The organism is Isoptericola halotolerans, assembly GCF_045689585.1.
GTDB lineage: Bacteria > Actinomycetota > Actinomycetes > Actinomycetales > Cellulomonadaceae > Isoptericola > Isoptericola halotolerans_B.
This window is the reverse complement of record NZ_CP140108.1, coordinates 168,286-224,382: the sequence shown is the minus strand read 5'-3', so window position 1 is coordinate 224,382 and position 56,097 is coordinate 168,286. Positions and strand designations below refer to the sequence as shown.

Here is a 56,097-nt window from a genome sequence, read left to right as displayed (position 1 = left end):
ACCACTTCCACGGGCTGCCGCCGGAGCTGCGCGACCTGGTCGGCCGGGAGCAGCGCAACCTCTACAAGGGCATCAGCGCCGACCTGGTCGACGACATCTACGACACGCTCTACCGCCGCACGGCGCTCGGCCGTCAGGTCCCCACCACCCTGCTCACCGACACGGAGGTGGTCGACGCCCGCGCCGAGGCGAGCGACGCCGGGTGCGAGTACGTGCTCACCCTGCGGCACGCGCAGCTCGGCACGACGGCCGAGCACCGCACGCGCGCCGTCGTCGCCGCCACGGGGTACGCAGCCGGCGTCCCCGGTCTGCTCGACCCGGTGCGCGACCGGCTGCGCCTCGACGAGCGGGGCCGCTTCGACCCGACGCGCGACTACTCGGTGTCCACCGACGGGCGGATCCACACGCTCAACGGCGAGGAGCACTCGCACGGCGTCACCGCCCCCGACCTCGGGTTCGGGCCGTGGCGCAACGCCGTGGTGCTGGCGAAGATCACCGGCCGGGAGCCGTACGCCGTCGAGCGGCGGATCGCGTTCCAGCAGTTCGGGCTGCCGGGAGGAGCGCCCGCCGGGATGTCCGACGGCGGCGCCGCGGCGAGCCGGTCCGCTGCAGGCGAGGAGGTGGCCCGGTGAGCGCCGTGACCCCGGAGACCCGGACGACCCCGGTGACCAGCACCTTCACCGCGTCCACCCGGCTCGGCGAGATCGTGCTCACCCCCGTGGTGCCCGCCCGCGACGCGGCGACGGTGCGCGCCTGGCTGACGCACCCGGCGTCGGCGGCGTGGCACATGGGTGGCCTCGGTGTCGACGAGGTCCGTGATCACCTGGCGGCCCTCGCCGCGGACGACGCCCAGCACGGCTGGCTGGGCCGGCTGGACGGTGCGCCGGTCGTCTACGTCGAGACCTACGACCCGGCTCGCGTGCTGCTCGCCGACGTCCACGACGCCGCACCCGGCGACGTCGGGATGCACCTGCTCGTGGCCCCGCCCCCCGACGACCTCGCCGCGCGGCGCCGCGGGCTGACCGACGCGGTGATGTCCGCCGTCGTGGGCTTCTGCCTCGCCGACCCGGCCGTGGGCGGCCGCGGGGGCGCACGGGTCGTCGTCGAGCCCGACGTGGCGAACGCCCCCATCGCCGCGAAGAACGCCGCCGCGGGGTTCCGGGTGCTGCGCGAGGTCGAGGTGACCGACGACGGCCACACCAAGACGGCGGCGCTGAGCGTGTGCACGCGGGCGGACTTCGCGGCCTCGCCGCTGGGCGGCGGCGTATCGGCGGCCCCGCACCTGCGCGGCGACCTGGCCGAGGCCGCCCACCGGCACCTCGCGGCCAAGGCGCTCGCGGAGCTGGCGCACGAGCGGCTGTTCGCCCCGGTGCCGGACGGCCCCGAGAGCGTCGGACGGTACCGCCTCGACCTCGACGGCGGCACCTACACCTTCGCCGCGCGGACGTTCGCGCTGGAGCACTGGGTCGTGGACCCGGCGTCGATCGCCCGCACCGGGCCGGACGGTCACGACCGCCCGGTGGACGTGCTGGACCTCGTCGTGGACCTGCAGCCGCGGCTCGGGATCCCGGACGACCTGCTCGCCGTCTACCTCGAGGAGCTGTCCAGCACGCTCGCCGCCGCGATGGCCAAGCGCGACCGCGAGCTCTCCGGGACGACACCCGACGTGGCCAGCCTCGTCGCGGGACTGACCGCACCGGGCGCCGGGCCGGGCGACGACCCGGGCGTGGAGCGCCGCCGGACCGCCGAGTCGTACCAGGCCGTCGAGGGAGCCATGTCCGAGGGGCACCCGGGGTTCCTCGCGAACAACGGCCGGATCGGCTTCTCGCTGCCTGACTACGAGCGGTACGCGCCCGAGCGCGGCGGCCGGCTACGACTGCAGTGGGTCGCCGCCCGGCGGGAGCACACGCACCTGGCGCTCGCGGCCGACCTGTCCGAGGCCGGCCTGTACGAGGCGGAGCTGAGCGGCGCCGAGCGGGCGGCGTTCGCCGGCCGGCTCGGGGCGCGGGGCCTCGACCCCGCCGACTACCGCTACCTGCCCGTCCATCCCTGGCAGGCCGAGCACCGGTTGCCGGTCACCTTCGCCGCCGACGTCGCGCGCGGCGACCTCGTCCCGCTCGGGCCCGGCGCCGACGAGTACACCCCCCAGCAGTCGATCCGCACGATGTTCAACCGGACGCGCCCCGGCCGGCACTACGTCAAGGTCGCCCTGGCGATCCAGAACATGGGGTTCCTGCGCGGGTTGTCCCCCGCCTACATGCGCGCCACGCCCGCGATCAACGACTGGGTGGCCGCGCTCGTGGACGGCGACGAGACGCTGCGCACCGCAGGGTTCGGCGTCCTGCGCGAGCTCGCCGCCGTCGGCTACACGGGTGACGTCTACCACCGCACCCCGCGCCCCAACCCGCACCGCAAGATGCTCGCCGCGCTGTGGCGCGAGTCCCCGCTGCCGCGCACGGCGCCGGGGGAGCGGCTGGCGACCATGGCGTCGCTGCTGCACCGCGACGCCTCGGGCACCGCGCTGGCCACGGAGCTGGTCCGGGCCTCCGGCCTCGGCGCCGAGGCGTGGGTACAGGCGTACCTGGACGCCTACCTCTACCCGCTGGTGCACTGCCTGCGCGCCCACGACCTGGCCTTCATGCCGCACGGGGAGAATCTCGTGCTCGTGCTGCGGGACGGTGTGGTGCGCCGGGCGTTCATGAAGGACATCGGCGAGGAGGTCGCGGTGCTCTCGGACCGTGCCCTGCCGGAGCGGGTGGTCCGCGTCGCCGCCCCTGTGGACGACGCGGAGGCCGCGCTGGCGATCTTCACCGACGTCTTCGACGGGGTGCTGCGCCACCTGGCGGGGATCCTCGCCGTCGACGGCGTCCTGCGCGAGGACCGGTTCTGGGCGCTCGTCGCCGAGACGATCGACCGCCACCACGCCGAGCACCCGGACCTGGCCTCCGGCGTGGACCTGCGTGCCGCACGGTTCGCGCACTCGTGCCTCAACCGGCTGCAGCTGCGCAACACCCTGCAGATGGTGGACCTGGCCGACCAGTCGAGCTCGCTGCTGTACGCCGGGACGCTCGCGAACCCGGTGGCCCGCCCGTGATGTTCGAGGTCTTCCGCGACACGTGGGGCGTGCCGCACGTCCGGGCCGCCGGCGAGCGCGACCTCGCGTTCGGCCAGGGCTACGTGACCGCGCGCGACCGCGGCTGGCAGCTCGAGTCCGACCGCTGGCGCGCCGAGGGCCGGCTCGCGGCGCGGCTCGGGCCGGGCGGGCTGGCGTGGGACCGGTTCGCGGTCCGCGTCCGGCTGGCCGACACCGCGCGGCGGGTGCTCGCGGCGCTCGCCGAGCCCGAGCGCGCCTGGCTGGCCGCCTACACCGCCGGGGTGAACGCCGGGCTGGCCGCCGGCGGCCGCGACGTGCCGGAGATGGACGCGCTCGCCACCGACGGCGCGATGCCCGGCGAGCTCCCGCCGCACACCCCCTGGCCGGACTGGATGCCGCTCGGGGTGTTCCTCACGAACCACGTCCTGTTCGGCACCTGGCCGCACCTGCTGTGGCGCGAGCACGTCGAGCGCACCCTCGGCCCCGGGCACGCCCTCGGCGCGATCCTGTCCGGCGCCGACGACGGCGCCGGGTCCGGGTCCAACGCCTGGGCGCTCGCGGGCACGCGGACCGCGTCCGGGAAGCCGCTGCTGGCCGGCGACCCGCACCGGCTGCTCGAGCTGCCGGGGCCCTACCAGCAGGTCCGCCTCGCCTGCGACGCCTACGACGTCGTCGGGCTCGCCTTCCCGGGGGTGCCGGGCGTCCTGCACTTCGGGCACGCCCGACGGCCCGACGGCGGGACGACGGCGGAGGCCACGGCCGACGGCGAGGCCTCGGTCGCCTGGGGCATCACGAACGCGGTGGCCCACCAGGCCGAGCTGTTCGTCGAGACGCCGGAGACCCTCGCGACGGCGATCACGGGAACCGAGACGGTTCCGGTCCGGGGTGCGCCGTCGGTCGAGGTCTCCTGGGCCGAGACACCGCGCGGTCCGCTGGTCACCGACCGGCACGCGCTGCGGTGGCCCGTGCGGGTGGACGCCGACCTCGGGGTCGCGTCCTGGCGGGCTCTGCAGCGCGCCTGCTGCGCCGCCGACGTCGCCGAGGCGTTCGCCGGCTGGGTCGAGCCGGTCAACCGGGTGCTGACGGCGGACTCCTCGGGCGCGGTGCTGAGCCTGACGGCCGGGCGGGTGCCCGACCGGCCGCGCGAGGAGCGGGTGCTGCCTCACACCGTCGGCACGCGACCGGACGCACCGACCTGGACGCCGCCGTCGTGGCGCCCGCCGGCGGAGGCCGTGCCGGTCGACGACGTGGCCGTCGACGCGAACGAGCGCCCGGACGCGTCGGGCCGGGTGCCCGACCTGGGGCTGACGTACGCCCCGCACCGCGCGGACCGGATCCGTGAGCTGCTCGCCGACCTGTCGCACGAGAGCCCCGACGGGCAGTCGAGGATCCACGGTGACGTCCGGGACCCCGGCGCGGCGGACCTGCTGCGCTGGCTTGACCGCGTCGCGGACGACGACGCCGACCGGGGCGCGGGACGACTGGCCGCGCGGTTGCGGTCCTGGGTGGCGGACGGTGCGCGGATGTCCGCGGACTCGGCCGACGCCGCGCTGTTCGCCGCGTGGCGCGACGTGCTGACGCGCCGGGTCGCGGACCACCCGGCGCTGGCGGCGGCGCGGGACCTGCCCGCGCTGCCTGAGGTGCTGGCCCCGTGGTTCGACGTGCGGGCCCGCGCGGGGCAGGTGCTCGGCGCCCTCCTCGCGGCGGGGGAGCCCGGCACGCCGGGCGCCGGGCCGCGCCTGGACGCCCGCGCCGAGGCCGTGGCCGCCCTGCGCGACCTCGCGGCGTCCCGGACGGGCGCCGTACGCCCTCCCTGGGGCGCGGTGCACCCCGTGCTGCCGCTGCACGCCCTGGCCGACGCCCCCGTCGACCCGGCCCGGGTGCCGCAGGTGCCCCGTGACCGTCGGGCACCTGTCGGAGGAGCCGTCGACACGGTGTCCTGCACCGGGTCGGTCCCCGGGGTCTCCACGGCGTCCCGGCGTGGCGCGGTGGCGCGCTGGGTGTGGGACCTGTCCGACCGGCGCCACAGCCGGTGGGGGGTCCCCTTCGGGGCGTCCGGGGACCCACGGTCGGAGCACTTCGCGGACCAGCATCCCGAGTGGGCGCGGGCGGGGACGCACGAGATCGAGACGGACTGGGCGCGCCTGCGCCGGGAGACCTGGGAGGGCGCATGGACGACCGGCTGCTGACGGGAGCACCCGGCGAGGAGGTCTGGCAGGACGGCGCGGGGACGGCCGTGCACCTGCTCGACCCGGCGGCCGACGTCGACGTCCTGCACTCCTGGGTGACGCGTCCGGACGCCGGGTTCTTCGGACTGGGAGACCTCGGCCGCGACGAGCTGCGCGAGACGTACGAGTTCGTCGGCTCGCTGCCGACGCACCACGCCTACCTGGTCCGTGCTGCCGGGGAGCCGGTGGCGCTCGTGCAGCTCTACCACCCGGAGGACGACCCGGTCGCCACCGCCTACGACGTCCGTCCGGGCGACGTGGGGGCGCACTTCTTCAAGGGCGCGGACCTCGACTGGAGGGTGGTCGGCACGTCGCTGCTGGCGTTCGCCTTCGCGTGCCCGGCGGTGCGACGGATCGTCGTCGAGCCGGACGTGCGGAACCGGGCCGCGATCGCCCGGACGGCGGCGATGGGGTTCGAGCTCGCCGGTCAGGTGCGCTTCGAGTCGCCGCACGGGCCCAAGGACGCCCGGCTCGGGTTCCTCACGCGTGACCGGGCCGAGAGCCTCCTGGCCGCGGCGCGCTGAACCTGTCCCGGGTGGCCGGCTACGGCTGCCCGGGCACGGGCACGGTCTCGGGCACCGGCGCCGGGCCCGTCGTCGTGCCGGGGACCAGACCGACGGGCAGCGCGACCGACGTCGGTTCGTCGCCCGCGATGAGGTCGATCGCGGCGCGGCCGAGCCGCGTGCCCTTCTCCCGCAGCGGCTGGTGCACGCTGGTCAGCACGTCGGGGGAGAGCCACGGGAGATCGAGGCCGTCGAACCCGGCGATCGACACCTCCTCGGGGATGCGCAGCCCGAGCTCGCGGGCGCCGATGACAGCCCCGGCCGCGAGGAGGTCGGAGTGCGCGACGATCGCCGTCGGGCGTTCGGAGGCCGGCACCCACGTGCCCAGGATCTCCGTGGCGGCGTCGCGGCCGTGCTCCACCAGCGAGGCCGGGGTCTCCCAGGTGATGACGGGTTCGACGACGTCACGGATGCCGGCCATGCGGTGCGCCGTCGGCGTGCGGTCCACGCTGGCGAGCCGCTCGGTGTCCACCGGGCCGGACCGTTCGCCGCGGCCCAGCGGCAACGCGATCTCCGCGATCCGGGTGTGCCCGAGGTCGAGCAGGTGACGCACGGCCTCCGCGGCGCCGGACCGGTCCTCGAGGGACACGAGCGGGGCGCCCTCGACGGCCCGCCCCTCACCGACGACGACGGGCACGTTGCGGCGCTGCAGGGCCGCGAGCGTCGGGTCGTCGCGCAGCACGCCCCACACGAGCACGGCCACGTCCATCGCGGCGGTCTCCAGCAGCGGGTCGACGGCCTCGTCCCCGAGGTCGACCCCGGGGATGAGCAGCACGCCGAGCCCTTCCGTGCCGAGGACGTCGACCAGGCCGTCGAGCACCTGCACCGCGACGGGGTCACGGAAGGCCCGGCCGGGATGGTCGCCGATGACGACCCCGACGATGCCGGACCGACCTCGCCGCAGCTGGCGCCCCAACGGGTTGGGCCCGGTGTAGCCGAGGTCGGCGGCGGCGGCGAGGACCTTGTCGCGGGTCTCCGGCGTGATGGGCCCGGAGCCGGAGAAGGCGAGCGAGGCCGTCGAGACGGACACCCCGGCGCGCTCGGCGACCCGGGCGAGGGTGGGGCGGTTGCCCGGCGTGCGGCCCATGCAGCTCCTTCCCGGCCGGCGAGTGGCGACAGCCTACCGGCGAGGCACTGTCGAAACGATTTGACCACGCGGTGAGCGGTCGTGGATCGTCAGTCCGTGAACATCCCCGCACCCCGCGGCGCGACCCCGCGCCCGCTGCGCACCGCCGTCGTGGCCGTCTACGGAGTCTTCGTCGCCGCCGGCTTCGGCATGGCCACCTGGGCCTCGCGCATCCCCGCCGTCCGCGACGGCCTCGACTTCAGCGAGGCGCAGATGGGGGTGCTGCTGCTGACCGCGTCGATCGGCTCCATCACGGCGCTGCCGCTGTCCGGCATGATCGCCTCGCGACTCGGCGCCGCGCGCACCGTGCTCGGCTTCGCCGTGCTGGCGGCGGTCGGGTTCACCCTCGCCACCGTCGCGATCGACGTCGACCTGCCCTGGCTCGTGCGCGGCGGGCTGTTCCTCGCCGGGATGGGCATGGGCGTGTGGGACGCGGCGATGAACCTCGAGGGTGCCGTCGTCGAGCAACGTCTCGGCAAGGCGATCATGCCGCGGTTCCACGCCGCCTTCTCGTTCGGCACGGTCGCCGGAGCGGGCGTCGGGGCGCTGGCCGCCTGGGCGCAGGTGCCCCTCACCGCCCACCTGGTCTCCGTCGTCGTCGTCGACGCCGTGGCCGTCGCCCTGTGCGTGCGAGCCTTCCTGCCCGCGCACGACGCCGGTCCGGACGTCTCCACGGCGGGAGCGCAGGACGCCACGGCCGACCCGGCCACCGCCGTCGAACCCTCGCACGGCCACACCGTCAGGGACACGCTGGCCACCTGGCGGGAGCCGCGCACGCTGCTCGTCGGGCTCATCGTGCTCGCGGCCGCGCTGACGGAGGGGGCCGCGAACGACTGGGTCGGTCTGGCCACCGTCGACGGGTTCGAGACCGGCGACGGGATGGGCGCGGTGGCGCTCGCGGTGTTCCTCGTCGCGATGACCGTCACGCGGCTGGTCGGCACCGAGATCATCGACCGGTACGGGCGCGTGCCGGTGCTGCGGGTCAGCGGCGTGGCCGCCCTGGTCGGGGTGTCCCTGTTCGCCCTGGTGCCGAACCTGCCGGTGGCGCTGGTCGGCGTCTTCCTGTGGGGCGCCGGCTCCGGGCTCGGGTTCCCGATGGGCATGTCCGCCGCCTCGGACGACCCGAGGCGTGCCGCCCTGCGCGTCGCCGTCGTCTCCACCATCGGGTACTCGGCGTTCTTCGTCGGTCCCGCGCTCATCGGCTTCCTCGCCCACTACACGGGCTACCGGCCGGCGCTGCTGGTGCTCGCCCTGCCCGTCGTCGTCGGGCTGTTCGTCGCGAGCGCGGCACGGCCGCCGCGCGCGTCTACGCTGGAGTCGTGAGCCAGACCGCTGCGAAGCCCGCCGAGGACGACCCGACGACCACCGCCGGGGAGCACGCCGCCGCCCCGAGCCTGTCGGAGCTGACGACCCTGCGCGTCGGCGGACCGGTCGACCGGTACGTCGAGGCGACCACCGAGACCGAGCTGATCGAGGCCGTGCGATCGGCCGACGACGCCGGGGCGCCGCTGCTCGTGGTGGGCGGCGGGTCGAACCTGCTCGTCGCGGACGAGGGGTTCGACGGGGTGGTGGTCCGCGACGTCCGCCAGGGCCTGGACGCCGACCTGTCGGCCGCCTGCGACGTCGAGGAGGGTGCCTGCGGCGGTGCGACGGTCACCCTGCCGGCCGGTCAGGACTGGGACGCGTTCGTCGCCCAGGCGGTGGCGAACGAGTGGGTGGGCGTCGAGGCGCTGTCCGGGATCCCCGGGACCATGGGCGCGGCGCCGGTGCAGAACATCGGTGCCTACGGCCAGGAGGTCGCCGGCGTGGTGGCGGCGGTCCGCACCTGGGACCGGGCCACGGGGCAGCGCCGCACGCTGACGCTGTCCGAGCTCGGGTTCGGGTACCGCACCAGCATCCTCAAGCGCACGATGCGCGGCACGGCGTCCGAGATCTGGTACCCGACCCCGCGGTACGTGGTCCTGGACGTCCGGCTGCAGATGCGCATGGGGTCGCTCTCGGCCCCGATCGGGTACGCCGAGCTGGCCCGGCGCCTCGGCGTCGAGGTCGGGCAGCGGGCGCCCTCGGCGGACGTCCGCGCCGCCGTGCTCGAGCTGCGCGGCGGCAAGGGGATGCTGCTCGACGGCGTCGGGGGAGCCGACGCGCCGGACCACGACCGCTGGTCGGCCGGCTCGTTCTTCACCAACCCCGTCCTGTCGGCGGAGGAGGCCGAGGCGCTGCCCGACGACGCGCCGCGCTTCCCGGTGCGCTCGGCGACCCCGACCACCACGACGGGACCCGCGCTGGGCGAGATCGACCCGTCGGTGGTCAAGACGTCCGCGGCGTGGCTCATCGAGCACGCGGGGTTCACCAAGGGCTTCGGCATCGCGGGGGAGAACTCGCCGGCCCGGCTCTCGACCCGGCACACCCTCGCGCTGACGAACCGTGGTGGTGCGACGGCTCAGGACCTGGTGGCGCTGGCACGGGCGGTGCGCGACGGCGTGCGTGACGAGTTCGGCATCGAGCTGGAGCCCGAACCTGTGCTGGTCGGCCTGGCCCTCTGACCCTCCCCCCACGCTGTGGGTGCACGACACGCGGTGTCGTCGCTCGGTCCACCCGCGCGTCGTGCACCCACAGCGGTAGAGGGGGGGGTCAGTAGACGAGGACGGTCGTTCCCTGGGGCATGCCCCAGTCGTCCCAGAGCCAGTTCATCGCCGAGTTCGACACCCGGATGCACCCGTGCGAGGCGGGCCACGGCGGGATCGACGGTGACCCGTGCACGGCGATGCCGCCGGTGAAGTACTTCGGCCGGTACATCGCCCCGAGCTCCAGGGTCGACTCGTGCAGGTAGTCGCGCTCCATGTAGACCGCGAAGGTCCCGCGCGGCGTCGTCGCCCGGTAGCTGCGGCCCTTGGCCTCGAACGTCTCCCCGTTGCCCGACGACGCGTTGATGGTGCGCACCACGCGTCCGTCCTCCACGGCGAGCAGGAGCTGGCGGTCGAGGTCGATCTCGACGACCTTGCCCTGCGACGAGCGGGCGCTCGGGCGGGCGCCGTCCTTCAGCGCCTGCCGGGTCTTGGGTCCGACGACGGCGTCGCGGCCCAGGCCCGCCGCCTTCTGCAGCGCCCACACGGCCTGCTGCGTCTGCGGGCCGAACGCCCCGTCGGCCTCGGGCAGGAAGTAGCCGAGCTCGATGAGCTGCTCCTGCAGCGCGCGCACCTTCTTCCCGGACGCGCCGCGCTCCGGGTAGGAGGGTTCCTTCTTCTGCTCGTCGGCGTCCTGCTCCGCCTGCTCGTCGGCCGGGGCGTCGTCGGCGTCCTCCTCCGGGGTGGGCGAGGGCTCCGGCGACGGCTCCTCGCTCGGCTCTGCGGACGGTGACGGCTCGGGTGACGGCGTCGGGCTGGTCGACGGTGCGACCGACGGGCTCGCCGAGGGCGGCGAAGGGGTCGGCGTGGCACTCGGCGTGGCGGTCGGCGCGTCGGAGGTCGCGGCCGCCGACGGCGTCGCCGGCGGGTCCGCCGCAGCACCGGTCCCGCTGAGGTCGGCGAGGGCCGCGCAGCCCGGCACCACCAGCAGCGTGAGCGCCACGGCGGCCGCGGTGGTCGCGCGGCGCAGCGAGGTCGTGGTCGTCATGATGGTGTCACCTCTCCCGGGACGGCCGCCGGCGGACCGTGCCCGCGATCGCGGATCACTACCTTGCCGCGACCCGGGTCGCCCGGCGAGCCGACGGCGCCGATCGACACCGTCTCGTGACCTGATCTCCTCGCTCCGGGCATCCCGACCGGCAGGACGCCCGACGACCACGGACCGTTGGGGTCGATGAGAGAGCTCTCATCCGGTTCTCACCCACCGCACGCGGAGTTCCCGTGAGATGGGCGCATGACGGCTTCGACCACCGCCCGTGCGACCGACGACCGGCGTGCGCGCCAGGAGCTGCTGACCGGCCCCGACGCCGGGGACGTCCTGGCGGCGGCGCTCGCGGCCGACGGTGCGGCGCTCGACGACTGGGGCTTCCGGGAGGTCTGGTCGCGCCCCGGCGCGGAGACGACGGTCGCCTACGACGTCGTCGCCCACCGTCGCCACGACGGTGCCGACCGGGTCGCACGGGAGCACCTGTACGCCACGGATGCCACGGACCGGGACCTCGGCCGTCGCCCGCAGGACGGGGCTCCGCAGCGGCTCGACGGCGTCGTCCGGCTCGACGGCGGAGCCCGGACCCTGCACGTGTGGCGCCACCCGCACGACCCGGCCCTGCCCGGCCTGGCGGTCGCCGCCGTCCCCGCCGGCGTCGGGGAGCGTCTGGCCGCCGCGGGGATCCACGACGGCGTCCGGTCGCTCGAGACGGTGGCCTACCGGCCGCTGCGGCGAGCGGTGCTGCGGGCGCGGACGGGCGGCTCCACGGTGTACGTCAAGGTCGTGCGTCCCCGCCGGACGGACGACCTGGTGCGCCGGCACGAGCTGTTCGAGGACGCCGCGGAACTGGCTGCTCCGGCCGTGCTCGCGGCCGGTGCGGACGGGGTGGTGGTCCTCGCCGAGCTGCCGGGGCCGTCCCTCGCCGCGCACCTGGCGAGCACCCCGGCCGGCCGGCAGCCGGACGCGTTCGACCCCGCGGAGCTCCTGCGTGTCACCGACGCCCTGCCGCCCGCGGGAGCGGCGATGCGTCGTCGGGCTCCGTGGGCCGACCGGCTGGACCGGTACGTGACGGAGCTGACGGACCGGCACGACGTCGGCCGCCGTCGCCTGGGAGAGCTCGCCACCGCCATCACGTCGGCCCAGCGGGGTCGCGACCCGGGTCCCGTCGTGACGACGCACGGTGACCTGCACGCGGCGAACCTCGTGCTGGCCGACCCGGCGGTGGTCGCCACCTGCCGGGTGGCCGGCGTGCTGGACGTCGACACGCTCGGGCCGGGCCACCGCGTCGACGACCTGGCGTGCACGGTCGCGCACCTGGCGGTGCTGCCCGACCTGGCACCGGGCACCTACGGCGGCGTGGCAGGGCTGGTCGACCGGTGCCTGGCCGTCCTCGGCGAGGCGGTGGACCCGGTGGTGCTGCGGGCCCGGGCCGCCGCCGTCGTCGTCTCCCTGGCGGCCGGAGCGCCCGACGCGGCGCTCGCGGAGGCGTGGCTCGGCGCCGCCGGACGGCTGCTGACGGCCGACGAGCGATTCTGAGAGTCCTCTCACCCACGTTTCCTCGACGTCTCACCCGGGCCGACGAGTCTGGGGGTCATCAGGCAGCCGGAGGGCTGCACACCACGGACCGTTCGGTCCCTGCACGAAGGAGCTGGAACTCATGAAGGCACGCAACGTCTGGATCGTCAGCGGAGCTCTCGGAGCGGTCGCGCTCGGCACCACGGTCGCTGCGGCCCAGGGCACGTTCGACGCCCCCGCCGACGGCGAGCTGTCCTCGGCCGTGACGGTCACCACGAACCGCTCGGCGGCCGACGACGAGGCGACGCCCTCGCGGGCCGTGTCGCCGTCGCCGGCCGCCGTCCAGAACGGCACGTCGATCACCACGGTGACGGCCGGGTCCGTCGCGAGCGCCACCACCGCGCCGTCGACGCACACCCCGGGCTCGCCGGCCAGCCCGGGCTCGCCGGCCAGCCCGGGCTCGCCGGCCAGCCCGGTCTCGGCCACCAGCCCGGTGAGCCCGGTGACCCCCCAGTCCGCCCAGAGCGCCCAGTCGGCCCCCTCCGCCCCCTCGGCGGACTGACACCGACCGGCGGGCAGCTGCCGAGGAGGGTGGGACGAGGTTTCCGCGCGGTCGTCAGACGGAAAGCGCAGGTCGCGCAGCGACCGTGAGCGCGACCGCGCGAAAACCTCGTCCCACCTCCGTCGTACCCACCCAGAACGACGGGCGCGTCATGCCAGCCGGTACCCCATCCCTCGCACCGTGACGAACCGCTCCGCACCGAGCTTGTTGCGCAGGTAGCGCACGTACACGTCGACGACGTTCGAGCCGGGGTCGAAGTCGTACCCCCACACCCGCGAGAGCAGCTGTTCGCGGCTGAGCACCTGGCCGGGGTTGCGCAGGAAGGCCTCGGCGAGCGCGAACTCGCGGGCCGACAGGTCGACCTCGGCGTCTCCGGCGCGGGCGCGCCGGCTGCGCAGGTCGAGGCTGAGGTCGCCGTGGCTGAGGACGGTGACCTCGCCGCCGGGCTCGGCCCGCAGGCGCAGCCGGATGCGCGCCAGGAGCTCCTCGAAGCGGAACGGCTTGGGCATGTAGTCGTCGGCCCCGCCCTCGAGCCCGGCAACGGTGTCCGAGACGGAGGTCCGGGCGGTCAGGATGATGACCGGCAGCGCGACCTTGGCCTCGCGGAGCCGCCGCAGCACGGTGAACCCGTCCTGGTCGGGCAGGCCGAGGTCGAGCACCAGCAGGTCGAAGTCGCCGGAGGCCGCGAGGTCGAACGCCTCGCGGGCCGTGGCGACGGTGGTGCTCGCGTAGCCGGCGGACCGCAGGCCCTTGGCGACGAACGAGGCGATGCGGGACTCGTCCTCCGCGACGAGGATCTGGCTCACGGGTGGTTCCTTCCGTCGGACGGGAGCTCGAGCGCGGGGGCGGACGCCTCGGCGTCCACCGGCAGGTCGATGACGAACGTCGCACCGCGGCCGGGGGCGGAGTCGACGGTGATCGTCCCGCCGTGACCGTCGATGATCGCGGCGACGATCGCGAGCCCGAGCCCGGACCCCTCGCGGCGGACCTCGCCGTGGTCGCCGCGGGCGAACCGTTCGAAGATCCGGGCCGCGTCGTCGGGGGCGATGCCGACCCCTTCGTCGCGGACCCACAGGTGCACGCGCGTGCCGTCGTCGGAGGCGCGCGAGCCGATCGCGACGGTGCTGCCGGGCTGCGAGAACTTCACGGCGTTGGCGGCGAGCTGCAGCCATGCCTGGGTGAGCCGTTGGGCGTCGGCGAGCGCGGTGGCGCCGGTGCGGGCGTCCACGAGCCAGCGGCGGTCGCCGAGGGTGCGCGCCTTGTCGTGCACGTCGTCGGTCAGCCGTCCGAGGTCGACCGGCGTGGGGCTGACGAAGTCGGGCTGGCCGACGGTGGCCAGCGTCACGAGGTCGTCGACGATGCGTCGCATCCGGTCGAGCTCGTCGAGCGTGAGGTCGCGGGTCTCGCCGGCGTCGACCGGGTCGTGGGGGTCCATGACCTCGAGATGCCCGCGCACGATCGTCAGCGGGGTGCGCAGCTCGTGGCCGACGTCGTCGAGCAGCCGGCGCTGCGCCTCGAAGGACTCCTCGAGCCTGCCGAGCATCCCGTTGAAGGCGCGGGTGAGGTGGGTGAGGTCGTCGTTGCCCGACTCGGGGATGCGCGCGGACAGGTCCGTCTCGCCGATCTGCTGCGCCGTGCGGGCCAGGAGCCGGATCGGGCGCAGCAGGCGGCCGGCGACCAGCCAGCCGACGACGCCGGTGACCACGAGGGCGGCGAGCGCCACGAGGGCGTAGGTGCGGAAGACGGCCTGGGTCTCGGCGTGCTGCGCGCTGCGGTCGTAGGCGAGGACGAGCGCGGCGGGTGCGGCGTCGGGCCCGGTGGTGCCGTCCGGCGCCGAGACGACGGGGACGACGACGGCGCGGTACTCGGTGGTCGCGGTCGCCACCAGGCGCAGCACCGGTCGGTCGGCGGAGACGAGGGGCGAGACGGCCTCGACGAACGCGGCGTCGTCCTCGAGGTGCACGGTGACCGCCTGCTGGCTGACGAGGGGGCTGCGGCCCGCGCGCAGGCCGATGACGCCCTCGTGCCGGGACGGGACGGTCAGCTGGATCGCGGCCACGACGACGTCCTCCGGCGAGGCGAAGGGCTCACCGGTCGCGGGGTTCACCCCGGAGGCCGCCAGGGCTTTGAGCTCGTCGACGTCCTGGACGAGGTCCGCGTCGATCCGGGCGTCGACCTGCTGGTAGGCGAGCAGGTACGCCGCGCTCCCGGCGAGCGTGAGGGCGAGCAGGGTGAGGGCGAGCAGGGCGGCCAGGATGCGCGTGCGGACGGTGAGCCCCCGGGCAGGTGCCGGGTCGACAGGGTGCGCCATCAGTCGTCGCCGTCGTCATCGTCGCCGTCGTCATCGTCGCCGTCGTCGTCGCCGTCATCATCGTCGCCGTCATCATCGTCGCCGTCGTCGTCGCCACTGCTGTGGTCGCCGTCGCTCGCCGGAGGGACGGGCGCGACCACGCCATCGTCGTCGCTCTCGCTGTCGGGCCCGGAGGTCGGCATGCCCGACGGCGCCGGTTCGGTGGGCGTCGGAGTGGTGGACGGTGTCGGAGCGGGGGAGACGACGACGACCTCCCCGACGTCGAGGTCCTCCGGCTCCCCGACCGTGGCGACGGCCGCACCGAGCCCGCCGACGGCGACCGCCAGGCCCACGACCACCCACAGCAGCAGGCGGCGCGAGGAGGTCATGCGCAGATCATCCCGCGATCCGATGAGACGAAGATGAGAGCCCGTGGGTCGGTGCGCCATCGGTCGGCACGTCGACCGGCCGGTCGACCGGCTCGTCGGCCAGCCACGCGTCGACGTCGGTGAGCAGGCGCTGCCGGGTGCCCTCGGAGGCGCGCGAGCCGCGGATCGAGGCGCGCGCCAGGTCGGCGAGCTCGCCGTCCGTGAACCCGTGGACGGTCCGTGCCGTCTCGTACTGCGCCACGAGACGTGAACCGAAGAGCAGCGGGTCGTCCGCCCCGAGCGCCACCTGGGCCCCGGCGTCGACCAGCTCGCGCAGCGGGACGTCGTCGGCGCTCTCGTAGACGCCGAGGCTCACGTTGGACGCCGGGCAGACCTCGAGCGCCACCCCGGACTCGACCAGCGACGCGAGCAGGGTGGGGTCCTCGACGGACCGGACCCCGTGGCCGAGGCGGTCGGGGGCCAGGGCGCCGACGACCTCACGCACGTGGGAGGGACCGAGCAGCTCGCCGCCGTGGGGGACGGACGCCAGCCCGGCACGCCGTGCGATGCGGAAGGCGCGCGCGAACTCCGCGGTGTCACCCCGTCGCTCGTCGTTGCTCAGCCCGAAGCCGACCACCTCGCCCGGGCCGTCGCCGGCGTACCGGGCGGCGAGGCGGGCGAGGGTGCGGGCGTCCAAGGGATGGCGCATCCGGGAGGCGGCGACGACGACGGCGACCTCCACGCCGTGCCGGGCGCTCGCGGCGCGGGCCTCGTCCAGGACGATCTCGACGGCGGGGGTGATGCCGCCGACGAACGGCGCGTACGACGTGGGGTCGACCTGGATCTCGAGACGTCCCGACCCTTCGGCCGCGTCGTCCGCGGCCGCCTCGTCGACCAGGCGGCGCATGTCGGCCTCCGAGCGCACGCAGTGCCGGGCGGCGTCGTAGAGGCGCTGGAACCGGAACCAACCGCGCTCGTCGGCCGGCACCCGCAGGGCGACGCCGTCGGTGAGGGCGGAGGGCAGGCGCATCCCGTGCTCCTCGGACATCTCGCGCAGCGACGAGACCCGCAACGACCCCGTGAAGTGCAGGTGGAGATGGGCCTTGGGGAGCTTCGCCAGGTCACGCATCCCGACAGTCTGGCACCACTCAGGTGAGCCAACCGCGCCGTCGGGCCACGGACACCGCCGCCGTGCGATCGTCCACCCCGAGCTTGGCGAAGGCACGCAGGAGGTGAGTCTTCACCGTCGCCTCGGCGATGAAGAGCTCCCGACCGACGGCCGCGTTCGACAGCCCCCGTTCGACGAGCCGCAGCACCTCGGCCTCACGCGGCGTCGGCCTCTCCTCCGCGGTGCGGACGGACGTCACCAGCCGCGTCGCCACGGACGGCGCGAGCACCGTCTCGCCGCGCGCCGCGGCCTGCACCCCGGCGACGAGGGTCGCCCGCGGGGTGTCCTTGAGCAGGTAGCCGGTGGCGCCGGCCTCGACGGCACGCAGGATGTCGGCGTCCGTGTCGTACGTGGTGAGCACGACGACGCGCGGCCCGGAGGGGGAGGCCCGGGCGATCGTCTCCGTCGCGCCGACACCGTCGAGCACGGGCATCCGGAGGTCCATGAGGACGACGTCGGGGGCGAGCTCGCGGGCCAGCGCCACGGCTCGTTCGCCGTCCGGCGCCTCGCCGACGATCTCGATGTCGGGCTCGCCCGCCAGCATGCCGACGATGCCCGAGCGGACGACGGGGTGGTCGTCGGCGACGAGGACGCGGATCGTGGTCACGGGGCGCCTCCTGGCAGGCAGACCCGGACCGTGGTGCCGCGCGCGGCGCCGGGGCCGATCTCGAGCACCCCGCCTGCCGCGGTGGCGCGTTCCCGCATCCCTGCCAGCCCGAACCCCTCGGAGAACTGCGGCGGCAGCCCGCGGCCGTCGTCGGACACCTCGAGCTCGAGCGCTCCGTCGCGGCGGGCGAGCCGGACGGTGACGTCGGTGGCGCCGGCGTGCCGCCGGACGTTCGTGAGCGCCTCCTGCGCCGCGCGAAGGAGGACGACGTCCGACGCCGGGTCGAGCGCCACGCGCTCGTCCGAGACGTCGCTGTCCTGGACCTCGAACCGCACCGCCGCCCCGGTCTCGGTCGTGAACCGCTCCGCGAGGCGGTGGAGGGCCTCCACCAGGGTGGCGTCCTGCAGCGGGACGGGCGCGAACGCGGCGACGAGCCCGCGCGCCTCGGCGAGGTTGTCGCGGGCGGTCGCCTCGACGACGTCGAGCCGGTCGCGTGCGGCCTGCTCCTCGCCCCGGTCGAGCGCTGCCGTCGCGGCCTGCACCTGCGTCACGACACTGGTGAAGCCCTGGGCGAGGGTGTCGTGGATCTCCCGTGCCACCCGCTCCCGTTCCGCTGAGACACCGGCCGCGTGGTGGGTCTGAGCGAGCTGGTCCTGCGCCGCGCGGAGCTGGTGCAGGAGCTGGGCGCGCTCGTCGGAACGTCGCATCCACGTCGCCGTCCACAGGCCGAGCGTCAGTGCGAAGGCGAGGGCGACCGCCATCTGCGGTGCTGCCTCGAGCAGCCCCTGTGCGGAGAAGCCCGCCTCGGAGGCGAGGCCGAACGTCGTCGCCACCGCCAGCACCACCGACGCGAGGACGGCCCTGCGGGGTGGCTCCAGCAGCATCCAGAGCTGGGTGAAGGCTCCGAACAGCAGGAACGTCGCCAGCCCGCCCTGGGACACGGCGAGCGCGGTCGCGACGACGAGGACCGACACGTAGACCGTCGCCGCGCGCTGGTCCCGCGTCCGGGCTGCAGGAGCGCCCCAGACCGCGTAGGCGGCGAGGATCGCCGCCATCGCCGTGTAGGCGATCCAGAGCTGACGGCCCGACTGCCCGCTCAGGGGCAGGGCGACGGACGTCAGCAGGACGATCGTGACGAACGCGACGTCCCACCCGACGGCCTGCCGGTTCCAGTCGTCGAGGTCGTCGGCGTCTGCCTGTGGCCCGAGCCCGGTGCCGTGGGACGGCGGGTCAGCCGTCGTCACGGCGCCGCCACCGGAACGAGCGGACCCCGACCACGAGCGAGACGACCAGCCATGCACCCGTACAGCAGCGACGGCGCCGAGCTGCCACGACCCGCCGACCTCCAGCGCCACCATCTCGTCGCGGAGGAACACCGAGCGCATGCCCTGGGCGAGCCACTTGAGCGGGAAGACCGACGCCGCGGTCTGCATCCAGCCCGGCAGCGCGAAGAACGCGAAGAACACGCCGGAGACGAACTGCAGGACGAGGACGACCGGCGTGACGACGGCGGTCGCCGACCTCCCGGACCGGAGGAGCGAGGAGAACGCCACCCCGCAGACCGCCCCCGTCGCGGTGCCGAGGACGAAGATCCAGGCGAACGTCGTCCATGCGGAGACGTCGGCCGGCATCGGCACGTCGTACACCGTCGCGGCGAGCAGGAGGAGGAGCGTCGTCTGCACGACGGTCGTGAGCAGGACGAGCCCGATCTTGCCGTAGAAGTAGCTCACCGCGGGCAGGGGAGCGGCGCGCAGGCGCTTGAGCGTGCCGTCGTCGCGCTCGAGAGCGATGGCGATCGCGAGCGACTGGAAGCTCGTCAGCATGATGCCCGTCGCGACCATCCCCGGCAGGAAGTACTGCGCGAACGGCACGCCGTACCCGTCCGCGCTCTGGTCCTGGCCGTCGAAGACCGTCGAGAAGATCGCCATCATGATGAGCGGGTACGCGAAGATGAAGATCACCGCGTCGCGCTCGCGGAAGAACGCGCGCAGCTCGACGCCCGTCCGGTCGATCCCGAGCCGTACGGCGGACGGCAGCCGCGGGTCGGCCGCGTCCCGGGCGGACGTCCGGTTCGTGGGTGCGGCGGCGCTCATCGCGCGACCTCCTCCGTGACACGGGCCGGAACGGGCGTGCCGACGGGTGCGCCGGCAGGGGCAGATGCGGCCGCCGCCCCGATGAGCTCGAGGTACACGTCCTCGAGGCTCGGCCGTACGACCTGCAGGTCGGGGACCTCCTCGCCGAGAGGTACGCTCGCGGCGAGCTCCGTGACCAGCCGCGTGGGGTGCGCGGTGCGCTCCGCACGGGTGGCGCCGTCGGGCCCGGTCCAGCGGACGACGGGGCGCCGGGCGTGCCGCCCGCCGAGCGCCTCGGGTGTGTCGAGGGCGACGACGCGGCCGTCGCGTACGACGGCGAGGCGGTCCGCGAGGTGGGCTGCCTCGTCGAGGTAGTGGGTGGTCAGCAAGATCGTCGTGCCCTCTGTGCGCAGCGAGCGCACGAGCCCCCAGAACGAGCGCCGGGCCTGAGGGTCGAAACCAGTGGTCGGCTCGTCGAGGAAGAGCAGCTCGGGGCGTCCCACGATCCCGAGCGCGACGTCGAGGCGGCGGCGCTGCCCGCCCGAGAGCTGGCGGGCGCGCGTCGACTCCTTCTCCCGGAGCCCGACGGCGTCGATCACCTCGTCCGGATCCCGTCGTGACGGGTAGAACCCGGCGAAGTGGTGCACGAGCTCGCGGACCGTCAGCTCGACCTGGTCGCGGGAGTCCTGCAGGACGACGCCGAGGCGGCTGCGCCAGGCGCGTCCACCGGAGGCGGGGTCCTGGCCGAGCACGGTCACCTCGCCCGCGTCTCGGCGACGGAAACCCTCGAGGATCTCGACGGTCGTCGTCTTCCCCGCGCCGTTGGGGCCGAGGACGGCGAAGATCTCGCCCCGCTCGACCCGCAGGTCGAGGCCGTCGACGGCCTGCTTGGTGCCGTAGCGTCTGCGCAGCCCCCGGACGTCGATGACCGGCCGGGTCTCAGGCGCACGTCGTGTGGCGTTCATGGACCCAGGCTGGCTCGCCGGGCGGCCCGCGCGGGACGACCTCTCGGTGGCACCCCGCGTCCACCGGTCGGTGGATGCGGTTCGACCCATGGCGCGGCTTCGCGTACAGTTGTCCCTCGGTGGTTGACGGCCGCCATGCTGGACCGCGCCCACGGACGCGAGCCGGGTGCCGTTAGACACGAAGGGTAGTGGCGCAATTGGTAGCGCAGCGGTCTCCAAAACCGCAGGTTGCAGGTTCGAGTCCTGTCTACCCTGCCAGCGTGATCCCCCGCGGGGCCGCGCGCAGCGGGGCCATGCGACACGTATGACCCGGAACGCCAGGAGTCTGTGCCGTGGGTGCGTCGCCGGCAGGCGGCGTGGCTGCGGTGTGATCGCGAAACGGGGTAGGTCGAAGTGAGCGAGTCGCCGGCTGAGGCCGCTGGGACGCACGGTGCCGGAACGGGCAAGGAGCGTCGAGGCGTCTTCGGCCGCATCGCGCTGTTCATCCGCCAGGTCGTGGGAGAGCTCCGCAAGGTGGTCACCCCGACCCGGTCGGAGCTGATCAACTACACGATCGTCGTGATCGTGTTCGTCACGGTGGCGATGCTGTTCGTCACCGGGCTCGACCTCGTCGTCGGCCAGGGTGCCGGGTGGCTCTTCGGGAACTGATCCCGACCAGCCGCCGTACCGCCCGGGTCGCAACCCACATCCGAAGTCAGAAAGCAGGTTCGTTCGTGTCCCAGGATCCTCTGGAGCAGGCGGAGAACGTCGACCCCACGCAGCCCGACGCCCCCGGCGTCGAGGCCGACAACGACGTGCCCGGGACCGACGAGGGGGCCACGACCGCTGCTGACGACGTCGCGGACGCCGAGCCGGCCGAGGCCGATGAGTCGGACGGCGACCCGGCCGAGGCCGACGTCACCGCGGAGATCGAGGACCCGGCCGAGGAGCTCAAGCGCACCCTGCGCGGGCAGCTCGGCGACTGGTTCGTCATCCACTCCTACGCCGGGTACGAGAACCGTGTGAAGGCCAACCTGGAGAACCGCATCCAGAGCCTGAACATGGAGGACTACATCTTCCAGGTCGAGGTCCCCATGGAGGAGGTGACCGAGATCAAGAACGCGCAGAAGAAGATCGTCCGCCGCGTCCGCATCCCCGGTTACGTCCTGGTGCGGATGGACCTCACCGACGAGTCGTGGGGTGCCGTCCGGCACACCCCGGGCGTGACCGGGTTCGTCGGGCACACCCACCAGCCCGTCCCGCTGTCGCTGGACGAGGTGTTCGGGATGCTCGCCCCCACCATGCTCGAGGAGACGCCCGCCAAGAAGGCGGCCGCCGGTGGCGGCGCCACCGGCGGAGGCGCCACCGCGCAGCCCTCCATCGAGGTCGACTTCGAGGTCGGCGAGTCGGTCACCGTCACGGACGGCCCGTTCGACACGCTGCCCGCGACGATCTCCGAGATCAACGCCGAGGCCCAGAAGCTCAAGGTCCTCGTCACCATCTTCGGCCGGGAGACCCCGGTCGAGCTGTCGTTCAACCAGGTCGCCAAGATCTGACCGGGGCGCCGGGATCCCGGCGCTCCGCGCGAACGACGTCATGCAACCGGGTCATCGCCCACGGCGTCGGCCCATGACACAGAGAGGGGAAGCAGCATGCCTCCCAAGAAGAAGGTCGCCGGTCTCATCAAGCTCCAGATCCAGGCCGGGGCCGCGAACCCCGCCCCGCCGATCGGCCCCGCGCTGGGTCAGCACGGCGTGAACATCATGGAGTTCTGCAAGGCCTACAACGCGGCCACCGAGTCGCAGCGCGGCAACGTCGTGCCGGTGGAGATCACGGTCTACGAGGACCGCTCCTTCACCTTCATCACGAAGACCCCGCCGGCCGCGGAGCTCATCAAGAAGGCTGCCGGCGTGGCCAAGGGGTCCGCGACCCCGCACACGACCAAGGTCGCGCAGCTCACGCAGGACCAGGTCCGCGAGATCGCCGAGACCAAGATGCCGGACATCAACGCGAACGACATCGAGGCCGCGAAGAAGATCATCGCCGGCACCGCCCGCTCCATGGGCATCACCGTCACGGAGTGACGGAGCGCAGGCGGAGGTAGGACGAGCGCAGCGAGTCCTGCCGAAGCCTGAGCGCAGTCACTCCGCGACAGCAGGAATCGTCGCGGAGTGACACCTCAAGACCCGACGACAGTCGTCGGGCACGTGGGAGGGTCCGCGCAGACCCGTCGACCACGACTGCAGAAGGAGAACGCAGATGGCACAGCGCAGCAAGGCGTACCGCGCCGCCGCGGCGAAGATCGACCGCGACAACCTGTACACGCCCCTCGAGGCCGTGAAGCTGGCGAAGGAGTCCGCCACCTCGAAGGCGGACGCGACCCTCGAGGTCGTCTTCCGGCTCGGTGTCGACCCCCGCAAGGCGGACCAGCTGGTCCGTGGCACCGTCAACCTGCCGCACGGCACGGGCAAGACGGCCCGCGTGATCGTGTTCGCCAACGGCCCGAAGGCCGAGGAGGCCATCGCCGCGGGCGCCGACGAGGTCGGCGGCGACGAGCTCATCACCAAGGTGGCCGGCGGCTACACCGACTTCGACGCGGCGGTCGCCACGCCGGACCTCATGGGCAAGGTCGGTCGTCTGGGCAAGGTGCTGGGCCCCCGCGGTCTCATGCCGAACCCGAAGACCGGCACCGTCACCATGGACGTCACCAAGGCTGTGTCCGACATCAAGGGCGGCAAGATCGAGTTCCGTGTCGACAAGCACGCGAACCTCCACTTCATCATCGGCAAGGCCTCGTTCTCCGAGGAGCAGCTGGTGGAGAACTACGGCGCCGCGCTCGACGAGGTCCTGCGTCTGAAGCCGTCGTCCTCGAAGGGTCGCTACATCACCAAGGCGACGCTCGCGACGACGTTCGGCCCGGGCATCCCGCTCGACCAGTCGCGCACCACGCGCCTGCTGGAGAGCTGAGCACCGCTTCCAGCGCCCCGACGGCCCGGCACCCTCCTCCCGAGGGTGCCGGGCCGTCGTCGTTCCCGGACGCCCTGCTCGCGGACGAGATCCGGTTCACGGTCGATGTATCAGGGGGCCGGCCCCGCCCTCCCTTCCTCGTGACAGAGCTGATCGTGCGGAGGGTGAAATCTCATGGGTGGACCCAGGGCGCGCCGCGAGGCGCACCGTGCCGCCCTAGGCTCGTGGCAGACCGTCGAGGCATGCGCCTCGGACCACGAGGCCGTGCGAGGAGAGATGACGAGCCCCCCCGAGACGGAGAGCCTGGGTGACCGCGCCGCGGCAGCCCTCGTCGGGTACCGCGAGGGCCGTACCGAGGCGATGAGCGAGTTCGTCCGCGAAGCGACGCCGCTGCTGTGGCGTGCGGTGCGCGCCCAGGGCGTCTCGCGCGAGACGGCCGACGACGTCGTCCAGCAGACCTGGGCCGCGCTCGTCGGGCACGCGGAGACGATCGCGGAGCCGCGGGCGACGCTGAAGTGGCTGCTCGTGACCGCCCGCCGCGCCGCGTGGGAAGCCGTGCGCAAGGGTCGTGCCGACGAGCAGCGGCGTGCGGAGCTGCCCGACGACGACGCCGAGACCTCCGCCACGCTGCCGGACCCGACCCCGGGCCCGGAGGCCGAGCTCCTGCGCGACGAGCGGGACCGGCTGCTGTGGGATGCGCTGCGGGAGCTGCCGGACCGGTGCCAGGAGCTGTTGCGCCTGGTCTCTCTCGCCGACCGTCCGGACTACCGGTCCATCTCCGCCGCGATCGGCATGCCGGTGGGGAGCATCGGCGCCACCCGGGGGCGGTGCCTCGCCAAGCTGCGGGCCGTCCTCACCGAGCAGGGGGAGACCTTGTGGACATGACCTACTCCGACGACGTGCCGGGCGCCGACGACCCGCTGGACGCGTCCGACGCCGCCCTGCTCGCCAGGGTCGCCGAGCTCGACGACCGCGTCGACCCGGTGCCCGAGGGGCTCGTGGAGCGGTCACGCTTCGCGATGACGCTGGCGGGCCTGGAGTCGGAGGTCATGGAGCTCATGGTCCTCGAGGCGCCCGCCGGGACCGTGCGCAGCGACGCGCCGCCGCTGGAGACCCGCACCATCACCTTCACGCACGAGCGGCTGACCGTCATGATCGCGCTGTCTCCCGGCGACGCGCCGCGGACCGTGCGCGTCGACGGCTGGCTCGCCCCGGCGGAGACCCTGACGATCGTCCTGCGCCGTCCGGACGGGGACCACACCACCACGGCGGACGACGACGGGCGTTTCGTCCTGGAGGACGTCCCGCGGGGACTGGCCAGCCTGCTCGTCGAGCAGGACGACGTGCCGATCACCACGCCCGTCATCGAGCTGTAGACCTGACCGACCCTGAGCCGATATCCCGGCGGGCACGTCCGTGCCTGCTGCCGAGGAGGAGCACGTGAGCGAGACGACCGTCGCCGACGCCGCCGGAGGGCGGCGTCCAGTCCGGCACCTGGACCCTGACCGGGTCCGCCGGAGCCCGGGCGCGACCAGGGTCGAGGAGACCACCTACGTCGCCGACCGGCTCATCGTGCGCGGTGCCTTGCCGACCGGGCTGCGCGACCGGCTGGCGGACGACGTCTCGGTGCTGACGGCCGGCGGCACGGGTGCCGTCGCCGCGCTGCCGGCCTGGTCGGACGACGAGGGCGCGCCCGAGACCTGGATCGACGGGGTCCGGCGGATCGCCACGGAGCTGCGCTACCGGGTCGTCTACGACGGGACGCTGGGGGATCTCGCGGTCGACGACGTCGACGACGAGACGTTCGGCTACGCGCTGCGCCTGGTCCCCTTCCACGACGACGACGTCGAGGTGGACGCCTGGCAGGTCCTCGAGCGGATCACCGGCGAGCTCGGGGACCTGGACGCTCGTGACGACGCGGACGAGGGCACCGAGCGCACCCCGCGGGTCGCCCTGGACCACGTGCTGCGGGCGCAGCCCGGCGGTCGGACGACTCCGCTGCCCTTCGTCCCGGTGGCGCGACCGCGGACGACCCCGCTGCCGTTCGGGGCGATCGACGAGTACGGCCGTCCGGGCACCGGTGGGCTCACGCCCGTCCGATACCTCGGGCGGCGACCGCACCGTCGCTTCGGGAACGGGGAGACCCCGTGGGTCACGTCCACGGGGGAACGGCGGCCGGTCGTGGCGATCGTGGACACGGGTATCGGGTCGCACCCCTGGTTCGGCGAGTACGACCCGCACGACCCGCAGGACAGCGAGGTCGTGATCCGCACGGCCATGCTCGACGGCCGGCCGGTCGGCACCTTCCCGGTGCCAGCCCTGCCGTCCGAGGACGCCGACCACGGGGGTCTGAGCGTGGACCCGCTGACCGGGCCTCTCGACCCGGTGGCGGGACACGGCACCTTCATGGCCGGCATCGTCCACCAGGTCTGCCCCGACGCGGTGCTCATGGCGGTCCGCGCCTTCGGAGGGTCGGGTGACATCCCCGAGTGGGACGTGCTGCACACCCTGTGGCGGGTCCTGCGCTACCACCGTCGCGGCACGGCGGGCGAACCGGGCTGTCACCGGATCGACGTGGTCGTCCTCGCGATGGGGTACTACCACGAGCAGTGGAAGGACTACGGCTACGACGGACCGCTGCGCCGGGTCCTGCGTGCTCTGCGGCGTGCAGGTGTCGTCGTCGTCGTGGCGTCGGGCAACGACGGGACGACCCGGCCGATGTTCCCTGCGGCCTGGGCGCCCCGCGTCGAGCGACGGCCCGAGGCGGCCGCACCGGTCGACGCCGACCAGCTCTCGCGCCAGCACACCCCGCTGCTCGCGGTCGGGGCGACCAACCCGGACGGCACGACGGCGGTCTTCAGCAACGACGGCCCCTGGGTCACCTGCGTCCGGCCGGGCGCCGCGGTGCTGTCGACCATGCCGACGACCCTGGACGGCCCGCAGACTCCGGAGGCACGGTTGCCGGAGAGGCTGTCCGGGGGCGTCCGCGCGTCGGTCGACCCGGACGACTTCACGGGGGGTTTCGCCACCTGGAGCGGAACGTCCTTCTCGGCCCCGCACCTCGCTGCCGAGATCGCCGCGGCCGTGCTGGCGAGCGAGCATCCCGGGCCGGACGAGTGCCTCGGCTCGGCGTGGGATGCTGTCACGACGACGACGGCCCTGGCTGCCGGCGGGGTACCCGACCAGACGTAGACGGGGGCACGGTGACGAGCAGGGCGGACTTCGACACCAGGCTCCGCGAGGCACAGGAGCTCAACGCCGCCTCGCGCGTCCGCCCTGCTTCCCGTGCGTACCGGTCCCTGCTGCGGGACGTCGGCCCGCTCGACCCCCGGGTGCACGGCGCGTGGGTCGTCGAGCTCCGCGTCCGGTCGCTCGTCGGCGAGGGTTCCTGCGTCTACTCCCTGACGGGTGACGTCGACGCTGCGAAGAGGCTCATCGCGGAGGCGCGTCACGTCGCGTCCGAGGCCGACGACCCCGCCCTCGTCGCCGTGACGCACGGACAGGAGGGACTCCTCCACGTGCGCTCGGGTGATGCGGTAGCGGCGATCGACGCGTTCGACCGGGCGCTGGCGACGGCCGCACCCGACAACCAACGGGACCTGGCGGTGCTGCACATCAACCGGGCGGCCGCCGCCCTGGACATCGGGGACCACGGCGCCGTGGTCCAGGACCTGGAACGTGCCCTGCGGTACGCACGGGCGATCGGCAACGACCGGTACGTGGCGTTCGCGACGCAGAACCTCGGGTGGGCACGATATCGGCAGGGTGACTTCCCCGCGGCGCTGCGCGAGCTCGAGGAGGCGGCGGCGCTGCAGCCCGGGGGCGTGGACGGTTGGTCGGAGCTCGCCCGTGCCCAGGTCCTGCTCGACGCCGGCCTGGTGACCGAGGCGGAGCGGATCCTGGCCGGGTCCGTCCCGCTGCTGGCCGAGGAGGGCCTCGGGGCCGAGCGTGCCGACGCGCTGCTCAGCAGGGCGCGGTGCGCACTCATGCTCAAGCACCCGGCGGACGCGGCGGGCTGGGCGGAGAAGGCCAGACGCGCGTTCGAGCGGATGGGCAACGAGCCGTGGACGCTGCAGGCCCGGGTGGCGGGGCTGGAGGCACGCCTGGCCGTGGACCGCGACAGCGGCTCTGTGCGGCGCTCCACCCTGCGTCGCCGCTGCGAGGAGGCGCTCGCCGTGGCGCGGACGGGGGACGACCTGGTGGCGGTGAGCCACGGGACCGCACTGGTGGCGCGACTGCTTGCTGCCGAGTGGGCCCTCCTCGCGGGCGACCCGGAGCACGCGGCGGTGATCGTGACCGACACGACTCGGCAGCTGCGCCGGGACCATCCGCTGCCGCTGAGGGTGCACCACCAGTCGGTCCTTGCCCAGGTCGCGTTCGCGAACGGCGACCGCCGCCGCGGGCTGGCAGCCGTCCGCCGCGGGCACGGTGTGCTCGCCGACCACCGGGCCGGGCTCGGGTCGGTGGACGTCGTGACCGCCGCCGCCTCGTACGGGGTGCGCCTGGCCCTGGTCGACGTCGAGGCCGCGCTGGCCACCGGGAGTGCCCGCGCAGTCCTCGACGCCACCGAGCGCGGCCGGGCGACGTTCGCCGGTACGGTCCGGGTGCGGCCGGCCCAGGACCCCGAGCTGGCGGAGATGCTCGCGGAGGCCCGACGGCGGGCCGAGGAGGCCCGGCAGCTGGTCACGAGCCAGGACGCCGCGGACGTCCAGGAGGGCGTCCGGCTGCAGCGCGAGGTCCGACGCCTGCAGGAGCTGGCCCGCCAGCGGTCCTGGCAGCTGGGCGGCGCGGACCAGGAGCTGGCTCCGCGACCGGCGACGGCACGGGAGACGGTCGCCCGTCTCGCGCTCGCGGCGCCGGGGGCGACGGTCGTGTCCTACCTGCTCACCGAGACGGTGACCGCGATCAGGGTGGACGCGAGGGGGGTGCGGCTGGTCGAGCTGTGCCCGCTCCGCGACGTGACCGAGCTGGCCCGCCGGGTCCGCCAGGACTTCGACGTCCTGGCCAACCGGCTGATCCCCGCGCCGATGCGGCAGGTCGCGGCGGCTTCCGCGCATCGATCGCTGGGGCGCCTCGACGAGCTGCTCCTCGAGCCTCTCGGTGTCGAGGGACCGCTCGACGTCGCGGCCCGGGGCGGTCTCCTCTCGCTGCCGTGGTCGTCGCTGCCCTCGCGGGCCGGCAGGTCGACGAGGGTCCATTCCTGGGTCGACCTGCGCGAGCCCCGCTCGGACCCGGGACGTCGCGGGGCGCTGGTCGTCGGCGGTCCCGACCTGGAGTCGGTCGAGCGCGAGTCCGGGCTCGTGGCGGGGGAGTGGGACGACGCGCTGCTCCTCGCCGGAGCGGAGGCGACCTGCGCGGCGACGACGGCCGCGCTGCCCGGCGCGGCCGTCGTCCACGTCGCCGCGCACGGAGTCCACGAGCCCGACAACCCGCTGTTCTCCTGCGTCCGGCTCGCCGACGGCCCGCTGTACGCGCACGAGCTGGACGGCGTCGACCTCTCGGGGGTCGTCGTCGTGCTGTCCGCCTGCGAGGTGGGCAGGGCCTCCGTGCGGCTCGGCGGTGAGCCGCTCGGCATGACCAGCGTCCTGCTCCGGCTGGGTGCCCGCGCGGTCGTCGCAGCGGTCGCACCGCTGCGGGACGACGTCGCGGCGCGGGTGATGCCTCGCCTGCACGTCGCCCTGCGCGAGGGGCAGGACCCGGCCGTCGCGCTGGCCCTCGCCGTCGGACTCGAGCCGGAGCCGGTGCCGCTGGTGTGCTTCGGGCCGCTGGTGGGCTCGTTGTGACGCGTGCCTCTCCGCCCGGGGTGCCGGAGTGCCGTCGTCGTCGTGTAAGGTACTCGGGTAACCCAAGACCGCCGGTCGTCAGATGCTGCCCGGAGCTTGCTCCGAACGGTTGAAGACCGAAGTCCCGCGAAGAGCGGGGGCCTGCGCAGGTGACACGACGACGATCCACAGTCCTGCTGTGTGCTCCGAGCCCCGTGCGCCCGCGCCGGGGCTCGTTCTCTTTCCCGGGGTGACCGGTGGCTCCACCACCGGAAGGATTGCCATGGCGAGGCCGGACAAGGCAGCCGCCGTCGCGGAGATCGCGGACAAGCTCCGTGAGACCAACGCGGCCGTGCTGACCGAGTACCGCGGGCTCACCGTCACGCAGCTCCAGGAGCTGCGGCGGTCGCTGCGCGGCAACGCAACCTACGCCGTGGTGAAGAACACGCTGACCACGATCGCGGCCAAGGAGGCGGGTGTCGAGGGTCTCGACGCCGACCTCAAGGGCCCCTCTGCGATCGCGTTCGTGACCGGGGACCCGGTCGAGGCCGCCAAGGGCCTGCGTGACTTCGCCAAGGCGAACCCTGCACTGGTCATCAAGGGCGGTGTCCTCGACGGGAACCCGCTGACCGCTGCGGAGATCACGAAGCTCGCGGACCTCGAGTCCCGCGAGGTTCTCCTGGCCAAGGTGGCTGGTGGGCTGAAGGCCACGCTGACGCGTGCTGCCTACGCCTTCTCCGCCAAGCCGACCCAGGTCGCCCGAGTCATCGATGCCCTGCGTCAGAAGCAGGACTCGGAGGGCGTCGCCGCCTGACCTGGCGGACGCCCAGACACCCCAACCCCTGCTTGTGGCGGGCCGCCCGGCCCGCGAAGCGCTGATTGAAAGGAACGCCACATCATGGCGAAGCTCAGCACCGACGAGCTCCTGTCCGCCTTCGAGGAGCTCACCCTCATCGAGCTCTCCGAGTTCGTGAAGGCCTTCGAGGAGAAGTTCGACGTCACCGCCGCCGCTCCGGTCGCCGTGGCTGCCGCGGGCGCCCCCGCCGGTGGCGGCGAGGCCGAGGCTGCCGAGGAGCAGACCGAGTTCGACGTCATCCTCGAGTCGGCCGGCGACAAGAAGATCCAGGTCATCAAGGAGGTGCGCGCGCTCACGTCCCTCGGTCTCAAGGAGGCCAAGGACCTGGTCGACGGCGCGCCGAAGCCGGTCGTCGAGGCCGTCGACAAGGACGCCGCGGACAAGGCCAAGGAGGCGCTCGAGGGCGCCGGCGCCACCGTCACCCTCAAGTGAGCGTCGCGGCCTGAGCCGCACTCACGTTGACGCGCGACGACCCCGGTCGTCGCGTCCCCGCCGCACGAAGGTCCGTCCCCTCAGGGGGCGGGCCTTCGTCGTGCTCCCGTGAGGGACCTGTGAGGGGCCGGGGGAGTGTGAGCAACGGCTCCGCCGTGGAGGTGGCGACGGGGGCGGACCGGCGGTAACGTCGGCAGGTACCGTTTCTTGGGCGGCATATGGCGGCCACCGAGACAACGTCCTCACGACCCACGAAGCCGAGGACGTCTGCTCGCGCGCCCACGCGGGTGGACTTGCTCCACGGTTTCGGTTACGCTAGCGCTTTGCGCTCGCCTGTGCCCAGACGCCCCTCCCGCCGATGACGTCCCGCTCGCTGAGACCACCGTGGTCACCCTCGGTTGGCTCGTGGAGCGGTCCCTCTCGCCGCGGCTCGGCGCCCCGTCGCAGGACCGAGCGTACAGCGTGCCATCGAACTGCAGGGAAGGACCCCTCTTGGCTGCCTCGCGCACCCCTTCTGCTCCGTCCGCCGACGCTATCGCGAACCGCACCGCCTCCCGCCGCGTCTCCTTCGCCCGGATCCACGAGCCGCTCCAGGCGCCCGACCTGCTCGGGCTCCAGGTCGAGAGCTTCGACTGGCTCCTGGGGAACGAGGCCTGGCAGGCCCGGGTCGAGGCCGCGGTCGAGGCCGGTCGTCACGACGTCCCGGACGCCTCCGGGTTGGAGGAGATCTTCGAGGAGATCTCCCCGATCGAGGACTTCGGCCAGTCGATGTCCCTCTCCTTCTCCAACCACCGCTTCGAGCCGCCGAAGTACACGGTGGACGAGTGCAAGGAGAAGGACTTCACGTACGCGGCGCCGCTGTTCGTCACGGCCGAGTTCGTCAACTACACCACCGGTGAGATCAAGAGCCAGACGGTGTTCATGGGCGACTTCCCGCTCATGACCGACCGTGGCACGTTCGTCATCAACGGCACCGAGCGCGTCGTCGTCTCGCAGCTCGTCCGTTCCCCGGGCGTCTACTTCGAGCGGACGCCGGACAAGACGAGCGACAAGGACGTCTACTCGGCGAAGATCATCCCGTCGCGCGGTGCGTGGCTCGAGTTCGAGATCGACAAGCGCGACGCCGTCGGCGTGCGCGTCGACCGCAAGCGCAAGCAGCCCGTCACCGTGCTGCTCAAGGCCCTCGGCCTCACCGAGTCGGAGATCCGGGAGGAGTTCGCGGACTTCCCGACGATCCTCGACACCCTCGAGAAGGACCACGTCCACACCCAGGACGAGGCCCTGGTCGACCTGTACCGCAAGATCCGCCCGGGCGAGCCGCCGACGGTCGAGGCGGGTCGCGCCCTCGTCGAGAACTTCTACTTCAACCCCAAGCGCTACGACCTGGCGAAGGTCGGCCGCTACAAGATGAACAAGAAGGTCGGCGTCTCGGCCGAGCTCGGCGAGAGCACGCTGTCGGTGACCGACGTGGTCGCCACCATCAAGTACCTCGCCGCGCTGCACGCCGACAAGAGCAGCATCGACGGCACCCGCGACGGCGAGCCGTACGAGGTGCGCGTCGAGACCGACGACATCGACCACTTCGGCAACCGCCGCATCCGGGCCGTGGGCGAGCTCATCCAGAACCAGGTGCGCACCGGCCTGTCCCGCATGGAGCGCGTGGTCCGCGAGCGCATGACGACGCAGGACGTCGAGGCGATCACCCCGCAGACGCTGATCAACATCCGCCCCGTGGTGGCGTCGATCCGCGAGTTCTTCGGCACCTCGCAGCTCTCGCAGTTCATGGACCAGAACAACCCGCTCGCCGGTCTGACGCACAAGCGGCGTCTCTCCGCGCTGGGCCCGGGTGGTCTGTCCCGCGACCGCGCCGGCATGGAGGTCCGCGACGTCCACCCGTCGCACTACGGCCGCATGTGCCCGATCGAGACCCCCGAGGGCCCGAACATCGGTCTGATCGGCTCGCTGGCGTCGTTCGGTCGCATCAACCCGTTCGGCTTCATCGAGACCCCGTACCGCAAGGTCGTCGCCGGCCGCGTCACGGACGAGGTCGTCTACCTCACCGCCGACGACGAGGACCGTCACGTCATCGCCCAGGCGAACACGACCCTCAACGAGGACGGCTCCTTCGCGCTCGACCGCGTCCTGGTCCGCACGAAGGGCGGCGAGACGGACGACGTCCTCGCCTCCGACGTCGACTACATGGACGTGTCCCCGCGCCAGATGGTGTCCGTGGCGACCGCGCTCATCCCGTTCCTGGAGCACGACGACGCCAACCGCGCCCTCATGGGTGCCAACATGCAGCGTCAGGCCGTGCCGCTGGTGCGTTCCGAGGCGCCGCTGGTCGGTACCGGCATGGAGCGCCGCGCCGCCGTCGACGCCGGCGACGTGATCGTCGCGTCGAAGCCCGGTGTGGTCACGCAGGTCTCGGCCGACCTCATCACGGTCGCCAACGACGACGCGACCACCACGACGTACCGCGTGGCGAAGTTCCGCCGCTCGAACCAGGGCACGAGCTACAACCAGCGTGTGCTGGTCGACGCCGGTCAGCGGGTCGAGGTGGGCTCGGTGCTCGCCGACGGTCCGGCGACGGACGAGGGCGACCTCGCGCTCGGCCGCAACCTGCTCGTGGCGTTCATGTCGTGGGAGGGCCACAACTACGAGGACGCGATCATCCTGTCGCAGCGCCTCGTGGAGGACGACGTGCTGTCCTCGATCCACATCGAGGAGCACGAGGTCGACGCGCGCGACACCAAGCTGGGCCCCGAGGAGATCACGCGGGACATCCCGAACGTCTCCGAGGACGTCCTGGCCGACCTCGACGAGCGTGGCATCATCCGCATCGGCGCCGAGGTCGGTGCCGGTGACGTGCTGGTCGGCAAGGTCACCCCGAAGGGTGAGACCGAGCTGACCCCGGAGGAGCGCCTGCTGCGCGCCATCTTCGGCGAGAAGGCCCGCGAGGTCCGCGACACCTCTCTCAAGGTGCCGCACGGCGAGTCCGGGACGGTCATCGGCGTGCGCGAGTTCAACCGGGAGGACGGCGACGAGCTGCCCGCCGGCGTGAACCAGCTCGTGCGGGTCTACATCGCCAACCGCCGCAAGATCACGGTCGGCGACAAGCTGGCCGGCCGTCACGGCAACAAGGGCGTCATCTCCAAGATCCTGCCGCAGGAGGACATGCCGTTCCTCCCCGACGGCACCCCCGTGGACATCGTGCTCAACCCGCTCGGTGTGCCCGGCCGGATGAACGTCGGTCAGGTGCTGGAGACCCACCTCGGGTGGGTCGCCAGCCGTGGCTGGGACGTCGAGCTCGCCGAGGGCGACGACCTCCAGTGGCGCGAGAAGCTGCCGGAGCACGCCAAGCGCTCGGAGCCGGGTGTCCCGGTGGCGACGCCGGTGTTCGACGGCCTGGAGGAGGACGCCCTGCGCGGACTGATCTCCACGACGCTGCCGAACCGCGACGGCGACCGCATGGTCGGCCTCGACGGCAAGGCGCCGCTCTTCGACGGCCGCTCCGGCGAGCCGTTCCCGGACCCGGTCGCCGTCGGTTACATGTACATCCTCAAGCTGCACCACCTGGTCGACGACAAGATCCACGCCCGGTCGACCGGTCCGTACTCGATGATCACCCAGCAGCCGCTCGGTGGTAAGGCGCAGTTCGGTGGTCAGCGGTTCGGCGAGATGGAGGTGTGGGCGCTCGAGGCGTACGGAGCGGCGTACACGCTCCAGGAGCTGCTCACCATCAAGTCCGACGACATCCCCGGCCGCGTCAAGGTGTACGAGGCGATCGTCAAGGGCGAGAACATCCCCGACTCGGGCATCCCGGAGTCCTTCAAGGTGCTCCTCAAGGAGATGCAGTCGCTCTGCCTGAACGTCGAGGTGCTCTCGAGCGACGGCTCCCAGATCGAGATGAAGGAGTCGGACGACGAGGTGTACCGCGCCGCGGAGGAGCTCGGCATCGACCTCTCGCGCCGGCCGAACTCCGCCACCACGGTCGACGAGATCTGATCCCAGCGACGAGCTGACTTAGACCACATCTGCTGCATCAGGAAGTAGGACATCTTGCTCGACGTCAACGTCTTCGACGAGCTGCGTATCGGTCTGGCCAGGGCCGACGACATCCGTGCCTGGTCGCACGGCGAGGTGAAGAAGCCCGAGACCATCAACTACCGCACCCTCAAGCCGGAGAAGGACGGGCTCTTCTGCGAGAAGATCTTCGGTCCCACCCGGGACTGGGAGTGCTACTGCGGCAAGTACAAGCGGGTGCGCTTCAAGGGCATCATCTGCGAGCGCTGCGGTGTCGAGGTCACCCGCTCCAAGGTCCGCCGTGAGCGCATGGGCCACATCGAGCTCGCCGCCCCGGTGACGCACATCTGGTTCTTCAAGGGTGTGCCGTCCCGCCTGGGCTACCTGCTCGACCTAGCGCCCAAGGACCTGGAGAAGGTCATCTACTTCGCGGCCTACATGATCACGTGGGTCGACGACGAGGCGCGCCAGGAAGACCTTCCCAACCTCCAGAACGAGATCGACCTGGAGAAGAAGGAGATCACCGACCGGCGCGACAACGACATCAACGCCCGCGCCCAGAAGCTCGAGGCCGACCTGGCCGAGCTCGAGGCCGAGGGTGCCAAGGCCGACGCGCGCCGCAAGGTCCGCGACTCGGCCGAGCGCGAGATGGCGCAGCTGCGCAAGCGCTCGGACGCCGAGCTCGACCGCCTGGAGCAGGTCTGGGACCGGTTCAAGAACCTCAAGGTCGCCGACCTCGAGGGCGACGAGATGCTGTACCGCCAGCTCGTCGACCGGTACGGCACGTACTTCGAGGGCTCGATGGGCGCCGCGGCGATCCAGAAGCGCCTCGAGAGCTTTGACCTGGAGGCCGAGGCGGAGACGCTCCGTGAGCTCATCCGCACCGGCAAGGGTCAGCGCAAGACCCGTGCCCTGAAGCGGCTCAAGGTCGTCAACGCGTTCCTGACGACGACGAACTCGCCGTCGGCCATGGTGCTCGACGCCGTGCCGGTCATCCCGCCGGACCTGCGCCCGATGGTGCAGCTCGACGGTGGCCGCTTCGCGACGTCCGACCTCAACGACCTGTACCGCCGCGTCATCAACCGCAACAACCGCCTCAAGCGGCTGCTCGACCTCGGCGCGCCGGAGATCATCGTCAACAACGAGAAGCGGATGCTGCAGGAGGCCGTCGACTCGCTGTTCGACAACGGTCGCCGCGGCCGCCCGGTCACCGGGCCGGGCAACCGTCCGCTGAAGTCGATCTCCGACATGCTCAAGGGCAAGCAGGGCCGGTTCCGCCAGAACCTGCTGGGCAAGCGTGTCGACTACTCGGGCCGTTCGGTCATCGTGGTCGGTCCGCAGCTCAAGCTGCACCAGTGCGGGCTGCCCAAGCAGATGGCGCTCGAGCTGTTCAAGCCGTTCGTCATGAAGCGGCTCGTGGAGCTCAACCACGCCCAGAACATCAAGTCGGCCAAGCGCATGGTCGAGCGCACCCGTCCCGTCGTGTGGGACGTGCTCGAGGAGGTCATCACCGAGCACCCGGTGCTGCTCAACCGTGCACCCACGCTGCACCGTCTGGGCATCCAGGCCTTCGAGCCGCAGCTCGTCGAGGGCAAGGCGATCCACCTGCACCCGCTCGTGTGCGGCGCGTTCAACGCCGACTTCGACGGCGACCAGATGGCCGTGCACCTGCCCCTGAGCGCGGAGGCGCAGGCCGAGGCCCGCATCTTGATGCTCTCGAGCAACAACATCCTCAAGCCGTCGGACGGCCGTCCGGTCACCATGCCCTCCCAGGACATGATCATCGGTCTGCACCACCTCACGGCCGACCGCCCCGGGGCGAAGGGCGAGGGCCGCGTGTTCTCGTCCCAGGCCGAGGCGATCATGGCGTTCGACAGGGGCCAGCTCGACATCAACGCCACCATCAAGGTGCGGATGTCGGACCTCGTGCCGCCGCTGCGCGGCTTCGAGGCCCCGGAGGGCTGGGAGCCCGGGCAGACGCTGCTGTTCGAGACGACCCTCGGTCGCACGCTCTTCAACGAGGCGCTGCCCGTCGACTACCCGTTCCAGAACGAGATCGTCGGCAAGAAGGAGCTCTCGGCGATCGTCAACGACCTGGCGGAGCGCTACCCGAAGGTCGACGTGGCGACGGCGCTCGACGCGCTGAAGGACGCCGGCTACCGGTGGGCCACCCGCTCGGGCGTCACGATCTCGATCACCGATGTCGCGATGCCGGCGGAGAAGGACGAGATCCTCGACGAGCACGAGGCGCGCGCGCTCAAGGTGCAGGGCCAGTACGAGAAGGGCCTGATCACCGACGACGAGCGGCGTCAGGAGCTCATCGAGATCTGGACCCAGGCGACCGACAAGATCGCCGCCGTCATGCGCGACCACCTCGAGAACGACGAGCGGAACACCCTGTACCGCATGGTCTCCTCGGGTGCCCGCGGTAACTGGATGCAGGTGCGTCAGATCGCCGGTATGCGCGGCCTCGTGGCGAACCCGAAGGGCGAGATCATCCCGCGCCCGATCAAGTCCAACTACCGTGAGGGCCTGTCCGTCCTCGAGTACTTCATCGCCTCCCACGGTGCCCGCAAGGGCCTCGCGGACACGGCGCTGCGTACCGCGGACTCGGGCTACCTGACCCGGCGGCTGGTCGACGTCTCGCAGGACGTCATCATCCGCGAGGAGGACTGCGGCACGGAGCGGGGTCTGCCCCTGCCGGTGGCCGAGCGCATCGGCGACCAGCTGCTCCCGCACCCCCGTGTCGAGACCTCGATCTACTCGCGGACCTTCGCCACGGACGTCGTGGCGGAGGACGGCACGGTCATCGCCGAGGCCGGTTCCGACGCGGGCGACATCATCATCGGCAAGGTGCTCGACGCCGGGATCGATGAGGTCAAGGTCCGTTCGGTCCTGACCTGCGAGTCCCGCGTCGGCACCTGCGCGAAGTGCTACGGCCGGTCGCTGGCCACCGGCAAGCTCGTGGACATCGGCGAGGCCGTGGGCATCATCGCGGCGCAGTCGATCGGTGAGCCCGGTACGCAGCTGACGATGCGGACGTTCCACACCGGTGGTGTCGCCTCCGCGGAGGACATCACGCAGGGTCTGCCGCGTGTCACCGAGCTCTTCGAGGCCCGTACCCCGAAGGGTGAGGCGCCCATCGCGGAGTACACCGGTCGGGTCGCGATCGAGGACACCGAGCGCACGCGTCACCTCGTGCTCACGCCCGACGACGGCGGCGAGGAGATCCGCTACCCCGTCACCAAGCGTGCGCGCCTGCTGATCGCCGACGGCGACCACGTCGCCGTCGGGACCCAGATGGTCCAGGGTGCGGTCGACCCCAAGAAGGTCCTGCGCATCCTCGGCCCCCGAGCCACGCAGAAGCAGCTCGTGGACGCCGTGCAGGACACGTACCGCTCCCAGGGCGTGGACATCCACGACAAGCACATCGAGGTCATCGTGCGGCAGATGCTGCGTCGCGTGACCGTGCTGGACGCCGGGGACGCCGCATTGCTGCCGGGTGAGCTCGCCGAGCGCACCCGCTTCGAGGACGCGAACCGCAAGGCCGTGGCGGAGGGTGGCCAGCCGGCTGCCGGTCGTCCGGAGCTGATGGGTATCACGAAGGCCTCGCTCGCCACCGACTCGTGGCTCTCGGCCGCCTCCTTCCAGGAGACGACCCGGGTGCTCACCGAGGCGGCGATGAGCGGTCGTCGGGACCCGCTGCTGGGCCTCAAGGAGAACGTCATCATCGGTAAGCTCATCCCCGCCGGCACGGGCCTGCCCCGCTACCGGAACATCGAGGTGGAGCCGACCGAGCAGGCCAAGGCGGAGCTCTACCCGAGCTTCGGCTACGACGAGATCGACTTCCCGACCCTGGGCATGGGTTCGGGCGAGGCGATCCCGCTGGAGGACCTGGACTTCGGCGACTTCCGCTGATTCCTGTGCGGCGCGGGGAGGCCCGCCGTCGTTCCGGTCGCGTTCACGCGCCCCTGGGGGCGCTCCACTTCGGGAATGCGTACGACCGGAACGACGGCGGGCCTCCCCGCGCCGTCTTCGTTGCGGCGGACGGTCGCGCGGACGACGACGGCGGAGGCTGCTCGGGTGCATCAGGGCGGGTCGGGGGCTGTCGTCGGGCGGGGCGACGGACGTCACAGCGGGGCCGTCGTCTCGCCCTTTGACCCCGCTTGTTTCCGCGGGTAGCCTAGGAAGCCGTGCCCGTGCCGTCGCGCCGTGCATCCCGCTGGTCGCCCGAACGGTGCTCGTGAGCATCCGTCGGGAGAGCAGCCGGAGGCGCCGCCGATGCGTGCACGAGCATCCCGGATGACTGCTCGGACCGTTCGTGAGGACGGGGAGCGGACCCGGGCCATCGAGCCGGTGGTAGGTGGCGTTGCGGTCCGTGAGGATCGCGGGTGCCGCCTGCGATCGGCACGCACAAGCCAGACAGACCACCGTCGAGGGCCACGAGGCCCTCGTGAGCTCGAGAGACGACGGAGACGTAGTGCCTACGATCCAGCAGCTCGTCCGCAAGGGCCGGACCTCGAAGGCCGGGAAGTCCAAGACCCCGGCCCTCAAGGGTTCCCCTCAGCGGCGCGGCGTGTGCACCCGTGTGTACACCACCACCCCCAAGAAGCCGAACTCGGCGCTCCGCAAGGTCGCGCGTGTGAAGCTCTCCTCCGGCATCGAGGTCACGGCCTACATCCCCGGTGTCGGCCACAACCTCCAGGAGCACTCGATCGTGCTCGTGCGCGGCGGCCGTGTGAAGGACCTTCCCGGCGTCCGCTACAAGATCGTGCGCGGCGCGCTCGACACCCAGGGTGTCAAGGGCCGTCAGCAGGCGCGTTCCCGGTACGGCGCGAAGAAGGAGAAGGCCTGATGCCTCGCAAGGGTCCGGCCCCCAAGCGGCCGCTCATCGTCGACCCCGTCTACGGGTCGCCCGTCGTCACGCAGCTGATCAACAAGGTCCTGCTCGACGGCAAGAAGTCCACCGCCGAGTCGATCGTCTACGGCGCCCTTGAGGGCGTCCGTGACAAGACCGACCAGGACCCGGTCGTCGTCCTCAAGCGTGCGCTCGAGAACGTCCGTCCGGCCCTCGAGGTCCGCTCCCGCCGTGTCGGTGGTGCGACCTACCAGGTTCCGGTCGAGGTCCGTCCGTCGCGGTCGACCACGCTCGCGCTGCGCTGGCTCACCGACTTCTCGCGCGCCCGTCGTGAGAAGACGATGACCGAGCGGCTCATGAACGAGATCCTCGACGCCTCGAACGGCCTCGGTGCCGCGGTCAAGCGCCGCGAGGACATGCACAAGATGGCCGAGTCCAACAAGGCCTTCGCGCACTACCGCTGGTGATGCGCACGGACGACCTCGGGAGCTTCCCGGGGTCGTCCGCGGATCTGGAGCCGGCAGAGGCCGGGTCTCCGCACCGGTTCCCGACGTCCCACTGACCCGAGGGGTAAGACACCGTGGCACTCGACGTGCTGACCGACCTGAAGAAGGTCCGCAACATCGGCATCATGGCCCACATCGATGCCGGCAAGACCACCACCACCGAGCGCATCCTGTACTACACGGGTGTCAACTACAAGATCGGTGAGACGCACGACGGTGCGTCGACGATGGACTGGATGGAGCAGGAGCAGGAGCGCGGCATCACGATCACGTCCGCCGCGACGACCTGCTACTGGGGCGACAACCAGATCAACATCATCGACACCCCGGGGCACGTGGACTTCACCGTCGAGGTGGAGCGCTCGCTCCGCGTCCTCGACGGTGCCGTCGCCGTGTTCGACGGCAAGGAGGGCGTCGAGCCGCAGTCGGAGACCGTGTGGCGCCAGGCCGACAAGTACGACGTCCCGCGCATCTGCTTCGTCAACAAGATGGACAAGCTCGGTGCCGACTTCTACTTCACGGTCAAGACGATCGTCGAGCGCCTCAAGGCGAAGCCGCTGGTCATCCAGCTGCCGATCGGTGCCGAGAACGACTTCACCGGTGTCGTCGACCTGCTGCAGATGAAGGCGCTGGTCTGGCACGGCGAGACCAAGCTCGGCGAGACCTACGACGTCGAGGAGATCCCTGCCGACCTCCAGGCCAAGGCCGAGGAGTACCGCAACGAGCTCATCGAGGCCGTGGCGGAGTCGGACGAGGAGCTGCTCGAGAAGTACCTCGGCGGCGAAGAGCTGACGATCGACGAGATCAAGGGCGGCATCCGCAAGCTCGTCGTCAACTCGGAGGCCTTCCCGGTCCTCTGCGGCTCGGCGTTCAAGAACAAGGGCGTCCAGCCCATGCTCGACGCCGTGATCGACTACCTGCCCTCGCCGCTGGACGTCCCGCCCGTCCAGGGCCACGACGCCAAGGACGAGGAGAAGATCATCGAGCGTCACTCGGACGCCTCGGAGCCCTTCTCCGCCCTGGCGTTCAAGGTCGCGTCGCACCCGTTCTTCGGCAAGCTCACCTACGTCCGGGTGTACTCGGGCAAGGTCGAGCAGGGCGCTCAGGTCTACAACACGACCAAGGGCAAGAAGGAGCGCATCGGGAAGCTCTTCCAGATGCACTCCAACAAGGAGAACCCGGTCCCCGAGGCCCAGGCCGGCCACATCTACGCGTTCATCGGGCTCAAGGACACCACCACCGGTGACACCCTGAGCGCGTCGGACTCCCAGGTCATCCTCGAGTCGATGACCTTCCCGGAGCCGGTGATCGACGTGGCCATCGAGCCGAAGACCAAGGCGGACCAGGAGAAGCTCTCCACGGCGATCCAGAAGCTCGCCGAGGAGGACCCGACGTTCCGCGTCAAGCTGGACGAGGAGACCGGCCAGACCGTCATCGGCGGTATGGGCGAGCTCCACCTCGACATCCTCGTCGACCGCATGAAGCGGGAGTTCAAGGTCGAGGCCAACGTCGGCAAGCCGCAGGTCGCGTACCGCGAGACGATCCGTCGCAAGGCGGAGAAGATCGACTACACGCACAAGAAGCAGACCGGTGGCTCGGGTCAGTTCGCGAAGGTCCAGGTGACCTTCGAGCCGCTGGAGACCACGGAGGGCGAGCTCTACGAGTTCGCCAACGCGGTCACCGGCGGACGGATCCCGCGTGAGTACATCCCGTCGGTGGACGCCGGTATCCAGGCGGCCATGCAGCAGGGTGTGCTGGCCGGCTTCCCGGTGGTCGGCGTCAAGGCCACGCTCCTCGACGGTGCGTACCACGACGTCGACTCCTCGGAGATGGCGTTCAAGATCGCTGGCTCCATGGTGTTCAAGGAGGGCGTCCGCCGTGCCGACCCGGTGCTGCTGGAGCCCCTCATGGCTGTCGAGGTGCGGACGCCCGAGGAGTACATGGGCGACGTCATCGGCGACATCAACTCGCGGCGTGGACTGATCCAGTCCATGGAGGATGCCACGGGCGTCAAGGTCGTGCGCGCCCAGGTACCGTTGAGCGAGATGTTCGGGTACATCGGGGACCTGCGTTCCAAGACGCAGGGCCGCGCCGTGTACTCGATGCAGTTCGACAGCTACGGCGAGGTTCCCAAGGCCGTGGCTGACGAGATCATCAAGAAGACCCGGGGCGAGTGAGTCCCCACAGGTCGAACACCTGCACAACCATCAACCTGTAGGAAACCGCAACGCCCCGAGGGTTAGGCTTGATCGGCCGACACTCGCAACGTTCGGAACATCTACCCAAGTCCCAGGAGGACCCCAGTGGCTAAGGCCAAGTTCGAGCGGACCAAGCCGCACGTCAACATCGGCACCATCGGTCACGTCGACCACGGTAAGACGACGCTGACGGCCGCGATCTCGAAGACGCTCGCCGAGACGTACCCCGACCTTCCGTCGAACACGCTGAAGAACTTCGACGAGATCGATGCCGCGCCGGAGGAGAAGCAGCGCGGTATCACGATCAACATCGCGCACATCGAGTACGAGACGCCGAACCGTCACTACGCTCACGTGGACGCGCCGGGTCACGCCGACTACATCAAGAACATGATCACCGGTGCGGCGCAGATGGACGGCGCCATCCTCGTGGTCGCCGCGACGGACGGCCCGATGGCCCAGACGCGCGAGCACGTCCTCCTGGCCCGCCAGGTCGGCGTTCCCTACCTGCTCGTGGCGCTGAACAAGTCCGACATGGTCGAGGACGAGGAGCTCCTCGAGCTCGTCGAGATGGAGGTCCGCGAGCTGCTGTCGTCGCAGGAGTTCGACGGCGACAACGCTCCGGTCGTGCGCGTCTCCGGCCTCAAGGCCCTCGAGGGTGACCCCGAGTGGACCAAGAAGGTCCTGGAGCTCATGGAGGCCGTGGACGAGAACGTCCCGGAGCCCGTCCGCGAGCTCGACAAGCCGTTCCTCATGCCGATCGAGGACGTCTTCACGATCACCGGTCGTGGCACGGTCGTCACCGGCAAGGTGGCGCGTGGCACGCTCGACATCAACTCCGAGGTCGAGATCGTCGGTATCCGTTCGCCGCAGAAGACGACGGTCACCGGTATCGAGACGTTCCACAAGCAGATGGACCAGGCGCAGGCCGGCGACAACACCGGTCTCCTGCTGCGTGGTCTCAAGCGCGAGGACGTCGAGCGCGGTCAGGTCGTCGTGAAGCCGGGTTCGATCACCCCGCACACGAACTTCGAGGCGCAGGTCTACATCCTGGGCAAGGACGAGGGCGGCCGTCACAACCCGTTCTACTCGAACTACCGTCCGCAGTTCTACTTCCGGACCACGGACGTCACCGGCGTCATCACGCTGCCCGAGGGCACCGAGATGGTCATGCCGGGCGACAACACCGACATGTCGGTCGAGCTGATCCAGCCGATCGCCATGGAGGAGGGCCTCGGCTTCGCCATCCGTGAGGGTGGCCGCACGGTCGGCTCCGGCCGTGTCACCAAGATCATCAAGTGATCTGCTGATCGCTCGATGATCCTGGGGAGCTGAGCTCCACCGGTTCTCTGCCCGAGGCCCGGACCCCCTGCGGGGCCGGGCCTCGGGTGCGTCCGGGGTCACACCCGGAACGACTTGGCCTCCTGCCTCTTCGTATGGCAAGATGGTCAAGTTGCCTGTCACGGGCGCGTTCTTTCTCGTGTCGAACAGTGTGTAGCACCACGGTGCACGTCCCGGCCTTCTGGCCGTCGGCGGCGCCTGGAGCGGTCCCCCTCCTTCGAGGGGGTTCGTGGGGATGCCTGCTGTCGATACGCGGAACGCCCCCACGAGACACACGTCTCGGCAGGCTGGACATACGTCGTGGTCCGCGCAGCGGTCCACAATCAACGGCCCCGACGCCGCTCAGGTGTGCGCTCGAGCATGTCGCACTAGCGACACGCCCGAGCGCGGGGGTCGGACAGTAGCGGTTCGAGAGAGAGAGTCAGACGACGCCATGGCGGGACAGAAGATCCGCATCCGGCTCAAGTCCTACGACCACGAGGTCATCGACAGCTCGGCGCGCAAGATCGTCGACACGGTGACGCGCGCTGGTGCGACGGTCGTGGGTCCGGTGCCGCTGCCGACGGAGAAGAACGTCTTCACCGTCATCCGGTCGCCTCACAAGTACAAGGACAGCCGTGAGCACTTCGAGATGCGCACGCACAAGCGCCTGATCGACATCATCGATCCCACGCCGAAGGCGGTCGACTCGCTCATGCGCATCGACCTGCCGGCTGACGTGAACATCGAGATCAAGCTCTGAGGCTGGAGATCATGACCAACCAGCAGAAGAACATGACCGCGGTGCTCGGCACCAAGCTCGGCATGACGCAGACCTGGGACGACGCGGGCAAGCTCGTTCCCGTCACCGTCGTCGCCGTGCCCACGAACGTGGTGACGCAGGTCCGTGCCGCGGAGTCCGACGGCTACGCGGCCGTCCAGCTCGCCGCCGGGCAGATCGACCCGCGCAAGGTCACGAAGCCGCTCAAGGGCCACTTCGAGAAGGCCGGCGTCACGCCGCGCCGTCACGTCGTCGAGGTCCGTACCGACAACGCCGGTGAGTACACGACCGGTCAGGAGATCACCGCCGAGGCCTTCGAGGCCGGCGTCGTGGTCGACGTCGTCGGAACCACCAAGGGCAAGGGCACCGCCGGTGTGATGAAGCGTCACGGCTTCTCCGGCGTGGGCGCCTCGCACGGTGCGCACCGCAACCACCGCAAGCCGGGTTCGATCGGCGGCGCCTCCACGCCGTCGCGCGTGTTCAAGGGCATGCGGATGGCCGGTCGCATGGGCCACGCCCGCAAGACCGTCCAGAACCTGACCGTCCACGCGGTCGACGCGGAGAAGGGCCTGCTGCTCGTCAAGGGCGCGGTCCCGGGCCCCAAGGGCGGCATCGTCCTCGTCCGTACCGCCGCGAAGGGAGCCTGAGACAGATGGCTAACCTGAACGTCGACGTGCTCGACGCCACCGGCAAGAAGTCCGGCACGGCCGAGCTGCCCGCCGAGGTCTTCGACGTCGCCACGAACGTCCCGCTGATCCACCAGGTGGTCGTCGCCCAGCGTGCCGCGGCGCGCCAGGGCACGGCGTCCACCAAGACCCGCGGCGAGGTCCGCGGCGGTGGTCGCAAGCCGTACAAGCAGAAGGGCACCGGCCGCGCCCGTCAGGGTTCGACCCGCGCCCCGCAGTTCGCCGGCGGTGGCACGGTCCACGGACCGCAGCCGCGCAGCTACGACCAGCGGACCCCGAAGAAGATGAAGGCGGCCGCCCTGCGCGGTGCGCTGTCGGACCGCGCTCGCGCCGGTCGTGTGCACGTGGTGTCGGGCTTCGGCATCGACGGCGTGCCCTCGACCAAGACGGCCGTCAGCACGCTCGCCACGCTGACCGACCGCCGGCACGTGCTGGTCGTCACCGAGCGTTCGGACGAGCTGACCATCAAGTCGCTCCGCAACGTCGAGCAGGTCCACCTGCTCACGGCGGACCAGCTCAACACCTACGACGTGCTCGTCTCCGACGACATCGTCTTCACCTCGGGTGCGCTCGACGCGTTCCTGGCGGGCCCGGCCACGGGCAAGTCGGTGAAGGCCGTCGCTTCCGAGTCCGAGGCCGAGGCTGCGTCCGAGAAGGAGGCCACCAAGTGACCGCCGTGACGAAGGACCCGCGCGATATCCTGATCGCGCCGGTCGTCTCCGAGAAGTCCTACAACCTCCTCGACGAGGGCAAGTACACCTTCGTCGTGGACCCGGACGCCAACAAGACCGAGATCAAGATCGCGGTCGAGCAGGTCTTCGGTGTCAAGGTCGCCTCGGTGAACACGATCAACCGCAAGGGCAAGACGCGTCGTACGCGTTACGGCCTGGGCAAGCGCAAGGACACGAAGCGTGCGATCGTCACCCTCCGCGAGGGTTCGATCGACATCTTCGGCGGTCCGGTCGGCTGAGCCGGACGAGAGCAGATCGAGGACAACTTCCATGGGAATCCGTAAGCACAAGCCGACGACGCCCGGCCGCCGTGGCTCGAGCGTTGCCGACTTCGTCGAGATCACGCGCTCCGCGCCGGAGAAGTCGCTGGTTCGTCCGCTGTCGAAGACCGGCGGCCGCAACAACTCCGGCCGGATCACGACCCGCCACAAGGGTGGTGGCCACAAGCGCGCCTACCGAGTGATCGACTTCCGTCGTCACGACAAGGACGGCGTGCCGGCCAAGGTCGCGCACATCGAGTACGACCCGAACCGCACGGCGCGCATCGCGCTGCTGCACTACGCGGACGGCACGAAGCGCTACATCGTGGCGCCGAACAAGCTGTCGCAGGGCGACACCGTCGAGGCCGGTCCCGGCGCCGACATCAAGCCCGGCAACAACCTGCCGCTGCGCAACATCCCGACGGGTACCGTCATGCACGCCGTCGAGCTCCGCCCTGGTGGCGGCGCGAAGATCGCCCGCTCGGCGGGCGCCTCCGTGCAGCTCGTCGCGAAGGACGGCCCGTACGCCCAGCTGCGCATGCCGTCCGGCGAGATCCGCAACGTCGACCTCCGCTGCCGCGGCACGGTCGGCGAGGTCGGGAACGCCGAGCAGTCGAACATCAACTGGGGCAAGGCCGGCCGCAACCGGTGGAAGGGCATCCGCCCGACCGTCCGCGGTGTCGTCATGAACCCGGTCGACCACCCCCACGGTGGTGGTGAGGGCAAGACCTCCGGTGGTCGCCACCCGGTCAGCCCGTGGGGCCAGCCCGAGGGCCGGACCCGCCGCCCGAACAAGTCGAGCGATCGGATGATCGTCCGCCGTCGCCGCACCGGCAAGAAGCGCTGATAGGAGCCTGACAGATGCCTCGTAGCCTGAAGAAGGGCCCCTTCGTCGACGACCACCTCCAGAAGAAGGTGGACGCGCAGAACGAGAAGGGGACCAAGAACGTCATCAAGACCTGGTCCCGCCGGTCGGTCATCACGCCCGACTTCCTCGGCCACACCTTCGCCGTGCACGACGGGCGCAAGCACACCCCGGTCTTCGTGACCGAGGCCATGGTGGGCCACAAGCTCGGCGAGTTCGCTCCCACGCGGACCTTCCGCGGCCACGTGAAGGACGACAAGAAGGGCCGCCGCCGCTGAGCGGCGCGACCCTGACGGTCTGAGAAAAGGAAGCAGGACAGCAATGGAAGCCAAGGCGCAGGCGCGGTTCGTCCGTGTCACGCCCCAGAAGGCCCGGCGCGTCGTGGACCTCATCCGTGGCAAGCAGGCCGTCGAGGCCGTCGCGGTGCTGAAGTTCGCGCCGCAGGCCGCGAGCGAGCCGGTCCGCAAGGTCGTCGAGTCCGCTGTGGCGAATGCCCGGGTCAAGGCCGACCGCGCGAGCGAGCGCTTCGACGAGACCGAGTACGTGGTCTCCGAGGTGTACGTGGACGAGGGGCCGACGCTCAAGCGGTTCCGTCCGCGGGCGCAGGGGCGTGCGAGCCAGATCCTCAAGCGCACCAGCCACATCACCGTGGTCGTCGCACCGCGTGAGCAGAAGGAAGGGGCCCGATAGTGGGGCAGAAGATTCACCCGCACGGGTACCGCCTCGGCATCACCACCGACCACCGGTCGCGCTGGTTCGCCGACAGCACCAAGCCTGGTCAGCGGTACCGCGACTACGTCCGTGAGGACGTGGAGATCCGCAAGCTGATGAGCACGGGGCTCGAGCGGGCCGGCATCGCCAAGGTCGAGATCGAGCGCACCCGCGACCGCGTCCGCGTGGACATCCACACGGCGCGTCCGGGCATCGTCATCGGCCGCCGCGGCGCCGAGGCGGACCGCATCCGCGGTGAGCTCGAGAAGCTCACCGGCAAGCAGGTCCAGCTCAACATCCTCGAGGTCAAGAACGCGGAGATCGACGCGCAGCTCGTCGCGCAGGGCATCGCCGAGCAGCTGGCGAGCCGTGTCTCGTTCCGTCGTGCCATGCGCAAGGGCATCCAGTCCGCGCAGCGTGCCGGCGCGAAGGGCATCCGCGTCCAGGTCGCCGGTCGTCTCGGCGGCGCCGAGATGAGCCGGTCGGAGTTCTACCGCGAGGGGCGCGTGCCGCTGCACACCCTGCGCGCGAACATCGACTACGGCTTCTTCGAGGCCCGCACGACCTTCGGCCGGATCGGCGTGAAGGTCTGGATCTACAAGGGCGACATGACCGAGAAGGAGTTCGCCGCGCAGCAGGCTGCTGCCGGTCCTCGCCAGGGCCGTGGCGGAGCCCGCGGTGGCGAGCGCCGCGGCGGTCCCCGCCGCAACGACCGCAACGAGCGTCCGTCGCAGCCGAAGCAGCAGCCCGCTGCGGAGGCCCCCGCCGCGTCCGACGCGCCGGCCCCGGCCGAGCAGGCCGCGGCCCCCGAGTCCGGAACGGAGGCCTGAGTCATGCTGATCCCGCGCAGGCTCAAGCACCGCAAGCAGCACCACCCGAAGCGCTCCGGCATGGCCAAGGGTGGCACCACGATCTCGTTCGGCGACTACGGCATCCAGGCTCTCGAGCCCGCCTACGTCACCAACCGTCAGATCGAGGCTGCTCGTATCGCGATGACCCGCCACATCAAGCGTGGCGGCAAGGTCTGGATCAACATCTACCCGGACCGCCCGCTCACCAAGAAGCCGGCCGAGACCCGCATGGGTTCCGGTAAGGGTTCGCCCGAGTGGTGGGTCGCCAACGTCAAGCCCGGCCGCATCGTCTTCGAGCTGGCCGGAGTCCCCGAGGAGCTTGCTCGCGAGGCGCTGCGCCGCGCGATGCACAAGCTCCCGATGAAGTGCCGTTTCGTGGTGCGCGAAGGTGGTGCGAACTGATGGCAATCGGTACCCAGGGCCTGGCCCCGGCCGACCTCGACGGCTTCGACGACGAGACTCTCGTCGCGAAGCTCAAGGAGCAGAAGCAGGAGCTCTTCAACCTGCGCTTTCAGGCCGCCACCGGCCAGCTCGAGTCGCACGGCCGCCTCAAGGCGGTCAAGCGCGACATCGCGCGGATCTACACGGTCCTGCGCGAGCGCGAGCTCGGCATCCGTACGGCCCCGAGCGTGAGTGAGTGAGGCACTGATGAGCGAGAACACCGAGACGGTGACCACCGAGGAGCGGGCAACCCGCAAGGTGCGCCGCGGCTACGTCGTCAGCGACAAGATGGAGAAGACCATCGTCGTCGAGGTCGAGGACCGTGTGAAGCACCCCCTCTACGGCAAGGTCATGCGCCGTACCAACAAGGTCAAGGTGCACGACGAGCAGAACACCGCCGGCATCGGCGACCTGGTCGTCATCATGGAGACCCGCCCGCTGTCCGCGACCAAGCGGTGGCGCCTGGTGGAGATCCTCGAGAAGGCCAAGTAAGACAGTCCTTCCCGGTGGGGGCACGGTGTGACACACGTATGCGCCGGGTCCCCACCACAGCAACTATCCGTTCGGCAAGGCTCGCCCGGGAAAGCCCGGGCCGAGAACCGGCTCGACGACAGGAGATCAATCGATGATCCAGCAGGAGTCGCGACTGCGGGTCGCCGACAACACGGGTGCCAAGGAGATTCTCTGCATCCGCGTTCTCGGTGGATCCGGACGTCGCTACGCCGGTATCGGCGACACCATCGTCGCCACCGTCAAGGACGCGATCCCGGGCGGCAACGTGAAGAAGGGCGACGTGGTCAAGGCCGTCATCGTCCGGACCGTCAAGGAGCGCCGTCGTCCCGACGGTTCCTACATCAAGTTCGACGAGAACGCCGCCGTCATCCTCAAGACCGACGGCGAGCCGCGCGGTACGCGCATCTTCGGCCCGGTCGGGCGCGAGCTGCGCGACAAGCGGTTCATGAAGATCATCTCGTTGGCCCCGGAGGTGCTCTGACCATGGCGAAGATCAAGAAGGGCGACCAGGTCCAGGTGATCTCTGGTCGCGACAAGGGCCTGACGGGCCGTGTGCTGGAGGTGCTCACCGACAGCGACCGCGTCGTCGTCGAGGGCGTCCAGCGCGTGACCAAGCACGTGAAGGCCGGCCAGACGTCGCGTGGCACCCGCACGGGTGGCATCGAGACCGTCGAGGCGCCGATCCACGTCTCCAACGTGATGCTGGTCGACCCCGAGAGCAAGAAGCCGACCCGCGTCGGGTTCCGCCTCGAGGAGGTCGAGCAGGACGGTCGCACCCGCACGGTGCGCGTCCGCTACGCCAAGCGTTCCGGGAAGGACATCTGATGACCGAGACGACTCTCGACGAGGCGCTGGTGGCCCCCGCCGCGCCGCGCCTCAAGCAGAAGTACCGCGAGGAGATCCTCGCCGCGCTCCAGGAGGAGTTCGGTCACTCGAACCTCCACCAGGTCGCCGGTCTGACCAAGATCGTCGTCAACATGGGTGTCGGGGACGCGGCCAAGGACTCGAAGCTGATCGAGGGTGCGATCCGCGACCTGACCGCCATCACGGGTCAGAAGCCGCAGATCAACCGTGCGAAGAAGTCCATCGCGCAGTTCAAGCTGCGTGAGGGCATGCCGATCGGTGCGCACGTCACGCTGCGTGGCGACCGCATGTGGGAGTTCCTCGACCGGCTGCTGTCGATCGCGCTGCCGCGCATCCGTGACTTCCGCGGTCTGAGCCCGAAGCAGTTCGACGGGCACGGCAACTACACGTTCGGTCTCACGGAGCAGTCGATGTTCCACGAGATCGACCAGGACAAGATCGACCGGGTCCGCGGAATGGACATCACGGTCGTGACCACGGCGACGACCGACGACGAGGGCCGCTCCTTGCTGCGCCGTCTCGGTTTCCCTTTCAAGGAGAGCTGACATGGCGAAGAAGGCCCTGATCAACAAGGCGAACGCCAAGCCGAAGTTCGCCGTGCGCGCCTACACCCGGTGCCAGCGGTGCGGTCGTCCGCACTCGGTCTACCGCAAGTTCGGCCTGTGCCGGATCTGCCTGCGGGAGATGGCCCACCGTGGCGAGCTCCCCGGCGTCACCAAGAGCAGCTGGTAAAACAACTACGCCGTAGGTCCGTGCGGCGCTCCGAGGAGCGCCGCACGGATACCCCGGCGAGGAAGGGCTGGAGCCCGATATGACTATGACCGACCCGATCGCAGACATGCTGACGCGTCTGCGCAACGCGAACTCGGCGCACCACGACACGGTCACGATGCCGTTCTCGAAGCTGAAGTCGCGGATCGCGGACATCCTGCAGGCCGAGGGTTACATCACCGGCTGGACCGTCGAGGACGCGAAGGTGGGCAAAGACCTCACCATCAACCTCAAGTACGGCCCGAGCCGCGAGCGCGCCCTGACGGGCGTGCGCCGTGTGTCGAAGCCCGGCCTGCGTGTCTACGCGAAGTCCACCAATCTGCCCAAGGTCCTCGGCGGCCTCGGCGTGGCCATCCTGTCCACCTCTTCCGGCCTCCTGACCGACCGTCAGGCGCAGGACAAGGGTGTGGGCGGCGAAGTCCTCGCCTACGTCTGGTAATCGGAAAGGAGAGACGCCAATGTCTCGAATCGGCAAGCTCCCCGTTCCGGTCCCGGCCGGCGTGGACGTCACCATCAGCGGAGCACTCGTGACGGTGAAGGGCCCCAAGGGGTCCCTCGAGCACACGGTGCCCGCCCCCATCACGGTCGAGCAGGAGGACGGCACCCTCAAGGTCGCCCGTCCCGACGAAGAGCGTGAGTCCCGTGCCCTGCACGGCCTCACCCGCACCCTGCTGGCCAACATGATCACCGGCGTGACCAACGGCTACGAGAAGAAGCTCGAGATCGTCGGCACCGGTTACCGCGTGACCGCCAAGGGCAGCGACCTCGAGTTCGCCCTCGGCTTCTCGCACCCGGTGAAGGTCAGCGCCCCCGAGGGCATCACCTTCGCGGTCGAGAGCCCGACGAAGTTCTCGGTGTCCGGCATCGACAAGCAGCAGGTGGGCGAGGTCTCGGCGAACATCCGCAAGATCCGCAAGCCCGAGCCCTACAAGGGCAAGGGTGTGCGGTACGCCGACGAGGTCGTCCGTCGCAAGGTCGGAAAGGCTGGTAAGTGATGGCTCTCAAGGTTCTGGGCAAGGGCAAGAGCGTCGCTCGTCAGCGCCGTCACCTTCGCCTGCGCAAGAAGATCAAGGGCACTGCAGCGCGTCCGCGCCTCGTCGTGACCCGTTCGTCCCGCCACATGGTGGCCCAGGTCGTCGACGACACGGTCGGCAAGACCGTGGCCTCGGCCTCGACGCTCGAGGCCGACCTGCGCGCCTCGAACGACGACAAGACCGCCAAGGCCCGCAAGGTCGGCGAGCTCGTCGCCGAGCGTGCCAAGGCCGCCGGGATCGACGCCGTGGTCTTCGACCGCGGCGGCAACAAGTACCACGGTCGGGTGGCTGCGGTCGCCGACGGCGCCCGCGAAGGCGGTCTGGCGCTGTGATGACGACCACGTTCGCACGGAAGATGAGGATCCTCTGATGGCTGCAGGGCAGCGCACCACCGGCGCCCCCCAGGGCGCCAACGAGTCCAAGAACGACGGTCGCCGCTCCAACCGGCGCGACGACCGCCGCAACAACCCCCGCGAGGACAAGAACGCCTTCGTCGAGCGCGTGGTGTCGATCAACCGCGTCTCCAAGGTCGTCAAGGGTGGTCGTCGCTTCAGCTTCACCGCCCTGGTGGTCGTGGGCGACGCCGACGGAACCGTCGGTGTCGGCTACGGCAAGGCCAAGGAGGTGCCGTCGGCGATCGCCAAGGGTGTCGAGGAGGCGAAGAAGAACTTCTTCCGCGTCCCGCGGATCCAGGGCACCATCCCGCACCCCATCCAGGGTGAGGAGGCGGCCGGCGTCGTGTTCCTGCGCCCGGCCTCCCCGGGTACCGGTGTGATCGCCGGCGGTCCGGTGCGTGCCGTGCTGGAGTGCGCCGGCATCCACGACGTGCTGAGCAAGTCGCTCGGCTCGTCGAACGCGATCAACATCGTCCACGCCACCGTCGCGGCCCTCAAGGGCCTCGAGGAGCCGGCCGCCGTGGCGGCGCGCCGTGGTCTCCCGCTCGAGCACGTGGCCCCGGCCCCGCTCCTGCGGGCGCAGGCCGCCGGTCTCGCCGCGAAGGGCGACAAGAAGGCCGACGAGAAGGTGGGTGCGTGATGGCTCGCCTGAAGGTCACCCAGGTCAAGTCCGCCATCGGCGGCAAGCAGAACCAGCGTGACACGCTGCGGACCCTCGGCCTCAAGCGGATCGGCGACACCGCCGTGAAGGAGGACCGCCCGGAGATCCGTGGCATGGTCACCACGGTGGCGCATCTCGTCACCGTCGAGGAGGTCGAGTGATCATGGCCGACAGCACCGACAAGAAGGCGGCCCAGCCGCTGAAGGTCCACCACCTGCGTCCGGCTGCCGGCGCCAAGAAGGCCAAGACCCGCGTGGGTCGAGGCGAGGCGTCGAAGGGCAAGACGGCGGGCCGCGGCACCAAGGGTACGAAGGCTCGCTACCAGGTGCCCGCGGGCTTCGAGGGCGGGCAGGTTCCCCTGCACATGCGCCTGCCGAAGCTGCGTGGATTCAAGAACCCGTTCCGCGTCGAGTACCAGGTCGTGAACCTGGACAAGCTCGCCGCGCTGTACCCGGAGGGTGGCTCCGTCACCGTCGAGGGCCTCGTCGCCAAGGGCGCGGTCCGCTCGGGTCAGCCGGTGAAGGTGCTCGGCACGGGCGAGGTCACCGTGAAGCTGGAGATCGCCGTCGACGCGGTCTCGGCGTCCGCCAAGGAGAAGATCCTGGCCGCCGGTGGCTCCGTCTCGGAGGACTGAGAGCTGACGAAGGGCCGGTGGCGCACCACGTGCGCCACCGGCCCTCCGTGCTGTCCCGGGCGGGTGACGACCGTCCACGGACCATCGGTCGGGGAGACCGGTTTCGGGCGATCTGCTAGTTTCGTTCGACGCACGTGGCCCAGGTCACTTCCCGAGGCACGTAGAATCCGTCACGGTCCGCACTGCACGCGGCGCGCGCGGTGATCGTCGGGAACCGGCCGGACCACGACCGAGTCGGTGCGTCGACGCCGCGGCTACGTCCGCGACGGCGACGTGCCACACCTCGCCGGACACCGGCGACACGACACCCCGCCGCGGCGGGTCAGGAGGATAGGTGCTCAGCGCATTCGGCCGGGCTTTCCGGACACCGGACCTGCGGCGCAAGCTGCTGTTCACGATCGCCATCATGGCGCTCTTCCGCGTGGGGTCGTTCATCCCGACCCCGGGCGTCGACTATGCCAACGTGCAGCAGTGCGTCCAGACGCTCGAGGGGGAGACCTCGCTGCTCGGCCTGGTCAACACCTTCAGCGGTGGCGCGCTCCTGCAGCTGTCGATCTTCGCCCTCGGGATCATGCCGTACATCACGGCGAGCATCATCACGCAGCTGCTGCGTGTGGTGATCCCGCGGTTCGAGGCGCTCCACAAGGAGGGGCAGTCCGGCCAGGCGAAGCTGACGCAGTACACCCGCTACCTGACGATCGCGCTCGCCATCCTGCAGTCGACGACGATCATCACGACGGCGCGCACCGGACTGCTGTTCCCGGGCTGCGGGCTCGACGTCGTCGTGAACGACAGCTTCGTGACGGCGGCGCTCATGGTCGTGACCATGACCGCCGGTACCGGCCTGGTCATGTGGATGGGTGAGCTCATCACGGAGAAGGGCATCGGCAACGGCATGTCGCTGCTGATCTTCACGTCGATCGTCGCGAGCTTCCCGACCGCCCTGTGGTCGATCGCCGGTGGCGCCAACGGGCCGCTGAACTTCATCATCATGATCCTGGTGATCGTCCTCGTCATCGGGATGGTCGTCTACGTCGAGCAGTCGCAGCGACGGATCCCGGTGCAGTACGCCAAGCGCATGGTCGGACGGCGGATGTACGGCGGGACGAGCACCTACATCCCGATCAAGATCAACATGTCCGGTGTCATCCCGGTGATCTTCGCGGCCTCGATCCTCGCGATCCCCGCGCTCCTCGCCCAGTTCGGCGACCAGAGCGCGGACTGGGTCATCTGGATCTCCAACAACATCGCTCAGCAGGACCAGGCGCTGTACATCGTGCTGTACGTCCTGATGATCGTCTTCTTCGCGTTCTTCTACACCTCGATCACGTTCAACCCGGACGAGGTCGCGGACAACATGAAGAAGTACGGGGGCTTCATCCCCGGCATCCGCGCGGGCCGGCCCACGGCCGAGTACCTCGACTTCGTGATCACCCGGATCACGTCGGCAGGTGCGCTCTATCTCGCCATCATCGCGCTCATCCCGACGCTGGTGCTGGTGTTCCTGGGAGCTGCGACGAACATCCCGTTCGGCGGTACGTCGATCCTCATCATCGTCGGCGTCGGCCTCGAGTTCGTGAAGCAGGTCAACTCCCAGCTCCAGCAGCGACACTACGAAGGGTTCCTCCGTTGACCGAGACGACCACCCCGACCACCCGACGCGAGCTCCACGGCGCCCCCGGTGACGAGGGACGCGTGACGCGTCTGGTGATCATGGGCCCGCAGGGGGCCGGCAAGGGCACCCAGGCGGCCCGCCTCGCGGAGATCTTCGCGATCCCGGCGATCTCGACCGGCGACATCTTCCGCGCGAACATCGCCGGAGGCACGGAGCTGGGGAAGCTGGCCCAGGAGTACTCGTCCCAGGGAGAGCTCGTCCCCGACGAGGTGACGGACTCGATGGTGCGTGACCGTCTCGCCGAGGAGGACGTGCACGGCGGCTTCCTGCTCGACGGGTACCCGCGCAACGCGCACCAGGTCGAGGCGCTCGACGGCATCCTGACGGACCTGGGCTGGGAGCTGGACGGCGTCATCGAGCTGACGGCCGACCGGGACGAGCTGCTCGAGCGGATCTCCAAGCGTGCGGAGGTCGAGGGTCGGGAGGACGACACCCCCGCGGCCATCGAGCGTCGGCTGGACATCTACGACGCGGAGACCGCGCCGCTCACCACGGCCTACGCGGAGCGGGGCATCCTCGCCCGGGTCGACGGCCTCGGCGAGATCTCCGAGGTCACCGACCGCATCGTCGCCGCCCTCGCTCAGCAGCTCGGCTGAGCCGGCGTGTTCCGTCCGCGCTCGCGGATCGAGCTCAAGAGCCTCGACCAGGTGCGTCTCATGCGACGTGCCGGGCTGGTCGTGGCGGAGGCGCTCGCCGCGGTGCGGACGGCCGCCCGCCCGGGCATGACGACCGGTGACCTGGACGCCGTCGCCGCCGCCGTGATCACGGCGGCCGGCGCGGAGCCCTCCTTCCTGGGCTACCACGGGTTCCCGGCGTCGATCTGCACGTCGGTGAACGAGGAGGTCGTCCACGGCATCCCTGGTCGGCGGGTCCTTGCCGCGGGCGACCTGGTCTCCGTCGACTGCGGTGCGATCGTGGCGGGCTGGCACGGCGACTCGGCGCTCTCCTTCCTCCTGGGGGAGCGGGGTGCGGTGGACGTCGACGACGCGTCGGGCGTCGCGGACGTGGCCGCGCAGGAGCTCGTACGGGCCACCCGGACCGCGATGTGGGCAGGTATCGCCGCGCTGTCCGAGGGCCGTCGTGTCGGTGACGTCGGGGTGGCCGTCGAGGCGTCCGTCGACCTGTCCGCCGAGCTCCTCGGGGCGGAGTACGG

57 protein-coding genes, 1 tRNA gene and 1 pseudogene (2 of these 59 cut by a window edge) are annotated in these 56,097 nt (G+C 71.3%); 49 read left to right on the top strand and 10 right to left on the bottom strand.

The window, feature by feature from the left end; translation table 11 throughout:
- The 4 genes in view from UQW22_RS01095 to UQW22_RS01080 are tightly spaced (at most 5 nt apart) and all read left to right on the top strand, a layout consistent with a single transcriptional unit that may run on beyond the window.
- A protein-coding gene (locus tag UQW22_RS01095) for a lysine N(6)-hydroxylase/L-ornithine N(5)-oxygenase family protein (RefSeq protein ID WP_407319001.1) crosses the window boundary here: on the top strand, nt 1–632 show its 3' portion. Its footprint begins 754 nt before the window's first position; only the last 632 of its 1,386 coding nucleotides appear in the window; its start codon lies off the left edge, out of view; its stop codon occupies nt 630–632.
- A 5-nt stretch (nt 633–637) separates the two neighbouring features.
- The gene (locus UQW22_RS01090) at nt 638–3,094 is read left to right on the top strand and encodes a GNAT family N-acetyltransferase (protein ID WP_407320690.1); all 2,457 of its coding nucleotides are present in this window, start codon (nt 638–640) and stop codon (nt 3,092–3,094) included.
- Nucleotides 3,094–5,283: a penicillin acylase family protein gene (locus tag UQW22_RS01085; RefSeq protein ID WP_407320689.1), complete on the top strand. Its 2,190-nt coding sequence runs from the start codon at nt 3,094–3,096 to the stop codon at nt 5,281–5,283. Before UQW22_RS01090 ends, UQW22_RS01085 begins: the two co-directional genes overlap by 1 nt.
- Entirely contained in the window at nt 5,265–5,846 is a 582-nt protein-coding gene (locus UQW22_RS01080) for a GNAT family N-acetyltransferase (protein ID WP_407319000.1), read from the top strand. The genes UQW22_RS01085 and UQW22_RS01080 overlap by 19 nt, the downstream gene beginning before the upstream one ends.
- Before the next feature lie 19 nt (nt 5,847–5,865).
- On the opposite strand, the gene UQW22_RS01075 is transcribed toward UQW22_RS01080, so the two are convergent.
- On the bottom strand, nt 5,866–6,972 hold the full coding sequence (locus UQW22_RS01075; protein WP_407318999.1) for a LacI family DNA-binding transcriptional regulator: 1,107 nt from the start codon (nt 6,970–6,972) through the stop codon (nt 5,866–5,868).
- Between the two features lie 96 nt (nt 6,973–7,068).
- Here UQW22_RS01075 and UQW22_RS01070 point away from each other — a divergent pair, with 96 nt between their 5' ends.
- Together UQW22_RS01070 and UQW22_RS01065 are read left to right on the top strand one after the other, a co-directional pair.
- Nucleotides 7,069–8,334, top strand: a complete 1,266-nt coding sequence (locus UQW22_RS01070; protein WP_407318998.1) for an MFS transporter — start codon at nt 7,069–7,071, stop codon at nt 8,332–8,334.
- Nucleotides 8,331–9,554, top strand: coding sequence for a UDP-N-acetylmuramate dehydrogenase (locus UQW22_RS01065; RefSeq protein ID WP_407318997.1), 1,224 nt, complete (start codon nt 8,331–8,333; stop codon nt 9,552–9,554). Before UQW22_RS01070 ends, UQW22_RS01065 begins: the two co-directional genes overlap by 4 nt.
- Before the next feature lie 88 nt (nt 9,555–9,642).
- Here UQW22_RS01065 and UQW22_RS01060 read toward each other — a convergent pair whose 3' ends face one another.
- Nucleotides 9,643–10,623 carry a L,D-transpeptidase family protein gene (locus tag UQW22_RS01060; RefSeq protein ID WP_407318996.1) on the bottom strand — a complete coding sequence of 327 codons (981 nt, stop codon included), beginning with the start codon at nt 10,621–10,623 and terminating at the stop codon, nt 9,643–9,645.
- Between the two features lie 246 nt (nt 10,624–10,869).
- Between UQW22_RS01060 and UQW22_RS01055 the strand changes: the two genes are divergently transcribed.
- Both UQW22_RS01055 and UQW22_RS01050 read left to right on the top strand, forming a co-directional pair.
- Complete coding sequence (locus UQW22_RS01055) at nt 10,870–12,159, top strand: hypothetical protein (protein ID WP_407318995.1); 1,290 nt, start codon at nt 10,870–10,872, stop codon at nt 12,157–12,159.
- Between the two features lie 121 nt (nt 12,160–12,280).
- Nucleotides 12,281–12,700 (top strand): hypothetical protein, encoded by a 420-nt coding sequence (locus UQW22_RS01050; RefSeq protein WP_407318994.1) that lies wholly within the window; start codon nt 12,281–12,283, stop codon nt 12,698–12,700.
- Between the two features lie 149 nt (nt 12,701–12,849).
- Here UQW22_RS01050 and UQW22_RS01045 read toward each other — a convergent pair whose 3' ends face one another.
- The 8 genes and pseudogenes from UQW22_RS01045 to UQW22_RS01010 form a co-directional block, all read right to left on the bottom strand.
- Nucleotides 12,850–13,506 carry a response regulator transcription factor gene (locus UQW22_RS01045; protein WP_407318993.1) on the bottom strand — a complete coding sequence of 219 codons (657 nt, stop codon included), beginning with the start codon at nt 13,504–13,506 and terminating at the stop codon, nt 12,850–12,852.
- Nucleotides 13,503–15,011 carry a sensor histidine kinase gene (locus UQW22_RS01040; RefSeq protein ID WP_407318992.1) on the bottom strand — a complete coding sequence of 503 codons (1,509 nt, stop codon included), beginning with the start codon at nt 15,009–15,011 and terminating at the stop codon, nt 13,503–13,505. The genes UQW22_RS01045 and UQW22_RS01040 overlap by 4 nt, the downstream gene beginning before the upstream one ends.
- On the bottom strand, nt 15,011–15,379 hold the full coding sequence (locus UQW22_RS01035; RefSeq protein ID WP_407318991.1) for a hypothetical protein: 369 nt from the start codon (nt 15,377–15,379) through the stop codon (nt 15,011–15,013). Before UQW22_RS01035 ends, UQW22_RS01040 begins: the two co-directional genes overlap by 1 nt.
- Nucleotides 15,380–15,386: 7 nt before the next feature.
- Nucleotides 15,387–16,487, bottom strand: a complete 1,101-nt coding sequence (locus UQW22_RS01030) for an adenosine deaminase (RefSeq protein WP_407318990.1) — start codon at nt 16,485–16,487, stop codon at nt 15,387–15,389.
- Nucleotides 16,488–16,506: 19 nt separating this feature from the next.
- The gene (locus UQW22_RS01025) at nt 16,507–17,133 is read right to left on the bottom strand and encodes a response regulator (RefSeq protein WP_407318989.1); all 627 of its coding nucleotides are present in this window, start codon (nt 17,131–17,133) and stop codon (nt 16,507–16,509) included.
- Nucleotides 17,130–17,840: a sensor histidine kinase gene (locus UQW22_RS01020; protein ID WP_407320688.1), complete on the bottom strand. Its 711-nt coding sequence runs from the start codon at nt 17,838–17,840 to the stop codon at nt 17,130–17,132. The genes UQW22_RS01025 and UQW22_RS01020 overlap by 4 nt, the downstream gene beginning before the upstream one ends.
- A 523-nt stretch (nt 17,841–18,363) precedes the next feature.
- Nucleotides 18,364–19,226 (bottom strand): annotated as a pseudogene (locus UQW22_RS01015) (ABC transporter permease).
- Nucleotides 19,223–20,170 (bottom strand): ABC transporter ATP-binding protein, encoded by a 948-nt coding sequence (locus tag UQW22_RS01010; protein WP_407318988.1) that lies wholly within the window; start codon nt 20,168–20,170, stop codon nt 19,223–19,225. The pseudogene UQW22_RS01015 and the gene UQW22_RS01010 overlap by 4 nt, the downstream one beginning before the upstream one ends.
- 182 nt (nt 20,171–20,352) lie before the next feature.
- Here UQW22_RS01010 and UQW22_RS01005 point away from each other — a divergent pair.
- The 41 genes from UQW22_RS01005 to map form a co-directional block, all read left to right on the top strand.
- Nucleotides 20,353–20,428 (top strand) — tRNA-Trp (locus UQW22_RS01005).
- A gap of 135 nt (nt 20,429–20,563) precedes the next feature.
- The gene (secE, locus tag UQW22_RS01000) at nt 20,564–20,818 is read left to right on the top strand and encodes a preprotein translocase subunit SecE (RefSeq protein ID WP_407318987.1); all 255 of its coding nucleotides are present in this window, start codon (nt 20,564–20,566) and stop codon (nt 20,816–20,818) included.
- Between the two features lie 65 nt (nt 20,819–20,883).
- Complete coding sequence (nusG, locus tag UQW22_RS00995) at nt 20,884–21,705, top strand: transcription termination/antitermination protein NusG (protein WP_407318986.1); 822 nt, start codon at nt 20,884–20,886, stop codon at nt 21,703–21,705.
- A gap of 96 nt (nt 21,706–21,801) precedes the next feature.
- On the top strand, nt 21,802–22,233 hold the full coding sequence (gene rplK / locus UQW22_RS00990; RefSeq protein ID WP_407318985.1) for a 50S ribosomal protein L11: 432 nt from the start codon (nt 21,802–21,804) through the stop codon (nt 22,231–22,233).
- Between the two features lie 175 nt (nt 22,234–22,408).
- Nucleotides 22,409–23,116, top strand: coding sequence for a 50S ribosomal protein L1 (gene rplA, locus UQW22_RS00985; RefSeq protein ID WP_407318984.1), 708 nt, complete (start codon nt 22,409–22,411; stop codon nt 23,114–23,116).
- 276 nt (nt 23,117–23,392) lie between these two features.
- A complete protein-coding gene (locus tag UQW22_RS00980) occupies nt 23,393–24,001 on the top strand; it encodes an RNA polymerase sigma factor (protein ID WP_407318983.1) in 609 nt (202 codons plus the stop codon).
- Nucleotides 23,998–24,492: a hypothetical protein gene (locus UQW22_RS00975; RefSeq protein WP_407318982.1), complete on the top strand. Its 495-nt coding sequence runs from the start codon at nt 23,998–24,000 to the stop codon at nt 24,490–24,492. The genes UQW22_RS00980 and UQW22_RS00975 overlap by 4 nt, the downstream gene beginning before the upstream one ends.
- 64 nt (nt 24,493–24,556) lie before the next feature.
- Nucleotides 24,557–26,308 (top strand): S8 family serine peptidase, encoded by a 1,752-nt coding sequence (locus UQW22_RS00970; protein ID WP_407318981.1) that lies wholly within the window; start codon nt 24,557–24,559, stop codon nt 26,306–26,308.
- Nucleotides 26,309–26,319: 11 nt separating this feature from the next.
- Nucleotides 26,320–28,899: a CHAT domain-containing protein gene (locus tag UQW22_RS00965; RefSeq protein WP_407318980.1), complete on the top strand. Its 2,580-nt coding sequence runs from the start codon at nt 26,320–26,322 to the stop codon at nt 28,897–28,899.
- A gap of 262 nt (nt 28,900–29,161) precedes the next feature.
- Nucleotides 29,162–29,692 carry a 50S ribosomal protein L10 gene (gene rplJ, locus UQW22_RS00960; RefSeq protein ID WP_407318979.1) on the top strand — a complete coding sequence of 177 codons (531 nt, stop codon included), beginning with the start codon at nt 29,162–29,164 and terminating at the stop codon, nt 29,690–29,692.
- 84 nt (nt 29,693–29,776) lie between these two features.
- Entirely contained in the window at nt 29,777–30,166 is a 390-nt protein-coding gene (gene rplL / locus UQW22_RS00955; RefSeq protein ID WP_407318978.1) for a 50S ribosomal protein L7/L12, read from the top strand.
- 492 nt (nt 30,167–30,658) lie between these two features.
- On the top strand, nt 30,659–34,171 hold the full coding sequence (gene rpoB / locus UQW22_RS00950) for a DNA-directed RNA polymerase subunit beta (protein ID WP_407318977.1): 3,513 nt from the start codon (nt 30,659–30,661) through the stop codon (nt 34,169–34,171).
- Nucleotides 34,172–34,225: 54 nt separating this feature from the next.
- Nucleotides 34,226–38,107: a DNA-directed RNA polymerase subunit beta' gene (locus UQW22_RS00945; protein ID WP_407318976.1), complete on the top strand. Its 3,882-nt coding sequence runs from the start codon at nt 34,226–34,228 to the stop codon at nt 38,105–38,107.
- Between the two features lie 562 nt (nt 38,108–38,669).
- Nucleotides 38,670–39,044 carry a 30S ribosomal protein S12 gene (gene rpsL, locus UQW22_RS00940; RefSeq protein WP_106267324.1) on the top strand — a complete coding sequence of 125 codons (375 nt, stop codon included), beginning with the start codon at nt 38,670–38,672 and terminating at the stop codon, nt 39,042–39,044.
- On the top strand, nt 39,044–39,514 hold the full coding sequence (gene rpsG / locus UQW22_RS00935; RefSeq protein WP_407318975.1) for a 30S ribosomal protein S7: 471 nt from the start codon (nt 39,044–39,046) through the stop codon (nt 39,512–39,514). The genes rpsL and rpsG overlap by 1 nt, the downstream gene beginning before the upstream one ends.
- Before the next feature lie 113 nt (nt 39,515–39,627).
- Entirely contained in the window at nt 39,628–41,730 is a 2,103-nt protein-coding gene (gene fusA / locus UQW22_RS00930; RefSeq protein ID WP_407318974.1) for an elongation factor G, read from the top strand.
- Between the two features lie 126 nt (nt 41,731–41,856).
- Nucleotides 41,857–43,053: an elongation factor Tu gene (gene tuf, locus UQW22_RS00925; RefSeq protein ID WP_407318973.1), complete on the top strand. Its 1,197-nt coding sequence runs from the start codon at nt 41,857–41,859 to the stop codon at nt 43,051–43,053.
- A gap of 472 nt (nt 43,054–43,525) precedes the next feature.
- The gene (gene rpsJ, locus UQW22_RS00920; protein ID WP_013837837.1) at nt 43,526–43,834 is read left to right on the top strand and encodes a 30S ribosomal protein S10; all 309 of its coding nucleotides are present in this window, start codon (nt 43,526–43,528) and stop codon (nt 43,832–43,834) included.
- 11 nt (nt 43,835–43,845) lie between these two features.
- Nucleotides 43,846–44,499 carry a 50S ribosomal protein L3 gene (gene rplC / locus UQW22_RS00915; protein WP_407318972.1) on the top strand — a complete coding sequence of 218 codons (654 nt, stop codon included), beginning with the start codon at nt 43,846–43,848 and terminating at the stop codon, nt 44,497–44,499.
- A gap of 5 nt (nt 44,500–44,504) precedes the next feature.
- Nucleotides 44,505–45,209 carry a 50S ribosomal protein L4 gene (gene rplD / locus UQW22_RS00910; RefSeq protein ID WP_407318971.1) on the top strand — a complete coding sequence of 235 codons (705 nt, stop codon included), beginning with the start codon at nt 44,505–44,507 and terminating at the stop codon, nt 45,207–45,209.
- Entirely contained in the window at nt 45,206–45,508 is a 303-nt protein-coding gene (gene rplW / locus UQW22_RS00905; RefSeq protein WP_106267314.1) for a 50S ribosomal protein L23, read from the top strand. The genes rplD and rplW overlap by 4 nt, the downstream gene beginning before the upstream one ends.
- Nucleotides 45,509–45,539: 31 nt before the next feature.
- Nucleotides 45,540–46,376, top strand: a complete 837-nt coding sequence (gene rplB, locus UQW22_RS00900; protein ID WP_407318970.1) for a 50S ribosomal protein L2 — start codon at nt 45,540–45,542, stop codon at nt 46,374–46,376.
- Nucleotides 46,377–46,390: 14 nt separating this feature from the next.
- Nucleotides 46,391–46,672: a 30S ribosomal protein S19 gene (rpsS, locus tag UQW22_RS00895; protein WP_075829208.1), complete on the top strand. Its 282-nt coding sequence runs from the start codon at nt 46,391–46,393 to the stop codon at nt 46,670–46,672.
- 43 nt (nt 46,673–46,715) lie between these two features.
- Nucleotides 46,716–47,084 (top strand): 50S ribosomal protein L22, encoded by a 369-nt coding sequence (rplV, locus tag UQW22_RS00890; protein WP_106267310.1) that lies wholly within the window; start codon nt 46,716–46,718, stop codon nt 47,082–47,084.
- Nucleotides 47,084–47,935 carry a 30S ribosomal protein S3 gene (gene rpsC / locus UQW22_RS00885; protein WP_407318969.1) on the top strand — a complete coding sequence of 284 codons (852 nt, stop codon included), beginning with the start codon at nt 47,084–47,086 and terminating at the stop codon, nt 47,933–47,935. Before rplV ends, rpsC begins: the two co-directional genes overlap by 1 nt.
- A gap of 3 nt (nt 47,936–47,938) precedes the next feature.
- Nucleotides 47,939–48,358, top strand: a complete 420-nt coding sequence (gene rplP, locus UQW22_RS00880) for a 50S ribosomal protein L16 (protein WP_106267307.1) — start codon at nt 47,939–47,941, stop codon at nt 48,356–48,358.
- Nucleotides 48,358–48,597, top strand: coding sequence for a 50S ribosomal protein L29 (gene rpmC, locus UQW22_RS00875; RefSeq protein ID WP_106267305.1), 240 nt, complete (start codon nt 48,358–48,360; stop codon nt 48,595–48,597). The genes rplP and rpmC overlap by 1 nt, the downstream gene beginning before the upstream one ends.
- Before the next feature lie 7 nt (nt 48,598–48,604).
- Nucleotides 48,605–48,889: a 30S ribosomal protein S17 gene (gene rpsQ, locus UQW22_RS00870; RefSeq protein ID WP_407318968.1), complete on the top strand. Its 285-nt coding sequence runs from the start codon at nt 48,605–48,607 to the stop codon at nt 48,887–48,889.
- A gap of 133 nt (nt 48,890–49,022) precedes the next feature.
- Complete coding sequence (rplN, locus tag UQW22_RS00865) at nt 49,023–49,391, top strand: 50S ribosomal protein L14 (protein WP_106267302.1); 369 nt, start codon at nt 49,023–49,025, stop codon at nt 49,389–49,391.
- A 2-nt stretch (nt 49,392–49,393) separates the two neighbouring features.
- Nucleotides 49,394–49,735: a 50S ribosomal protein L24 gene (gene rplX / locus UQW22_RS00860; protein WP_407318967.1), complete on the top strand. Its 342-nt coding sequence runs from the start codon at nt 49,394–49,396 to the stop codon at nt 49,733–49,735.
- A complete protein-coding gene (gene rplE, locus UQW22_RS00855; RefSeq protein ID WP_407318966.1) occupies nt 49,735–50,319 on the top strand; it encodes a 50S ribosomal protein L5 in 585 nt (194 codons plus the stop codon). Before rplX ends, rplE begins: the two co-directional genes overlap by 1 nt.
- Before the next feature lies 1 nt (nt 50,320).
- Nucleotides 50,321–50,506 (top strand): type Z 30S ribosomal protein S14, encoded by a 186-nt coding sequence (locus UQW22_RS00850; RefSeq protein WP_013837851.1) that lies wholly within the window; start codon nt 50,321–50,323, stop codon nt 50,504–50,506.
- A gap of 79 nt (nt 50,507–50,585) precedes the next feature.
- Complete coding sequence (gene rpsH, locus UQW22_RS00845) at nt 50,586–50,984, top strand: 30S ribosomal protein S8 (RefSeq protein ID WP_171782456.1); 399 nt, start codon at nt 50,586–50,588, stop codon at nt 50,982–50,984.
- A gap of 19 nt (nt 50,985–51,003) precedes the next feature.
- Nucleotides 51,004–51,540 carry a 50S ribosomal protein L6 gene (rplF, locus tag UQW22_RS00840; RefSeq protein ID WP_407318965.1) on the top strand — a complete coding sequence of 179 codons (537 nt, stop codon included), beginning with the start codon at nt 51,004–51,006 and terminating at the stop codon, nt 51,538–51,540.
- Complete coding sequence (rplR, locus tag UQW22_RS00835) at nt 51,540–51,911, top strand: 50S ribosomal protein L18 (RefSeq protein ID WP_407318964.1); 372 nt, start codon at nt 51,540–51,542, stop codon at nt 51,909–51,911. Before rplF ends, rplR begins: the two co-directional genes overlap by 1 nt.
- Nucleotides 51,912–51,948: 37 nt before the next feature.
- On the top strand, nt 51,949–52,614 hold the full coding sequence (gene rpsE / locus UQW22_RS00830; RefSeq protein ID WP_407318963.1) for a 30S ribosomal protein S5: 666 nt from the start codon (nt 51,949–51,951) through the stop codon (nt 52,612–52,614).
- A complete protein-coding gene (rpmD, locus tag UQW22_RS00825) occupies nt 52,614–52,796 on the top strand; it encodes a 50S ribosomal protein L30 (RefSeq protein WP_106267288.1) in 183 nt (60 codons plus the stop codon). The genes rpsE and rpmD overlap by 1 nt, the downstream gene beginning before the upstream one ends.
- 2 nt (nt 52,797–52,798) lie before the next feature.
- Nucleotides 52,799–53,269, top strand: coding sequence for a 50S ribosomal protein L15 (gene rplO / locus UQW22_RS00820; RefSeq protein WP_106267433.1), 471 nt, complete (start codon nt 52,799–52,801; stop codon nt 53,267–53,269).
- Nucleotides 53,270–53,603: 334 nt separating this feature from the next.
- Nucleotides 53,604–54,902: a preprotein translocase subunit SecY gene (gene secY, locus UQW22_RS00815; protein ID WP_407318962.1), complete on the top strand. Its 1,299-nt coding sequence runs from the start codon at nt 53,604–53,606 to the stop codon at nt 54,900–54,902.
- A gap of 80 nt (nt 54,903–54,982) precedes the next feature.
- Nucleotides 54,983–55,540 (top strand): adenylate kinase, encoded by a 558-nt coding sequence (locus UQW22_RS00810; RefSeq protein WP_407320687.1) that lies wholly within the window; start codon nt 54,983–54,985, stop codon nt 55,538–55,540.
- Between the two features lie 6 nt (nt 55,541–55,546).
- Nucleotides 55,547–56,097, top strand: the 5' portion of a protein-coding gene (gene map / locus UQW22_RS00805) for a type I methionyl aminopeptidase (protein WP_407318961.1). It continues 319 nt past the right edge of the window; the window shows 551 of its 870 coding nt (coding positions 1–551); its start codon is at nt 55,547–55,549; the stop codon falls past the right edge of the window.

Excerpts from the sequence above, each read along its gene's own strand:
- UQW22_RS01020 (WP_407320688.1), bottom strand. The coding sequence starts at position 17,840 with ATGCGACGTTCCGACGAGCGCGCCCAGCTCCTGCACCAGCTCCGCGCG.
- rplN (WP_106267302.1), top strand. The coding sequence starts at position 49,023 with ATGATCCAGCAGGAGTCGCGACTGCGGGTCGCCGACAACACGGGTGCC.
- UQW22_RS00975 (WP_407318982.1), top strand. The coding sequence starts at position 23,998 with ATGACCTACTCCGACGACGTGCCGGGCGCCGACGACCCGCTGGACGCG.
- rpsH (WP_171782456.1), top strand. The coding sequence starts at position 50,586 with ATGACTATGACCGACCCGATCGCAGACATGCTGACGCGTCTGCGCAAC.
- UQW22_RS00810 (WP_407320687.1), top strand. The coding sequence starts at position 54,983 with ATGGGCCCGCAGGGGGCCGGCAAGGGCACCCAGGCGGCCCGCCTCGCG.
- UQW22_RS01055 (WP_407318995.1), top strand. The coding sequence starts at position 10,870 with ATGACGGCTTCGACCACCGCCCGTGCGACCGACGACCGGCGTGCGCGC.
- UQW22_RS01030 (WP_407318990.1), bottom strand. The coding sequence starts at position 16,487 with ATGCGTGACCTGGCGAAGCTCCCCAAGGCCCATCTCCACCTGCACTTC.
- rplO (WP_106267433.1), top strand. The coding sequence starts at position 52,799 with ATGGCCGACAGCACCGACAAGAAGGCGGCCCAGCCGCTGAAGGTCCAC.
- rpsQ (WP_407318968.1), top strand. The coding sequence starts at position 48,605 with ATGAGCGAGAACACCGAGACGGTGACCACCGAGGAGCGGGCAACCCGC.
- UQW22_RS00980 (WP_407318983.1), top strand. The coding sequence starts at position 23,393 with ATGACGAGCCCCCCCGAGACGGAGAGCCTGGGTGACCGCGCCGCGGCA.
- rplK (WP_407318985.1), top strand. The coding sequence starts at position 21,802 with ATGCCTCCCAAGAAGAAGGTCGCCGGTCTCATCAAGCTCCAGATCCAG.
- rplD (WP_407318971.1), top strand. The coding sequence starts at position 44,505 with ATGGCTAACCTGAACGTCGACGTGCTCGACGCCACCGGCAAGAAGTCC.
- rplX (WP_407318967.1), top strand. The coding sequence starts at position 49,394 with ATGGCGAAGATCAAGAAGGGCGACCAGGTCCAGGTGATCTCTGGTCGC.
- rplF (WP_407318965.1), top strand. The coding sequence starts at position 51,004 with ATGTCTCGAATCGGCAAGCTCCCCGTTCCGGTCCCGGCCGGCGTGGAC.
- UQW22_RS01075 (WP_407318999.1), bottom strand. The coding sequence starts at position 6,972 with ATGGGCCGCACGCCGGGCAACCGCCCCACCCTCGCCCGGGTCGCCGAG.
- UQW22_RS01035 (WP_407318991.1), bottom strand. The coding sequence starts at position 15,379 with ATGACCTCCTCGCGCCGCCTGCTGCTGTGGGTGGTCGTGGGCCTGGCG.
- UQW22_RS01060 (WP_407318996.1), bottom strand. The coding sequence starts at position 10,623 with ATGACGACCACGACCTCGCTGCGCCGCGCGACCACCGCGGCCGCCGTG.
- rplR (WP_407318964.1), top strand. The coding sequence starts at position 51,540 with ATGGCTCTCAAGGTTCTGGGCAAGGGCAAGAGCGTCGCTCGTCAGCGC.
- UQW22_RS01050 (WP_407318994.1), top strand. The coding sequence starts at position 12,281 with ATGAAGGCACGCAACGTCTGGATCGTCAGCGGAGCTCTCGGAGCGGTC.
- rplE (WP_407318966.1), top strand. The coding sequence starts at position 49,735 with ATGACCGAGACGACTCTCGACGAGGCGCTGGTGGCCCCCGCCGCGCCG.
- rpmC (WP_106267305.1), top strand. The coding sequence starts at position 48,358 with ATGGCAATCGGTACCCAGGGCCTGGCCCCGGCCGACCTCGACGGCTTC.
- UQW22_RS00850 (WP_013837851.1), top strand. The coding sequence starts at position 50,321 with ATGGCGAAGAAGGCCCTGATCAACAAGGCGAACGCCAAGCCGAAGTTC.
- rplP (WP_106267307.1), top strand. The coding sequence starts at position 47,939 with ATGCTGATCCCGCGCAGGCTCAAGCACCGCAAGCAGCACCACCCGAAG.
- rplA (WP_407318984.1), top strand. The coding sequence starts at position 22,409 with ATGGCACAGCGCAGCAAGGCGTACCGCGCCGCCGCGGCGAAGATCGAC.
- UQW22_RS01080 (WP_407319000.1), top strand. The coding sequence starts at position 5,265 with ATGGACGACCGGCTGCTGACGGGAGCACCCGGCGAGGAGGTCTGGCAG.
- rpsJ (WP_013837837.1), top strand. The coding sequence starts at position 43,526 with ATGGCGGGACAGAAGATCCGCATCCGGCTCAAGTCCTACGACCACGAG.
- rplB (WP_407318970.1), top strand. The coding sequence starts at position 45,540 with ATGGGAATCCGTAAGCACAAGCCGACGACGCCCGGCCGCCGTGGCTCG.
- rpsE (WP_407318963.1), top strand. The coding sequence starts at position 51,949 with ATGGCTGCAGGGCAGCGCACCACCGGCGCCCCCCAGGGCGCCAACGAG.
- rpmD (WP_106267288.1), top strand. The coding sequence starts at position 52,614 with ATGGCTCGCCTGAAGGTCACCCAGGTCAAGTCCGCCATCGGCGGCAAG.
- UQW22_RS01010 (WP_407318988.1), bottom strand. The coding sequence starts at position 20,170 with ATGAACGCCACACGACGTGCGCCTGAGACCCGGCCGGTCATCGACGTC.
- rplV (WP_106267310.1), top strand. The coding sequence starts at position 46,716 with ATGGAAGCCAAGGCGCAGGCGCGGTTCGTCCGTGTCACGCCCCAGAAG.
- rpsG (WP_407318975.1), top strand. The coding sequence starts at position 39,044 with ATGCCTCGCAAGGGTCCGGCCCCCAAGCGGCCGCTCATCGTCGACCCC.
- rplL (WP_407318978.1), top strand. The coding sequence starts at position 29,777 with ATGGCGAAGCTCAGCACCGACGAGCTCCTGTCCGCCTTCGAGGAGCTC.
- rpsS (WP_075829208.1), top strand. The coding sequence starts at position 46,391 with ATGCCTCGTAGCCTGAAGAAGGGCCCCTTCGTCGACGACCACCTCCAG.
- UQW22_RS01085 (WP_407320689.1), top strand. The coding sequence starts at position 3,094 with ATGTTCGAGGTCTTCCGCGACACGTGGGGCGTGCCGCACGTCCGGGCC.
- rplC (WP_407318972.1), top strand. The coding sequence starts at position 43,846 with ATGACCAACCAGCAGAAGAACATGACCGCGGTGCTCGGCACCAAGCTC.
- rplJ (WP_407318979.1), top strand. The coding sequence starts at position 29,162 with ATGGCGAGGCCGGACAAGGCAGCCGCCGTCGCGGAGATCGCGGACAAG.
- UQW22_RS01040 (WP_407318992.1), bottom strand. The coding sequence starts at position 15,011 with ATGGCGCACCCTGTCGACCCGGCACCTGCCCGGGGGCTCACCGTCCGC.